Source organism: Streptomyces sp. NPDC005483, assembly GCF_040606035.1.
Taxonomy (GTDB): Bacteria; Actinomycetota; Actinomycetes; order Streptomycetales; family Streptomycetaceae; genus Streptomyces.
The window spans coordinates 114,402-172,072 of record NZ_JBEXEA010000005.1; the positions used below are offsets into that span (position 1 = coordinate 114,402).

General features: G+C 70.9%; 48 protein-coding genes, 2 tRNA genes and 1 pseudogene (2 of these 51 cut by a window edge). 12 read left to right on the top strand and 39 right to left on the bottom strand.

The window, feature by feature from the left end:
* Positions 1-540, top strand: the 3' portion of a protein-coding gene (locus tag ABZT06_RS11800) for an MFS transporter (RefSeq protein ID WP_355738556.1). Its footprint begins 894 nt before the window's first position; the window shows 540 of its 1,434 coding nt (coding positions 895-1,434); its start codon lies off the left edge, out of view; the stop codon is at positions 538-540.
* On the opposite strand, the gene ABZT06_RS11805 is transcribed toward ABZT06_RS11800, so the two are convergent.
* Genes ABZT06_RS11805 through ABZT06_RS11820 form a run of 4 tightly spaced genes read right to left on the bottom strand, consistent with a single transcriptional unit; the run spans position 502 to position 3,731 of the window.
* Positions 502-861 (bottom strand): MmcQ/YjbR family DNA-binding protein, encoded by a 360-nt coding sequence (locus ABZT06_RS11805; RefSeq protein ID WP_355738559.1) that lies wholly within the window; start codon positions 859-861, stop codon positions 502-504. The genes ABZT06_RS11800 and ABZT06_RS11805 overlap by 39 nt on opposite strands.
* Entirely contained in the window at positions 858-2,165 is a 1,308-nt protein-coding gene (locus tag ABZT06_RS11810; protein WP_355738562.1) for a hemolysin family protein, read from the bottom strand. The genes ABZT06_RS11805 and ABZT06_RS11810 overlap by 4 nt, the downstream gene beginning before the upstream one ends.
* Complete coding sequence (gene ybeY / locus ABZT06_RS11815; RefSeq protein WP_007381932.1) at positions 2,162-2,659, bottom strand: rRNA maturation RNase YbeY; 498 nt, start codon at positions 2,657-2,659, stop codon at positions 2,162-2,164. The genes ABZT06_RS11810 and ybeY overlap by 4 nt, the downstream gene beginning before the upstream one ends.
* 13 nt (positions 2,660-2,672) lie before the next feature.
* Positions 2,673-3,731, bottom strand: coding sequence for a PhoH family protein (locus tag ABZT06_RS11820; RefSeq protein ID WP_355738566.1), 1,059 nt, complete (start codon positions 3,729-3,731; stop codon positions 2,673-2,675).
* 253 nt (positions 3,732-3,984) lie between these two features.
* Between ABZT06_RS11820 and ABZT06_RS11825 the strand changes: the two genes are divergently transcribed.
* Positions 3,985-4,701 carry an FAD binding domain-containing protein gene (locus ABZT06_RS11825; RefSeq protein ID WP_355738568.1) on the top strand — a complete coding sequence of 239 codons (717 nt, stop codon included), beginning with the start codon at positions 3,985-3,987 and terminating at the stop codon, positions 4,699-4,701.
* A gap of 320 nt (positions 4,702-5,021) precedes the next feature.
* On the opposite strand, the gene ABZT06_RS11830 is transcribed toward ABZT06_RS11825, so the two are convergent.
* The 3 genes from ABZT06_RS11830 to ABZT06_RS11840 all read right to left on the bottom strand — a co-directional run bounded on the left by ABZT06_RS11830 (position 5,022) and on the right by ABZT06_RS11840 (position 8,642).
* Positions 5,022-6,179, bottom strand: coding sequence for a PfkB family carbohydrate kinase (locus ABZT06_RS11830; RefSeq protein ID WP_355738571.1), 1,158 nt, complete (start codon positions 6,177-6,179; stop codon positions 5,022-5,024).
* A gap of 274 nt (positions 6,180-6,453) precedes the next feature.
* Positions 6,454-7,743 carry a glucarate dehydratase family protein gene (locus ABZT06_RS11835; protein ID WP_355738574.1) on the bottom strand — a complete coding sequence of 430 codons (1,290 nt, stop codon included), beginning with the start codon at positions 7,741-7,743 and terminating at the stop codon, positions 6,454-6,456.
* Positions 7,740-8,642, bottom strand: a complete 903-nt coding sequence (locus tag ABZT06_RS11840) for a 5-dehydro-4-deoxyglucarate dehydratase (protein ID WP_355739317.1) — start codon at positions 8,640-8,642, stop codon at positions 7,740-7,742. The genes ABZT06_RS11835 and ABZT06_RS11840 overlap by 4 nt, the downstream gene beginning before the upstream one ends.
* 157 nt (positions 8,643-8,799) lie before the next feature.
* On the opposite strand from ABZT06_RS11840, the gene ABZT06_RS11845 reads away from it, so the two are divergent.
* Positions 8,800-9,603: an IclR family transcriptional regulator gene (locus ABZT06_RS11845; RefSeq protein WP_355738577.1), complete on the top strand. Its 804-nt coding sequence runs from the start codon at positions 8,800-8,802 to the stop codon at positions 9,601-9,603.
* A 187-nt stretch (positions 9,604-9,790) separates the two neighbouring features.
* The gene (locus ABZT06_RS11850) at positions 9,791-10,981 is read left to right on the top strand and encodes an MFS transporter (protein ID WP_355738580.1); all 1,191 of its coding nucleotides are present in this window, start codon (positions 9,791-9,793) and stop codon (positions 10,979-10,981) included.
* Between the two features lie 91 nt (positions 10,982-11,072).
* Here the strand turns inward: ABZT06_RS11850 and ABZT06_RS11855 are convergent, their stop codons facing one another.
* The 10 genes from ABZT06_RS11855 to hrcA form a co-directional block, all read right to left on the bottom strand.
* Positions 11,073-12,062 carry an adenosine deaminase gene (locus tag ABZT06_RS11855; protein WP_355738582.1) on the bottom strand — a complete coding sequence of 330 codons (990 nt, stop codon included), beginning with the start codon at positions 12,060-12,062 and terminating at the stop codon, positions 11,073-11,075.
* Positions 12,063-12,082: 20 nt separating this feature from the next.
* Positions 12,083-12,988 carry a ribonuclease Z gene (locus ABZT06_RS11860; protein ID WP_355738584.1) on the bottom strand — a complete coding sequence of 302 codons (906 nt, stop codon included), beginning with the start codon at positions 12,986-12,988 and terminating at the stop codon, positions 12,083-12,085.
* A gap of 6 nt (positions 12,989-12,994) precedes the next feature.
* Positions 12,995-13,348, bottom strand: coding sequence for a histidine triad nucleotide-binding protein (locus tag ABZT06_RS11865; RefSeq protein ID WP_355738587.1), 354 nt, complete (start codon positions 13,346-13,348; stop codon positions 12,995-12,997).
* A 34-nt stretch (positions 13,349-13,382) separates the two neighbouring features.
* On the bottom strand, positions 13,383-16,598 hold the full coding sequence (locus tag ABZT06_RS11870) for a S41 family peptidase (RefSeq protein WP_355738590.1): 3,216 nt from the start codon (positions 16,596-16,598) through the stop codon (positions 13,383-13,385).
* A gap of 45 nt (positions 16,599-16,643) precedes the next feature.
* Positions 16,644-17,177, bottom strand: a complete 534-nt coding sequence (locus tag ABZT06_RS11875) for a hypothetical protein (protein ID WP_355738593.1) — start codon at positions 17,175-17,177, stop codon at positions 16,644-16,646.
* A 138-nt stretch (positions 17,178-17,315) separates the two neighbouring features.
* On the bottom strand, positions 17,316-17,708 hold the full coding sequence (locus ABZT06_RS11880; protein WP_355738596.1) for a VOC family protein: 393 nt from the start codon (positions 17,706-17,708) through the stop codon (positions 17,316-17,318).
* 17 nt (positions 17,709-17,725) lie between these two features.
* Positions 17,726-18,475, bottom strand: a complete 750-nt coding sequence (locus tag ABZT06_RS11885; protein WP_355738598.1) for a 16S rRNA (uracil(1498)-N(3))-methyltransferase — start codon at positions 18,473-18,475, stop codon at positions 17,726-17,728.
* The gene (locus ABZT06_RS11890) at positions 18,472-19,548 is read right to left on the bottom strand and encodes a nitronate monooxygenase (RefSeq protein WP_355738601.1); all 1,077 of its coding nucleotides are present in this window, start codon (positions 19,546-19,548) and stop codon (positions 18,472-18,474) included. Before ABZT06_RS11890 ends, ABZT06_RS11885 begins: the two co-directional genes overlap by 4 nt.
* A 209-nt stretch (positions 19,549-19,757) precedes the next feature.
* Entirely contained in the window at positions 19,758-20,897 is a 1,140-nt protein-coding gene (gene dnaJ, locus ABZT06_RS11895; protein ID WP_007381949.1) for a molecular chaperone DnaJ, read from the bottom strand.
* On the bottom strand, positions 20,898-21,914 hold the full coding sequence (gene hrcA / locus ABZT06_RS11900; RefSeq protein ID WP_355738605.1) for a heat-inducible transcriptional repressor HrcA: 1,017 nt from the start codon (positions 21,912-21,914) through the stop codon (positions 20,898-20,900).
* A gap of 148 nt (positions 21,915-22,062) precedes the next feature.
* Here hrcA and ABZT06_RS11905 point away from each other — a divergent pair, with 148 nt between their 5' ends.
* Both ABZT06_RS11905 and ABZT06_RS11910 read left to right on the top strand, forming a co-directional pair.
* Positions 22,063-22,791, top strand: coding sequence for an MBL fold metallo-hydrolase (locus tag ABZT06_RS11905; RefSeq protein WP_355738608.1), 729 nt, complete (start codon positions 22,063-22,065; stop codon positions 22,789-22,791).
* A 34-nt stretch (positions 22,792-22,825) separates the two neighbouring features.
* The gene (locus ABZT06_RS11910) at positions 22,826-23,641 is read left to right on the top strand and encodes a DUF3097 domain-containing protein (protein WP_355738611.1); all 816 of its coding nucleotides are present in this window, start codon (positions 22,826-22,828) and stop codon (positions 23,639-23,641) included.
* On the opposite strand, the gene ABZT06_RS11915 is transcribed toward ABZT06_RS11910, so the two are convergent.
* From ABZT06_RS11915 to ABZT06_RS11925, 3 genes are all read right to left on the bottom strand, one after another.
* A complete protein-coding gene (locus ABZT06_RS11915; protein ID WP_355738614.1) occupies positions 23,619-24,188 on the bottom strand; it encodes a Uma2 family endonuclease in 570 nt (189 codons plus the stop codon). The genes ABZT06_RS11910 and ABZT06_RS11915 overlap by 23 nt on opposite strands.
* 67 nt (positions 24,189-24,255) lie before the next feature.
* The gene (gene hemW, locus ABZT06_RS11920) at positions 24,256-25,488 is read right to left on the bottom strand and encodes a radical SAM family heme chaperone HemW (protein WP_355738616.1); all 1,233 of its coding nucleotides are present in this window, start codon (positions 25,486-25,488) and stop codon (positions 24,256-24,258) included.
* 30 nt (positions 25,489-25,518) lie between these two features.
* Positions 25,519-27,513, bottom strand: a complete 1,995-nt coding sequence (locus ABZT06_RS11925; protein ID WP_355738619.1) for an ATP-binding SpoIIE family protein phosphatase — start codon at positions 27,511-27,513, stop codon at positions 25,519-25,521.
* A gap of 102 nt (positions 27,514-27,615) precedes the next feature.
* Between ABZT06_RS11925 and ABZT06_RS11930 the strand changes: the two genes are divergently transcribed.
* Together ABZT06_RS11930 and ABZT06_RS11935 are read left to right on the top strand one after the other, a co-directional pair.
* Positions 27,616-31,746, top strand: coding sequence for a HAMP domain-containing protein (locus ABZT06_RS11930; protein ID WP_355738621.1), 4,131 nt, complete (start codon positions 27,616-27,618; stop codon positions 31,744-31,746).
* 13 nt (positions 31,747-31,759) lie between these two features.
* Complete coding sequence (locus ABZT06_RS11935; RefSeq protein ID WP_355738624.1) at positions 31,760-32,302, top strand: response regulator; 543 nt, start codon at positions 31,760-31,762, stop codon at positions 32,300-32,302.
* 78 nt (positions 32,303-32,380) lie between these two features.
* Here ABZT06_RS11935 and ABZT06_RS11940 read toward each other — a convergent pair whose 3' ends face one another.
* On the bottom strand, positions 32,381-34,255 hold the full coding sequence (locus tag ABZT06_RS11940) for an AMP-dependent synthetase/ligase (RefSeq protein ID WP_355738626.1): 1,875 nt from the start codon (positions 34,253-34,255) through the stop codon (positions 32,381-32,383).
* A 423-nt stretch (positions 34,256-34,678) separates the two neighbouring features.
* A complete protein-coding gene (gene lepA / locus ABZT06_RS11945; RefSeq protein ID WP_355738629.1) occupies positions 34,679-36,547 on the bottom strand; it encodes a translation elongation factor 4 in 1,869 nt (622 codons plus the stop codon).
* Positions 36,548-36,800: 253 nt separating this feature from the next.
* On the opposite strand from lepA, the gene rpsT reads away from it, so the two are divergent.
* Positions 36,801-37,061 carry a 30S ribosomal protein S20 gene (gene rpsT / locus ABZT06_RS11950; RefSeq protein ID WP_037716979.1) on the top strand — a complete coding sequence of 87 codons (261 nt, stop codon included), beginning with the start codon at positions 36,801-36,803 and terminating at the stop codon, positions 37,059-37,061.
* 357 nt (positions 37,062-37,418) lie between these two features.
* Here the strand turns inward: rpsT and ABZT06_RS11955 are convergent, their stop codons facing one another.
* From ABZT06_RS11955 to leuS, 9 genes are all read right to left on the bottom strand, one after another.
* Positions 37,419-37,817 carry a nuclear transport factor 2 family protein gene (locus tag ABZT06_RS11955; RefSeq protein ID WP_355738634.1) on the bottom strand — a complete coding sequence of 133 codons (399 nt, stop codon included), beginning with the start codon at positions 37,815-37,817 and terminating at the stop codon, positions 37,419-37,421.
* 386 nt (positions 37,818-38,203) lie between these two features.
* The gene (gene holA / locus ABZT06_RS11960; RefSeq protein WP_355738637.1) at positions 38,204-39,193 is read right to left on the bottom strand and encodes a DNA polymerase III subunit delta; all 990 of its coding nucleotides are present in this window, start codon (positions 39,191-39,193) and stop codon (positions 38,204-38,206) included.
* A gap of 153 nt (positions 39,194-39,346) precedes the next feature.
* Positions 39,347-39,592 carry a hypothetical protein gene (locus ABZT06_RS11965; protein ID WP_355738640.1) on the bottom strand — a complete coding sequence of 82 codons (246 nt, stop codon included), beginning with the start codon at positions 39,590-39,592 and terminating at the stop codon, positions 39,347-39,349.
* Positions 39,593-39,608: 16 nt separating this feature from the next.
* Positions 39,609-40,463, bottom strand: a complete 855-nt coding sequence (locus ABZT06_RS11970) for an arylamine N-acetyltransferase (RefSeq protein ID WP_355738643.1) — start codon at positions 40,461-40,463, stop codon at positions 39,609-39,611.
* Positions 40,444-43,134 carry a ComEC/Rec2 family competence protein gene (locus ABZT06_RS11975; protein WP_355738646.1) on the bottom strand — a complete coding sequence of 897 codons (2,691 nt, stop codon included), beginning with the start codon at positions 43,132-43,134 and terminating at the stop codon, positions 40,444-40,446. The genes ABZT06_RS11970 and ABZT06_RS11975 overlap by 20 nt, the downstream gene beginning before the upstream one ends.
* Positions 43,131-44,243: a ComEA family DNA-binding protein gene (locus ABZT06_RS11980; RefSeq protein WP_355738649.1), complete on the bottom strand. Its 1,113-nt coding sequence runs from the start codon at positions 44,241-44,243 to the stop codon at positions 43,131-43,133. The genes ABZT06_RS11975 and ABZT06_RS11980 overlap by 4 nt, the downstream gene beginning before the upstream one ends.
* A 559-nt stretch (positions 44,244-44,802) precedes the next feature.
* On the bottom strand, positions 44,803-45,648 hold the full coding sequence (locus ABZT06_RS11985) for a DegV family protein (protein ID WP_355738652.1): 846 nt from the start codon (positions 45,646-45,648) through the stop codon (positions 44,803-44,805).
* Between the two features lie 72 nt (positions 45,649-45,720).
* Positions 45,721-46,467 (bottom strand): hypothetical protein, encoded by a 747-nt coding sequence (locus ABZT06_RS11990; RefSeq protein WP_355738655.1) that lies wholly within the window; start codon positions 46,465-46,467, stop codon positions 45,721-45,723.
* 134 nt (positions 46,468-46,601) lie between these two features.
* Positions 46,602-49,478, bottom strand: a complete 2,877-nt coding sequence (gene leuS / locus ABZT06_RS11995; protein ID WP_355738658.1) for a leucine--tRNA ligase — start codon at positions 49,476-49,478, stop codon at positions 46,602-46,604.
* Between the two features lie 448 nt (positions 49,479-49,926).
* Here leuS and ABZT06_RS12000 point away from each other — a divergent pair, with 448 nt between their 5' ends.
* Positions 49,927-51,252 carry a cytochrome b/b6 domain-containing protein gene (locus tag ABZT06_RS12000; RefSeq protein ID WP_355738661.1) on the top strand — a complete coding sequence of 442 codons (1,326 nt, stop codon included), beginning with the start codon at positions 49,927-49,929 and terminating at the stop codon, positions 51,250-51,252.
* On the top strand, positions 51,249-52,862 hold the full coding sequence (locus ABZT06_RS12005; protein WP_355738664.1) for an NADH-ubiquinone oxidoreductase-F iron-sulfur binding region domain-containing protein: 1,614 nt from the start codon (positions 51,249-51,251) through the stop codon (positions 52,860-52,862). Before ABZT06_RS12000 ends, ABZT06_RS12005 begins: the two co-directional genes overlap by 4 nt.
* Positions 52,863-52,984: 122 nt before the next feature.
* Here the strand turns inward: ABZT06_RS12005 and ABZT06_RS12010 are convergent.
* From ABZT06_RS12010 to ABZT06_RS12025, 4 genes and pseudogenes are all read right to left on the bottom strand, one after another.
* A tRNA-Ala gene (locus ABZT06_RS12010) sits at positions 52,985-53,057 on the bottom strand.
* Positions 53,058-53,156: 99 nt separating this feature from the next.
* Positions 53,157-53,390: a hypothetical protein gene (locus tag ABZT06_RS12015; protein ID WP_003976229.1), complete on the bottom strand. Its 234-nt coding sequence runs from the start codon at positions 53,388-53,390 to the stop codon at positions 53,157-53,159.
* 3 nt (positions 53,391-53,393) lie between these two features.
* The gene (locus tag ABZT06_RS12020) at positions 53,394-53,567 is read right to left on the bottom strand and encodes a hypothetical protein (protein ID WP_355738667.1); all 174 of its coding nucleotides are present in this window, start codon (positions 53,565-53,567) and stop codon (positions 53,394-53,396) included.
* Between the two features lie 69 nt (positions 53,568-53,636).
* Positions 53,637-54,940: pseudogene (locus tag ABZT06_RS12025) on the bottom strand (MFS transporter).
* A gap of 231 nt (positions 54,941-55,171) precedes the next feature.
* Here ABZT06_RS12025 and ABZT06_RS12030 point away from each other — a divergent pair.
* A complete protein-coding gene (locus tag ABZT06_RS12030; protein WP_355738670.1) occupies positions 55,172-56,032 on the top strand; it encodes a helix-turn-helix transcriptional regulator in 861 nt (286 codons plus the stop codon).
* Here the strand turns inward: ABZT06_RS12030 and ABZT06_RS12035 are convergent.
* From ABZT06_RS12035 to ABZT06_RS12050, 4 genes are all read right to left on the bottom strand, one after another.
* A tRNA-Ala gene (locus tag ABZT06_RS12035) sits at positions 56,014-56,086 on the bottom strand. The genes ABZT06_RS12030 and ABZT06_RS12035 overlap by 19 nt on opposite strands.
* Positions 56,087-56,179: 93 nt before the next feature.
* Entirely contained in the window at positions 56,180-56,839 is a 660-nt protein-coding gene (locus ABZT06_RS12040) for a histidine phosphatase family protein (RefSeq protein ID WP_355738673.1), read from the bottom strand.
* On the bottom strand, positions 56,836-57,279 hold the full coding sequence (gene rsfS, locus ABZT06_RS12045) for a ribosome silencing factor (protein ID WP_355738676.1): 444 nt from the start codon (positions 57,277-57,279) through the stop codon (positions 56,836-56,838). Before rsfS ends, ABZT06_RS12040 begins: the two co-directional genes overlap by 4 nt.
* Positions 57,280-57,391: 112 nt before the next feature.
* Positions 57,392-57,671, bottom strand: partial view of an LCP family protein gene (locus tag ABZT06_RS12050; protein ID WP_355738679.1) — the final stretch only. It continues 1,514 nt past the right edge of the window; 280 of the gene's 1,794 nt are visible here — the last part of the coding sequence; its start codon lies off the right edge, out of view; it ends in the stop codon at positions 57,392-57,394.

Below are 57,671 nucleotides of genomic sequence, written 5' to 3' on the forward strand. Positions count from 1 at the left end.
GTGCTGACCCTCTACCTCCAGGAGATCCTGCACCTGTCGGCCTTCGAGACGGGCCTCGTCTTCGGCGTGCAGGGCGTCCTCTCCGCGGTGGCCGGCACCTACGCCCCCAGGATCATCGGCCGCTTCGGCCCGCGCCGCACACTGGTCGGCTCACTCGTCGGCCAGGGCACCCTGATCGCCGCCCTGCTCGGCCTCGGCACCGGGAACTGGTCCGTCTGGCTCGCCACAGCCGCCGTCTCCCTGGCCAGCATGTGCCACCTCGGCGCGATCATCTCGTACGGCGTCACGGTCACCTCCGGCGTCCCCGACGAGGAGCAGGGCCTGGCCACCGGCCTGGTCACCTCCACCCAGCAGGTCGGCCTCACCGTCGGCATCCCGCTGCTGGGCGTCCTCGCCACCACCTCGGACGACCTGCTGTCCGGCGTCCACACGGTCCTCGCCCTGGACACGGTCATCGTGCTGGCGGCCGCGGCACTCGTCGCGATGGGACTCCGCGGGCGCTCAGGGGCGGTCGAGGCGGAGCCGCTCGGCGCGCGGTAGACCGGCCACCACCAGGTCGTACGAGTCCTCGACGAGCTCCCGGACCACACGGTCCGGGAGTTCGCCGTCGACCGTGACGGTGTTCCAGTGGCGCTTGTTCATGTGGTAGCCGGGGACGATCAGCCCGGGATGGTCGGCGCGCAGCCGGATCGCGTCCTCCGGGTCGCACTTGAGGTTGACCGTCAGGGGCCGCGCGTCCAGGTTCGTCAGCGCGAAGAGCTTGCCCAGCACCTTGAAGACCGAGGTCTCGGGGTTGAACGGGAAGTCCTCCACCGCCGCGTTGAAGGAGAGGCAGAGGGCGCGCAGCTGCTGGGGGGTCACTCCGGCTCCTTCTCCTGTTCGGCGGCCTCGAGGGCGCCCACCGGCTCCACCAGGACCGTCACGATCTTGTTCCGGCGCCCGGCGGCCGCCTCCGCTGTCAAGCGGAGTACGCGCCCGTCCGGGAGTTCGACGACCGAGGACGCCCCGGCGATGGGGACGCGGCCCAGGGCCTTCGCCAGGAGTCCGCCGACGGTCTCCACGTCCTCGTCGTCGTACTCGTCGAGCCCGTACAGCTCACCGAGGTCGGTGATGTCGAGGCGGGCGGTGACCCGGTGCCGGTCGTCGCCGAGGTCCTCCACCGGCGGGAGTTCACGGTCGTACTCGTCGGTGATCTCACCGACGATCTCCTCCAGGATGTCCTCGATCGTGACGATGCCGGCCGTGCCGCCGTACTCGTCGATGACGACGGCGACGTGGTTGCGGTCCTGCTGCATCTCGCGCAGCAGATCGCCGGCGTTCTTGGTGTCGGGCACGAAGGCGGCGGGCCGCATGGCCGTGGACACCAGCTCGCTCTCCGCGTCCCGGCTGATGTGCGTCTTGCGGACCAGGTCCTTCAGATACACGATCCCGACGATGTCGTCCTCGCTCTCCCCGGACACGGGAATGCGCGAGAAGCCCGAACGCAGCGCGAGGGTCAGCGCCTGACGGATCGTCTTGTAGCGCTCGATGACGACGAGATCGGTCCGCGGGACCATGACCTCCCGCACCAGCGTGTCGCCCAGCTCGAAGACCGAGTGCACCATGCGGCGCTCCTCGTCCTCGATCAGGGACTCCTTCTCGGCGAGGTCGACCAGCGCGCGCAGCTCCGCCTCGGAGGCGAACGGGCCGCGCCGGAAGCCCTTGCCGGGGGTCAGCGCGTTGCCGATGAGGATCAGCAACGACGGGATCGGGCCCATGATCCGGGCCAGCGGGAGCAGGATGTACGCGGCCGCGGTGGCCGTGTTGAGGGGGTGCTGCCGTCCGATGGTGCGCGGGGACACTCCCACCGCGACGTACGACACCAGCACCATGACGCCGATCGCGACCAGCAGAGCGCGGGTGGTGCCCGGGAACTGCTGGAGGCAGGCGTAGGTGACCAGGGCGGCCGCCGCCATCTCGCAGGCGACGCGCACCAGCAGCGCCACGTTGAGATAGCGGGTCGGGTCGGCGGCGACCTGCGCGAGCTTGGCGCTGCCCCGCCGGCCGTTCCGTACGGCTTCCTCGGCGCGGAAGCTGGAGACGCGCGCGAGGCCCGCCTCCGCGCAGGCGGCGAGCCAGGCGACGACGACCAGGGCGATCGCGCCGGAGACGAGGGGCAGACTCATGAGACGGTCGGTGCGGGGGACGGACCGGTGAGCCCCTTCTCCTGCCGCCATCCGTCCACGATGGCCGCCTGCAGGCCGAACATCTCGGCCTTCTCGTCCGGCTCCTCGTGGTCGTAGCCGAGCAGGTGCAGCACGCCGTGGACGGTGAGGAGCTGGAGCTCCTCGTCCATGGAGTGCTGCGTCTCGGCCTCCTCGCCCTGCCTCTTGGCGACCTCGGGACACAGCACGATGTCGCCGAGGAGGCCCTGCGGGGGCTCGTCGTCGTCCTTGCTGGGCGGCCGGAGCTCGTCCATGGGGAACGACATGACGTCGGTGGGCCCCGGCAGGTCCATCCACTGGATGTGCAGCTGCTCCATGGCGTCGGTGTCCACGACGATCACCGAGAGCTCGGAGAGCGGGTGGATGCGCATCCGCGCGAGGGCGTAGCGGGCGATGTCGAGGATCGCCTGCTCGTCGACCTCGGTTCCGGACTCGTTGTTGACGTCGATCGACATGGTGCTGGCTTGTCTACTTCCGCTTGTTCCGGCCGCCCTTGTGGGTGCCGTTCTCCGTACCGTTCTCGGTGTCGTACTTCTCGTACGCGTCGACGATACGGCCGACCAGCTTGTGCCGTACGACGTCCTGGGACGACAGACGGGAGAAGTGCACGTCCTCCACACCCTCCAGGATGTCCTGCACCTGCCGCAGCCCGGACTTGGTCCCGTTGGGCAGGTCGACCTGCGTCACGTCACCCGTGATCACGATCTTCGACTCGAAGCCGAGGCGGGTGAGGAACATCTTCATCTGCTCGGGGCTCGTGTTCTGGGCCTCGTCCAGGATGATAAAAGCATCATTAAGGGTTCTACCTCGCATATAGGCGAGGGGAGCGACCTCGATCGTCCCGGCCGCCATCAGCCGTGGGATCGAGTCCGGGTCCAGCATGTCGTGCAGGGCGTCGTACAGCGGGCGCAGGTAGGGGTCGATCTTCTCGTAGAGCGTGCCGGGCAGGAAGCCCAGCCGCTCTCCCGCCTCCACCGCGGGGCGGGTCAGGATGATGCGGTTGACCTGCTTGGACTGGAGGGCCTGCACCGCCTTGGCCATGGCGAGGTAGGTCTTGCCGGTACCGGCGGGGCCGATGCCGAAGACGATCGTGTGCTTGTCGATCGCGTCGACGTACCGCTTCTGGTTGAGGGTCTTGGGGCGGATGGTGCGGCCGCGCGAGGACAGGATGTTCTGTGTGAGCACTTCGGCCGGGGTCTCCTGGCCGTCGCTCGTCCCGTTCTCGCTCGCGCGCAGCATGGCGATCGAGCGTTCCACTGCGTCCTCCGTCATCGGCTGTCCGGTGCGGAGCACCAGCATCATCTCGTCGAACAGGCGCTGCACGAGGGCGACGTCCGCCGCCGCGCCGGTAGCGCTGATCTCATTGCCCCGGACATGGATGTCGGCCGCCGGGAAGGCCTTCTCGATCACGCGCAGGAGCGAGTCGCCGGACCCCAGGACCGAGACCATGGGGTGCTGGGCGGGGACGGTGAACTGTGCTCTCGCCTGCCCCTGCGCGGGGCTGTGACCTGTGGGTGTCTGAGTCATGGGCCGGCGCTTAAGGCCTGCGGTTCCTCCTCGTCACGGCCGCACAACGGGAGGCGGCCTCACGGTTCCAAGGGTACGACGGTCCACTGACAACGCCGTAGGGCTTTTCGACGACGAGGGCGCCCTCGATGCAGCGATGAGCCCTGCATGCTCCCCCCTCACCCCAGGGAAGAATGCGCTCGCTACCACGCGTGTTCGAAGCCCTGGGTCGCGGCGGTGGCCACGGAGCCCGTACGGAGAAAGCAGGAAGACCGTGCTGTTGCGTCTGCCCACCTCCCTGTCCGAGGCACAGGAGTGTCTGACCGACGGGGCGGTACCCGTCGGCGGTGCCACGCTCGTGTGGGCCGCCTGGCAACGCGACGGTTTCCCCGAACAGGCCGTGTCGCTGCGCGAGGTGCCGGAGGCGAACGTCCTCGGGGCCGGGGAGATCGGGGCGGCGGTCCTGCTGCACCGGATCGACGAACGGGTGCCGGAGGTGCTGCGCCGGGCCGCGGCCGGTGTCGGCACCGGGGCCGTGCGCCGGACCGCCACGGTCGGCGGGAACATCGTCGGCAGCACCCTGCGCTGTCTGCTGCCCGCGGCGCTCGTCCTGGGCGCCCGCGCGCAGGTGCTGGCGGCGGAGGGGCCGTTCGAGGCCGACCTCGCCGAGCTGCTCGCGAAGAAGCCGCTGCTGCTGAGCCTGCGCTGGAGCGATCCGCTGGTCAGCGGCTATCGCAAGGTGGCCGAGGCGCCGGGCGGCCCGCCACCCCTGGTCGTCGCCACGGCCGTGCACCCGGGCGACCGCCCCGTCCTGCGCGTCGCCGTCCGCGAGGGCTACGACTTCCTGAGCGAGACGGTGCCCTGCGACGCGGACGCGGCTGGCGTGCTCGACTCCTTGAGCGGTACGGCGATGGGGGCGCTGCCCGCCGAGGCCCGCGAGGTGGTCCGTGAACAGGTGCTGTCGACACTGGACCGGGCCGACACGCACTGACTCGCCGCCCGGTCGACGGGGCCCCGTGGCGGCATGCCCCGAGCGGCGCCCCGGCCGGACCGGCCTCCCGTGGCGCTGACAGTCCGAGCTCCTCGACGAGCCGCGCGGAAGGACCGACCAGCCGTGATCGGCCCGGCCCCGCCCTCCGCCCCAGGCCGGCCCCGCCCCGTTCAGCGGTGGACACAGGCCGGCCAGGCGGGCCACCGGACAGCGCCGGCCGCCCACGGCGCTGACGTGCCGCCCACCTCGATGAGCTGTGGAGAGGCGGCCCGGCCGCGATACCGCCCGGCGGGATCCGGCCCGGGCCCCGCGCCACTGCCTCAGGCCGACCTGCCGAACCCGATCGTCGGCACCGCTCGCCGCAGTGGCCAGCCCGGGGCCGTCTCCTCCGGGATCAGGTCGGCCAGGAACGCGTACCGCCGCAGCGCGGCCGGGTCCTGGGAGTCGACGGACTGGACCCTGCGCCACCAGGCGCCGATCTCGGACCAGCCCGGCGCGGACAGGGAACCGCCGAACTCCTGGACGGAGAGCGCGGCGGTCAGGCCGGCGAAGGCCAGCCGGTCCGCCAGCGGCCAGCCCGCGAGGGTGCCGGTGACGAAGCCGGCCACGAAGACGTCCCCGGCGCCGGTCGGGTCGAGCGCCTCGACCTCGATCGCCGGGACCTCGGCGGCCTCTCCGGTACGCCGGTCCACCGCGTAGGCGCCCTCCGCGCCGAGGGTGACCACGGCGAGCGGCACATGCTCGGTGAGCGCGTGCGCGGCCTCGCGGGGGCAGGAGGCGCCGGTGTAGCGCATCGCCTCCTCCGCGTTCGGCAGGAAGGCCTCGCAGTGTTCGAGGTCGGCGAGGCCCGCCAGGTCCCAGGCGCCGGTCTCGTCCCAGCCGACGTCGGCGAAGACGCGGGTGCCCTTGCGTGCCGCCTGGGCGATCCAGGGGGCGCGCTTGCCCGGCTCCAGCGACGCAACGGCCGCACGCGCGCGGGGGGTGCAGTCCGGCGCGCCCTCTTGGACGAGCACGGCCTCGGGGGGCGGCTCGTGGCCGTGGGAGACCATGGTGCGCTCGCCCTCGTAGGCCATCGACACGGTGACCGGGGAGTGCCAGCCGGGGACCCTGCGCGACGGGGAGAGGTCGATGCCCTCGCCCTGCTCCAGGGCGTCCCAGCAGTACTCGCCGTAGTGGTCGTCGCCGAAGGCCGCGGCCAGCGAGGTGCGCAGCCCGAGCCGGGCCAGGGCCGTCGCCATGTTCGCCACGCCGCCGGGGCTCGACCCCATCCCGCGTGCCCAGGACTCGGTCCCGCGCACCGGGGCGGAGCCGAGCCCGGTGAAGACGATGTCGAGGAAGACGGTGCCGGTGAGATAGACGTCCCAGGGCGGATCGTCGGGTACCCGCAGGGCTGCGAGAGGGTCGACCCGGGCCTGGCCCTGCCCGGTCCCTCCGAAGTGCGACGGTCCCTTTCCGGTGGACGCGTTGGACGCGATCACGGTGCGCTCCCTGGACGTGGTGCGGATCAGGCCAGTCTGCACCACATCACGGACAACGGGTCGGCACGCAGCTCCGGGACCCGCCGTCCGCATTCAGCCCCTCCGGCGTTCGAGGAGCGGGGGTCCAGGGGGCGGAGCCCCCTGGCAGCGGGGTCGACGGGGCGGCAGCCCCTGGGGATGGGACGGGTAGGGGCGGCGGGGGCGAGAGAAATCCCCAGCGGCCCCACTCCACAGAAGCCCGCCCCCCAGCGGCCCGACCCCCACCGCAGCAGCCCTACCAGCGAGGCACGCCCGGCGTGACCCACCCCGGCTCGGCGACCCGCATGGCCGCGGCGTCATCCCGCTCCCGCAGCGCCCCGTCGTCATCCAGCCACCGCCGGTGCAGGAACTCCACCTTCTCCCGGTCGAGTGCGACACCGAGTCCGGGCGCGTCGGACACCGCGACCCTGCCGTCCGAGAAGACCAGCCGCTCGGTCAGCACATCCTCCGACTGCCACGGATAGTGCGAGTCACAGGCATGGTGGAGATTCGGCACGGTGGAAGCCACGTGCGTCATCGCCGCCAACGAGATCCCCAGGTGCGTGTTGGAGTGCATGGACACCCCCACCCCGAACGTCCGGCAGATCGCGGCGAGCTGCTGGGTGTTCCGCAGCCCGCCCCAGTAGTGGTGATCGGAGAGCACCACCTGTACGGCATCCCGGGCGAACGCCTCCTTGATCTCCGCGAAGGTCGTCACACACATGTTGGTGGCCAGCGGAACACCGGTCCCGGCGGACACCTCGGCCATGGCGGCGGTCCCCAGCGCGGGATCCTCCAGGTACTCCAGGACGTCCCCGAGCTCCCGAGCCACCCTCAGTGAAGTCTCCACGCTCCAGGCCCCGTTGGGATCGAGTCGCAGGGGATGCCCGGGGAACGCCGCGGCGAGAGCCCTGACCGCCGCGATCTCCTCGTCGGGCGGAAACACCCCGCCCTTGAGCTTGAAGGACGTGAAGCCGTACCGCTGCGTGAACAGCCGGGCCTGCTCCACCACGCCCGCGGGATCGAGGGCTGCCCCCCAGTCGTCCTTCTCGGCGGCGACGCCCTCAGGATGGGCGGCCCACTTGTAGAACAGGTACGCGCTGTACTCGACCGCGTCCCGCACCTTGCCCCCGAGCAGCGCGTGGACAGGCAGCCCGAGCGCCTTGCCCAGCGCGTCGAGACAGGCCACCTCGAACCCGGAGACGACGGACAACCGCAGCTTGTCGGCGGTCTGGACTCCCCGCAGCCCACCGACGTCGACCTGCCCGGAGACCCGGGAGGAGTCGACGGCCACCTGATCCGCGACCGTGAACAGGCCGTTCAGGTCGGCCACCTGACGACCGATCAGCTTGGCGGCGAACGGCCGGGCCAGCTCCAGGTACTTCGTGTCGCCGTACGTCTCCCCGACGCCCACGACCCCGTCCGCGGTCTCGACCTCGACGATCAGCCGGGGCGTGTACGGCTGGTGCACGCCCTGCGTGTTCAGCAGGGGCGGATCGGCGACCAGGATCGGCGTCAACCGGACGTCGGTGATCGTGAGGTTCACAGTGCGGCTCCCACGAGGTCGAGTCCGGTGGTCAACAGCAGGCGAAGGTCCGCGAGATCGGCGTCCGACGGATCGGTGAGCGGTGCGCGCACGGGCCCGACGGGACGTCCTCGCAGCCGTGCCGCCGCCTTCACGAGCGAGACGGCGTACCCGGGCACCCGGTCCCGGAGCTCGACGAGCGGAACGTAGAAGTCGCGCAGCAGTTTCTCGACCGTGCCGGCGCCCGTGTCGCCGTCGCGCAGGGCGGTGAAGAAGGCGTTCGCGATCTCGGGGGCGAAGGCGTGGACGGCCGAGGAGTAGGCGGGGACGCCGACGGTGGCGTAGGCGCGGGCCTGGATCTCGGCGGTGGAGGCGCCGTTGAAGAACAGGAAGTTCTCGGGGGCGGCGAGGGTGAGCCGCTGGAGCCGGTCGAGGTCGCTGTGCCCGTCCTTGAGCCCGATGACGCCGGGGATCTGGGCGACCCGCCGGAACGCGCTCACGCCGAAGGCGACCTGACCGCGCTGGTAGGCGATGAGGGGCAGCCGCGTCCGGGCGGCGATCTGCTCCAGCTGTGCGACCAGGCCGTCCTGCGGGGCGGCGACCAGATAGTGCGGCAGGACCAGCAGCGCGTCCGCGCCCGCCTCCTCGGCGATCCGGGCGAAGCGGACGGCCTGCGCCCAGCCGTAGCCGATCCCGGCGACGACGGGCACACGCCCGGCGGCCTCCTCGACCGCGAGGGTGACGACCTGCCGGTACTCGTCCTCGTCCAGCGAGAAGAACTCACCGGTGCCGCACGCCGGGAAGACCGCGCCCGGCTCCCACGCCAGCTGCGCGGCCACGTGTGCGCGGAAGCCGTCCGGGTCGAGGGTGCCGTCGTCGTGGAAGCTCGTCAGCGGGAACGACAGCACGCCGCGTGCCATGCCGTCCCGCAGCCGTCGGGTCGTGTCCGGGTCGGGGGTCACCCTCACTCATCTCCCTATGTGGACATTATCTACGTATGAAGATGGAGATTAGATATGCGAACCCTGTCCGTCAATGGGTCGGCGCCGTGTTCGATGGGCCGATTACGATCGGCCCATGTCAGAGACAGGCGCCGAGCGCCCGGAGACCGGTGGCGTCCGCGAGGTGAAGTCGGCGGCCCGCACGGTCGAACTCCTCGAACTGCTGGCCGCGCGCGGCGACCGCCCGGCACGGCTCCAGGAGCTCGCGGACGAGCTGGGCGTACCGCGCAGCTCGATGTACGCGCTGCTCCAGACCTTGATCTCGCGCGGCTGGGTCCGCACCGACATCACCGGCTCGCTCTACGGCATCGGCATCCACGCCCTGCTCACCGGCACCAGCTATCTGGACTCCGACCCGCGCGTGCGGGTCGTACGGCCGTATCTCGACGAGGCGTCCCAGGCGCTGGGCGAGACGATCCACCTGGGCCGGCTCGACGGCCGGGACGTGGCCTACCTGGCGACCCGCGAGTCGCACGAGTACCTGCGGACCATCAGCAGGGTCGGCCGCCGGCTACCCGCGCACGTCGGCGCACTGGGCAAGGCGCTGCTGGCCGAGTGGCCCGACGAACGGCTCCCCGAGGGGCCGTACGAGGCCCGCACCCCCAACTCCCACACCACCCGCGACTCCCTGCTGACCGACCTCGCCGAGGTCCGCGCCCGGGGCTACTCGATCGACCGCGAGGAGGGCGTCCTCGGCATCGTCGGCTTCGGCTTCGCCCTGCGCTACGACTCCCCCGCCCAGGACGCCATCAGCTGCTCGGTGCCGGTCGCCCGCCTGACGCCGGACCACGAACAGCAGATCGTCGCGGTGATGCGCGAGATCAGGAGCAAGATCGAGGCGACGGCACCGGGCGCGGGGGGCGCCCCGCACTGGCGCTAGGCGCACCGAAAAGGCATTCGTTTACCCGGCCTCTGCCGCACCAAACGGAACGTGATCCAGATCACGCCACCCGGGCTGTCTCCACAACCGTGTGCTTGATACAAATTCTTCGCGCGTTCCTGTCCGTCGACGGCCTGCGCCCAACCCCCTTTTGAGCCGCTTCTTTTCGCATGCCCTGGGAACGCCCGTGTTCGCCCGTCGCTCCACCCTGCCCTGGCCCCTGATCGCCCTTTTCACGGCCGGGTACCTCGCCCCCTACCTCCTCCCCACCACCGTCGGCAGGCTCGACTCGGGGCTTCCGCTCACCGCCACCGAGGCGGGTGCCGTCGGCAGCGCGCTGCTGCTGAGTTCGGCGGCGGCAGGCTTCCTGCTCGCCTCCCGCGTCGACCGCGTCGGCCCCCGCACCCTCGCCCGCCTCGGCCTCACCCTCGCCGTCCTCGGCTACGGCGGCGCCGCCCTCGCCCACGCCGTCCCGGCGGTCGTCGTGGGGGCGCTGGTCGGCGGCTTCGGATCCGGTACGTCGACGGCGGTGGCCGCCACCGGCATCGCCGCCCAGCCGGACCCGCACCGCGCCACCACGGTCGGCCTGCTCGGCGTCTCCGCACTCGCTGGCGCCGTCTACCTGACCGTCCCCCACCTGGGCCCCGGCCACGGCCAGCCCCTCGCCGCGATCGCCCTCACCGCCCTGGCGGTCTGGCCGCTGACGGCTCGTCTCCCCCTGCGCACGGCGCCCCCGCGGGGCCGGGACACGGCGGCGACCCCACTGCCCCACCTCCGGGCCGGCCTCCTCCTCGCGGCCACCCTCCCCTGCTGGTCCCTCGCCCAGAACGCCCTGTGGGGCGTCAGCGGCCGCATCGGACTCACCCAGGCCCACCTCTCCGAGGCGACGGTCGGCGCGGTCTTCGCGATCGCCCTCGGCGCGGGCCTGCTGGGCGTGGTCGGAGCGGGCGCGCTCGGCCCCCGCCTCGGCCGCGCGCTCCCCATCGGCGGCGGCACGGTCCTCATCGCCGCCTGCATCACCCTCAGCGCCTCCGCGACCGACCTCACGTCCTTCGCGACCGGAGAGATCGCCTGGAACACGCTCTACCCGATCGTCCTGTCGTACGTCATCGGCCTGGCCGCCTCCCTGGACCCCCGCGGCCGCTGGGCGGTCCTGGTCGGCTCGGCATCCTCCCTGGGCACGGCAGCGGGCCCCCTGACCGGCAGCCTCCTCGCGTCCCAGGTCGGCTTCCCGGCGATGGGCACGGTCCTGGCGGTGGGCCTGCTGCTGATCGCCGTACCGATGGCTGCGGTGGCGATGGGCGCAGGCAGGCGCACGCTCCCAGTGGTGGAGATCCAGGTGGAGACCCAGGCGTACGACAAAGCAACGGCCGCGTGAAGCGCCCCGTCAGGGGCGCGGGGCTGTGTCGATCAGCGGCTCCGCCGCGGGGTGCGACCAGCCCCCACCGTCCCGCACCCGACAACGCGCCTCAGAACTCGTACGCATCGACCTCCGCGAGATACCGAGCCCGCAGCTCCTCATCGTGCTCCAGGAAGGACGCGAGGAAGGAGTTGCGGGCAAGCTCCCGCAACCGCTCCTCCCCCAGGCCCAGCGCCAAGCGCACCGCCTCGAAGTTGTCCCCCGCGTATCCGCCGAAGTAAGCCGGGTCGTCGGAGTTCACCGTGCACATCAACCCGGCATCCAACATCGCGGGCAACGGATGATCGGCCAGCACATCGACCGTACGGAGCCGCACGTTGGACAGCGGGCACAGAGTCAACGGCACCCGATCCCGCACCAGACGAGCCACCAGCTCAGGCGACTCCACACACCGCAGCCCGTGGTCCACCCGCTCCACACCGAGCACGTCCAGCGCCTCGACGATGTACTCCGGCGGCCCCTCCTCCCCGGCGTGCGCGACCCGCCGCAGCCCCAGCGCCGCCGCGGCCTCGTACACCTCGCGGAACTTCACCGGCGGGTGCCCCACCTCGGCGGAGTCGAGCCCGACCCCGACGATCCGGTCGAGATACGGCTTGGCGGCCTCAAGGGTCTCCAGGGCCGACTCGGCGGACTCGTCCCGCAGGAAGCACATGATCAGCTGCGTGGAGACACCGTGGTTCCCCGAGCTGCTGCCCAGCGCCCGCCACAGCCCCTCGACGACGGTCTTTATCTCCACGCCCCGCGCGAGGTGCGCCTGCGGGTCGAAGAAGATCTCCGCGTGCCGCACTCCCTGCGCGGCGGCCCGGGCGAGATAGGCGTTCGCCAGGTCCTCGAAGTCCCGCTCGGTGCGCAGGACTGCCATGAGCTCGTAGTAGAGGTTCAGAAAGGACTGGAGGTCCTCGAAGTCGTACGCCTTGCGGAGCTCGTCCGTGGAGGCGTACGGCAGCTCGACGCCGTTGCGCGCGGCCAGCTCGAAAGCCAGCTCCGGTTCCAGGGTGCCTTCGATGTGCAGGTGCAGTTCAGCTTTGGGGAGGGACATCAAAGCATCGTACGGCCGCTTTATCGCCGTTTCGGAACCGGGACCCGTAGGAGGTCGTGGGCCACGGTCAGCTCGCCCTCGTACCCCGCGGCCCGCGCCTGCCGTTCGAACTCCTCCGGTTCGGAGTAGCGCTGGCTGAAGTGCGTGAGCACGAGATGCCGTACGCCGGCGTCGCGGGCGACGGTCGCGGCCTGACCGGCGGTCAGATGGCCGTGCTCCACGGCGAGTTGCTCGTCCTCGCCGAGGAAGGTCGACTCGATGACGAGCAGGTCGACGCCGTCCGCCAGGGCGTGGACGCCGTCGCAGAGGCGGGTGTCCATGACGAACGCGAACCGCTGGCCCCGGCGGACCTCGCTGACGTCGTCGAGGGAGACGCCGTTCAGTGAACCCTCCCGCTGGATCCGTCCGACGTCGGGCCCCTTGATGCCGTGCGCGGCGAGGCGGTCGGGGAGCATGCGGCGGCCGTCGGCTTCGGTGAGGCGGTAGCCGTAGGACTCGACGGGGTGGGAGAGCCGACGGGCTTCCAGCGTGTAGCCGCCCGTCCGCGCGAGCACCCCGTCGGCCGCGACCGGTGCCTCGGTGAGCCGGACCGTCTCCCGGTACGCGGTCGCGTACCGCAGGCGGTCGAAGAAGCGCTGCCCCGACTCCGGGTAGTGGGCGGTGACCTCGTGCGGGACCCGGTCGAGGTTGATGCGCTGGATCACGCCCGCGAGGCCGAGGGAGTGGTCGCCGTGGAAGTGGGTGACGCAGATCCGGTTGAGGTCGTGGGCGGCGACCCCGGCGCGCAGCATCTGGCGCTGGGTGCCCTCGCCGGGGTCGAAGAGGAGGCCCTCGCCGTCCCAGCGCAGCAGGTAGCCGTTGTGGTTGCGGTGCCGTGTGGGGACCTGGCTGGCTGTGCCGAGGACGACCAACTCACGTACGGACAAGGCAAGTTACCCGGGAGGCCAGTGGAGGCCGCGGCCGCCGATGAGGTGGGCGTGGGCGTGCCAGACCGTCTGTCCGGCGCCGGCGCCGGTGTTGAAGACGGTGCGGTAGCTCTCCAGCTTCTCCTGCTCCGCGACGGCCTGGGTCTCCCGCAGGACGTCCGCGGCGAGTTCCGGGGCGGCGGCGGCGAGGACGGCGGCGTTCTCGTAGTGCGCCTTGGGGATCACGAGGACGTGGGTGGGGGCCTGGGGGTTGATGTCCCGGAACGCCACGGTCGTCTCGGTCTCCCGCACGATCGTCGCCGGGATCTGGCCCGCCACGATCTTGCAGAACAGGCAGTCGTCCTGGGGTTCCCCTGGCATGGTGGTCCTTTCGCCTCGGATCTCGGGGGGCATCTTAGTCAGGCAGACCCGGCGGAATCTTCGCAGGACTGGACTCCAGCGCCTCCAATGCGATCCTCACCGCCTCGTCGAGCTGCGCGTCCCTGCCCGCCGCGTAGTCCTGCGGCCGCTGTACGACCTCCACGTCCGGGTCGACGCCATGGTTCTCGACGCCCCACTCGTAACCCTCCAGCCAGAAGGCGTACTTCGGCTGGGTGATCAGCGTGCCGTCGACCAGGCGGTACCGGCTGTCGATCCCGACGACCCCGCCCCACGTGCGGGTGCCGACGACCGGGCCGATGCCCAGCGCCTTGATCGCCGCGTTGACGATGTCGCCGTCCGAGCCCGAGAACTCGTTGGCCACGGCGACGACGGGGCCGCGCGGCGCGTCCCTCGGGTAGCTGTACGCGCGCATCCCGCGCGGCAGCGCCCAGCCGACGATCCTGCGGGCCAGCTTCTCGACGACCAGCTGGGAGGTGTGCCCGCCGCGGTTCTCGCGGACGTCCACCACGAGTCCCTCGCGGGCCACCTCGACGCGCAGGTCGCGGTGGATCTGGGCCCAGCCGGGAGCCTGCATGTCCGGGACATGGAGATAGCCGAGTCGGCCGCCCGACTTCTCGTGGACGTAGGCGCGGCGGTCGGCGACCCAGGCGTGGTAGCGCAGGGGCTCCTCGTCGGAGACGGGTACGACCACGGCGTGGCGGAGGTCGCCGCCGCCGGACGGGGAGATGGTGAGCTCGATCGGCTTGCCCGCCGTGCCGACGAGGAGCGGGCCGGGGCCGGTGACCGGGTCGACCGGACGGCCGCCCACCGCGACGATCGCGTCCCCGGCGCGGACCGCCACTCCGGGCGCGGCGAGCGGGGAGCGGGCTTCGGGGTCGGAGGTCTCGGTCGGCAGGATGCGGTCGATGCGCCACCGTGCCGATCCCTGTGGGCCGTCCGTGTGACGGGAGATGTCGGCGCCGAGGAGCCCCTGGCGGGGTCCGTGCCCGTGGCCGGCGCGGGGGGTGACGTAGGCGTGGGAGGTGCCGAGTTCGCCGTGCACCTCCCACAGGAGGTCGACGAGGTCGTCGTGGGTGGCGAGGCGGTCCAGGACCGGGCGGTAGCGGTCGAGGACGCCGTTCCAGTCGACACCGCTCATGTCCGGCCGCCAGAAGTGGTCCCGCATGATGCGGCCCGTCTCCTCGTACATCTGCCGCCACTCGGCCGAGGGGTCGACGGTCTGCCGGATGCGGCCGAGGTCGACGGAGATGTTCGTGTCGCTGTCGTCGTCGTTCGAGGCGCGGCGGTCGCTCGGTACGACCTTCAGGCGGCCGTCGGTCCACAGCAGGACCCGCTTGCCGTCGCCGCTGACGGCGAAGTGGTCGGCGTCGGCGGCGAGGTGTTCGAGGCGCTGCTGGGCGAGGTCGTAGCGCTGCAGGTCGGTCTTCGGGTCGGGGTCGTCCGGGGTGGCCCGGGAGGAGCCCAGGACGCCCTGGACGGGGTGGCGCAGCCACAGCACGCCGTCCTTGGCCGCGCGCAGGTTGGAGTAGCGGCCGGCCTCCACCGGGAAGGGCACGATCCGGTCGGCGAGCCCTTCGAGGTCGATCCGGGTGGCCGGGGTGCCCTCGCTGTCGGGGGTCTCGTCCTTGTCGGGGGCCTCGAAGGGCCGGCCGTGGCGCTGCGGGCCGAACGGGGACGGGGTGGTCGCGGCCAGGGTGATCAGGTGCGGGCGGTCGCCGACCACGAAGGCCAGGTCGAAGACGTGCTCGTCGTAGACCGGGTCGAAGGAGCGGTTCGACAGGAAGGCCAGGTGCTTGCCGTCGAGGGTGAAGGCGGGCGCGTAGTCCTGGAAGCGCAGCGGGGTCGCCTCGGTGACCGACAGGTCGGTGGTGTTGGCGAGGCGGAGCTGGCAGAGCGGGGCGGGGCCGGGGTGCGACCAGGCGAGCCAGGACGAGTCGGGCGAGAAGGTCAGCCCGCGTACGTCGCCGTCCTCGCTGCGGTCGACCTCGCGGACCTCGCCGGTCTCCCGCTCGACGAGCAGCACGCGGCCGTCGTGCGCGGCGACCGCGGCCCTGCTGCCGTCGGGGGCCATGGCGAGGCCCAGGACGCGGCCGAGCTGACCGGCGGCGAGGCGGCGCGGGGTGGCGCCGGGGGCGAGTCCGGTGGCGGGCGCGAACTCCAGGGCGTCGTCGCCCTCCGCGTCCGTCACCCACACCACCCACTCCTCGCCCTCCGTGCGGAAGGTGCGCGGCAGCCGGGCCCGGACGCCGGGTTCGGCGGCGAGGACGCGGGCCGGGCCCGAGCGGTGGGTGACCCAGTGGACGGCTCCGCGCACGGCGACGGCGCTGCCGCGCGCGGTGTGGTCGGGGGCGGCCGAGCCGAACCAGCGGGAGGCGTCCACCGGGAACGGCTGCCGGTCGGCGCGCTGTCCGCCGAGCCGGACCTCCAGGCGGCGCGGTTCGGCGCCGTCGAGGTCGTCGAGGATCCACAGCTCACCGGCGCTGGCGTAGACGATCCGGGTGCCGTCGCCCGCCGCGTGCCGGGCGTAGTAGCCGTCGAGGGGCGTGTGCCGTCGCAGGTCGGAGCCGTCGGCGAGGGAGGAGTAGACGGCTCCGGTGCCCTCGTGGTCGGACAGGAAGGCGATCCGGTCGCCCGCCCACACGGGGTACTCCAGGTTTCCGTCCAGGTCGTCGTGCAGCCGTACGAACTCGCCGTCGCCGTCGCGGTCGATCCACAGCTTGCCCGCCGTGCCGCCCCGGTACCGCTTCCACCAGGCGGCCTCGCGGCCCATGGGCGCGGAGAGGAGCACGGTCGCCGGGCCGTGGGCGACATGGCCGACGGGGCCGTACGGCAGGGTGGTGCCGGGTCCGCCGTCGAGCGGGACGGTCTGCGCCCAGCTGCGGCGCAGGCTCGCCTGGCCGTGGGTGGTGATCGCGAGGACCTCGCCGTCCGGGGTCCAGCCGCGCACCTGGGTGCGTGCGCTGCCCCAGTGGGTCAGCCTTCTGCCCGGTCCGCCGTCGACCGGCGCGATGTGCACCTCGGGGGCGCCGTCGCGGGCGGAGGTCCAGGCGACGGTGGTGCCGTCGGGCGAGATACGGGGGTGGGTGACCGGCACGTTGTCCGCGCTGACCCGCCAGGCCCGGCCGCCGTCGAGCGGCGCGAGCCACACGTCGTCCTCGGCGGTGAAGGCCACCAACTCGCCCCGCAGGTGCGGAAACCGGAGATATGCAGACGTCACAGGCTGTGTCACCCGATCACCCTATGCACGCTCGGTCCTCGTGCACAGAGCTTTCGATCACTTGCCGTCGGGCCAGCACTGCGGGTCCTTCTGGCACCAGATGGTCTTGGTGACGGTCACGGTGACGGTGGGACCCGGCTGCCCGGGGTTGCCGACCCGATGGGTGGGCGTGGCGTTGCAGTCGCCGAGCCCCTCCACGTGGAACCACTGCTTGCCGCCCACGGTCGCGGTGAGGTCCCCGCGCACACACGCCCCGCTGACGGTCCGGGTCACCTTGCCCTTGGCGGTGATGTCCTTGCCGTCCCGCGTCTTCCCGTCGCAGTTGACGGTGGCGACAGTGTTCACACTGGCGCTCGGTGTCCGGTCGCCGTTGTCGTACGTGGCCGTGCAGGTCAGCCAACTCACGTCGGCCTTCTGCCGGTTCAGCTCCTTGGTGACCAACTGGTCGGTGGTGTAAGCGACGGTCGCGGAGCTGACCGCGCCGGTCGGATCGCAGGCGGCGACCCCGCCCACGGCCAGCACGGCACCCCCGATCACACCCGCTGCTCGCACCCCGCGCGGCCGACGCCAGTTCCGTCTCAACGCCACCATGGAGGGCAGCCTGCCACCACGTGCCGTCCGGCGGTAGGGCGCATACGGTCATTGAGCGCGCCGGTCACAAGTGACCCGGCGCGCTCAATGACCGTATGCGCCCTAGGCGGGTCGCCATCCCCAGACCCCACTCCGGCCTCAGCTCCGCAGCAGCAGCCACTCCTGAAGCTCCACCAGGTTTCCCTCCGGGTCCTTGAGGTGGGCGACGCGCATGCGGTCCGTCATGGGGGCGGGGCCGTGCAGCAGGGTGGCTCCGCGGGCGGCGATCCGCTCGCAGTAGGTGTCCAGGTCGTCGACGCGCAGCACGACCAGGGAGCGGTGGCCGGTGGCCGTGTCGCCCAGTTCGCCGAGGACCTCCGCCATCATCGAGCGGTCCTGGAGGGCGATGCCCGCCGAGCCGGCGGCGGGGCTGAACTTCTCGTACGGCCCGCCCGTCGCCCCCGACTGGGGCTTGAGGTCCAGGACCTCGGCGTAGAAGCGGTAGCAGGCGGCGAAGTCGGTGACGAGCAGGCGTACTTGGGCGAGCTCCACAGCCGTCCTTCCAGGGTTCAGGACCAACGTCCGGTGCGGCCGAGGAGCAGGGCGGCGGCCACGGTTCCGGCGGTCGACGTACGCAGCACGGTAGGCCCGAGGACGTAGGCGCGCGCACCGGCCTCCTCGAATAGCGCCAACTCGTCCTTGGCTACGCCTCCTTCGGGGCCGACGACCAGCACGATCTCGCCCTCGTGGGGGAGTTCGGCGGTGGCCAGCGGATCGCTGCCGCGTTCGAAGTCGGAGTGGAGCACGGCGGCGAAGTCGGCTTTGGCGAGAAGTGCGGCAACCTGCTTGGTGCTTGCCGCGTCCGCGACCTCCGGGAAGCGGACCCGGCGGGACTGCTTGCCGGCCTCGCGGGCGGTGGCCCGCCACTTGCCGAGCGCCTTCAGCCCCCGCTCGCCCTTCCACTGGGTGATGCAGCGGGCCGCCTGCCAGGGCACGACGGCGTCGACGCCGACCTCGGTCATGGTCTCGACGGCGAGTTCACCGCGGTCGCCCTTGGGGAGGGCCTGGACGACGGTGATGCGGGGCTGTGCCTGGGGTTCCTCGGTCACCGAGTCCAGCTGGACGATCAGCCGGTCCTTGCCCTCGGCGGCGAGCACCACGCAGTCGGCCCGGTGTCCGGCGCCGTCGGTGAGGATGACGTCCTCGCCGGGCTGGAGCCGCTTCACGGAGACGGCGTGGCGGCCCTCGGGGCCGTCGAGGACGTACCGTCCGCCGTCGCCCGCGTCGAAGTGCTCGACCACGAACACCGGTGCGGTCATCTCAGATCCCCCTTGCCTGACAACGCTGTCCTGGCGGCGTCGAGTTCGGCCGCGAGTATCTCCACGAGCTGCCCGGCGGGCAGTTCGCGTGCCATCCGGTGTCCCTGGCCCGCCCACAGCGCCATGCCCTGGGCGTCCTTCGCCTTGGCGGCGGCCTTGCGGAGCGGGGCGGTGAGGTGGTGGACCTCGGGGTAGGCGGCGGGGGCGTACGGCCCGTGCTCGCGCAGGAAGCGGTTGACCAGGCCGCGGGCGGGGCGGCCGGAGAAGGCGCGGGTCAACTCCGTGCGGACGTAGAGGGGGTTGGTCAGCGCCTGCTTGTGCAGGTCGTGGGCGCCGGACTCGTGGGTGGCGAGGAACGCCGTGCCGAGCTGGGCCGCGCTCGCGCCGGCGGCGAGGACGGCGGCGATCTGGCTGCCGCGCATGATGCCGCCGGCGGCGACGATCGGGATGGTCACCGTCTCGCGGATCTGGGCGATCAGGGACAGCAGCCCGAGCCCGGAGCCGTCCTGCTCCGGGAGATCTCGGTGGGTGCCCTGGTGGCCGCCGGCCTCGACGCCCTGCGCGATGACCGCGTCGGCGCCCGCGTACTGCACGGCGAGGGCCTCTTCGGGGGTGGTCGCGGTGACGAGGGTGAAGGTCCCGGCGCGGCGCAAGGACTCCAGGGCGTCGCTGCTCGGGATGCCGAAGTGGAAGGAGGCCACCGGCACGGGGTTGTCGAGGAGTACGGCGAGCTTGGCGTCGTACCCGTCGTCCCGGCCGCTGTCGCGGTCGCCGAGCTCGGTGTCGTACCAGGTGGCCTCGCCGGCAAGCTGGTGGGCGTAGACCTCGACGGCGGCGGGGTCGGCGTACTCGGGTTGCGGGATGAACACGTTGACCCCGAAGGGCCGCCCGGTCAGTCCGCGCAGCTGCTTGATCTCCTGGTACATCCCGTCGGCCGTCTTGTACCCGGCGGCGAGGAATCCGAGCCCGCCCGCATCGGACACGGCGGCGGCGAGCCGCGGCAGGGAGACGCCGCCCGCCATGGGGGCCTGCACGATCGGATGAGGGAAGAGATCGGTCAGTGCGGAGGACATGACGGCATGTTGTCACGTCCTCCGGACAAGTCCGAATCCGACCTTGGCGCGCTCGCGCACGACCGTGGCACGGCTCCCCTTACGACCGTCGCACGGCTCAGGTACGCCCGTTGAATGCGTCCTTCAGCCGCGAGAACAGCCCCTGCTGACCAGGCTGACTGTGTCTGCCCAAGGGACGACCCCCGGACCCCCAGCAGTCGTCCCGCAACTCAGGTACGCCCGTTGAACGCGTCCTTCAAACGCGAGAACAGCCCCTGCTGACCGGGCTGGAACTGCCCCGTGGGGCGTTCCTCGCCGCGCAGCTTGGCCAGCTCGCGCAGGAGGCGTTCCTGCTCCGGGTCCAGCTTCGTCGGGGTCTGGACCTCGACGTGGACGATGAGGTCGCCCCGGCCGCCGCCGCGCAGGTGGGTGACGCCCCGGCTGTGCAGCGGGATCGACTGGCCGGACTGGGTGCCGGGCCGGATGTCGACCTCCTCCATGCCGTCGAGGGTCTCCAACGGCACCTTCGTGCCGAGTGACGCCGCCGTCATCGGGAGCGTGACCGTGCAGTGCAGGTCGTCGCCGCGCCGCTGGAACTGCGAGTGCGGGAGTTCGTGGATCTCGACGTAGAGGTCACCGGCGGGACCGCCACCGGGACCGACCTCGCCCTCACCCGCGAGCTGGATCCGCGTGCCGTTGTCCACACCGGCCGGGATCTTCACGGTGAGCGTGCGGCGCGAGCGGACCCGGCCGTCGCCCGCGCACTCCGGGCACGGGGTCGGGACCACTGTGCCGAAGCCCTGGCACTGCGGGCACGGGCGGGACGTCATGACCTGGCCCAGGAAGGACCGGGTCACCTGCGACACCTCACCGCGGCCGCGGCACATGTCACAGGTCTGCGCGGAGGTGCCCGGCGCCGCGCCCTCACCACTGCAGGTGGTGCAGACGATCGCCGTGTCGACCTGGATGTCCTTCGTGGTGCCGAAGGCCGCCTCGTCGAGCTCGATCTCCAGGCGGATCATCGCGTCCTGGCCGCGCCGGGTGCGCGAACGCGGACCCCGCTGCGAGGCCGTACCGAAGAACGCGTCCATGATGTCCGAGAAGTTCCCGAACCCACCGGCCCCGAAGCCGCCCGCGCCACCGCCGCCGGCCTGCGAGAGCGGGTCGCCGCCGAGGTCGTAGACCTGCTTCTTCTGCGGGTCCGACAACACCTCGTACGCGGCGTTGATCTCCTTGAACCGCTCCTGGGTCTTCGGATCCGGGTTGACGTCCGGGTGCAGCTCGCGCGCGAGCCGGCGGAACGCCTTCTTGATCTCATCCTGCGACGCGTCGCGGCGCACGCCGAGAACGGCGTAGTAGTCCGTGGCCACTTACGACTCCGCCAGGATCTGTCCGACGTACCGTGCCACTGCGCGTACCGCTCCCATCGTTCCCGGGTAATCCATGCGGGTCGGTCCGACCACGCCGAGCTTGGCGACTGCCTCGCCGCCCGAACCGTAACCGACCGACACCACCGAAGTGGAGTTGAGTCCCTCGTAGGCGTTCTCATGACCAATACGTACGGTCATGCCCGAATCCTCGGCCTCACCAAGGAGTTTGAGGAGGACGACCTGCTCCTCCAGTGCCTCCAGGACGGGCCGGATCGTGAGGGGAAAGTCATGTCCGAAGCGGGTGAGATTGGCGGTGCCGCCGATCATCAGCCGCTCCTCGTTCTCCTCGACGAGCGTCTCCAGGAGAGTGGAGAGCACTGTCGAAACCGTACCCCGGTCCTCGACGTCGAAGCCTTCGGGCAGGTCCTCGACCAGCCGCGGCACGTCGGCGAACCGCCGCCCCGCGACCCGGCTGTTGAGCCGCGCCCGCAGATCGGCGAGCGAGGCCTCCCCGAAGGGCGCCGGGCAGTCGACCATGCGCTGCTCGACCCGGCCGGTGTCCGTGATCAGCACGAGCATCACGCGCGCGGGGGCGAGCGAAAGCAGCTCCACGTGCCGCACGGTCGAGCGGGTCAGGGACGGGTACTGCACGACGGCGACCTGCCGTGTGAGCTGCGCGAGCAGCCGCACGGTCCTGGCCACGACGTCGTCGAGGTCGACCGCGCCGTCGAGGAAGTTCTGGATCGCGCGCCGCTCGGGCGCGGTCATCGGCTTGACGCCCGCCAGCTTGTCGACGAAGAGCCGGTAGCCCTTGTCGGTCGGTATCCGCCCGGCGCTGGTGTGCGGCTGGGCGATGAACCCCTCGTCCTCCAGGACCGCCATGTCGTTGCGGACGGTCGCCGGGGAGACTCCGAGGTTGTGCCGCTCGGTCAGGGCCTTCGACCCGACCGGCTCCTCGGTGCCGACGTAGTCCTGGACGATGGCGCGCAACACCTGAAGCCTGCGTTCACTCAGCATCGCGCACACCTCCAGAAGTCGTCCTCGGCGCCTTGCCTGGCACTCTGTCCGTCCGAGTGCCAGCGCTCCCCGGCCAGTGTACGGCGGTGGGGTACTCCCTGGGCAAGGCTGGTCCCGGCGTGACGGGTCGTACGGCTAGCGTCGCGGTATGACGGTGACTTGGGAAGAGCTCGGGTGGGAGCGGGTCGCGACCGGGGTGGGCCGGTGCCGATTGCCCGGCTGGGACTGTACGGCGGGCCTGGTGATCGGCGAGGACACGGCCCTGTTGGTCGACGCGGGCTCCTCCCTCGCGGAGGGCGCGCACCTGCGCGTGCAGGCCGGGGAACTGGCCGGCCACCGTGTGACCCATCTCGCGCTCACCCACCCCCACTTCGACCATGTCTTCGGTGCGGCCGCGTTCGCGGGGACGGAGGTGTTCGGCGCGGTGGGGGTGGAGACGGTGCTGACGGGCCGGCTCGGCCACGCGCAACTGCGGGCGGACGCGGTGCGCAACGGGCTGGACCCGGCGGTGGCCGACGAGGCCGTGGACGCCCTGGTGTCCCCCGGCCATCACGTCTCCGGCGAGTGGACGCTCGACCTCGGCGGCGGCCGCCAGGTCCTGCTGGCGAACGTCGGCCCCGGCCACACGGCCCACGACCTCGCCGTCCTCGTGCCCGGCGCCCCGGAGGTCGTCTTCTGCGGCGACCTGGTCGAGGAGTCCGGCGAACCGCAGGCGGGCCCGGACGCCGTACCGGCACACTGGCCCGCCGCGCTGGACCGGCTCCTCGAGCTGGGCGGCGAGGACGCGCTGTACGTACCCGGTCACGGAGCGGTGGTGGACGCGGGGTTCGTGCGGGCGCAGCGGGACGCGCTGGCGACGCGCTTCGGCGTGTCGTAGTGATCCCTCGCGTGGTTCTCCTATCGTCATCCGAATGCGCCAGTACTCCGCCGACCTGACCCCTCCGTGGAAGAAGCCCAAGCCGGTACCGGAGGTGCCCGCCGAGCCCGGTCTGGTGGTCGAGGAGCCGGGCACGGGCTTCTGCGGCGCGGTGATCCGCTGCGAGGCAGGCACGGTGACTCTGGAGGACCGCTTCGGCAAGCACCGGGTGTTCCCGCTGGAGCCCCGCGGTTTCCTCCTGGAGGGCCGTGTGGTGACCTTGGTCAGACCTTCGGCAGCGGCTCCGGTACGACCCTCCCGTACCGCGTCCGGTTCGGTCGCCGTCCCCGGCGCACGCGCACGCGTGGCCCGCGCCGGCCGGATCTACGTGGAGGGCCGCCACGACGCGGAACTGGTGGAGAAGGTCTGGGGCGACGACCTGCGCATCGAGGGCGTGGTCGTGGAGTACCTGGAGGGCGTGGACGACCTGCCGGCGATCGTGGCCGAGTTCGCGCCTGGTCCGGACGCCCGCCTCGGAGTCCTCGTGGACCACTTGGTGCCGGGCAGCAAGGAGTCACGGATCGCCGCGTCGGTGACCAGCGAACACGCGCTGGTCGTGGGTCATCCGTACATCGACATCTGGGAGGCGGTGAAGCCGTCGTCCCTGGGGATCGAGGCGTGGCCCCGGGTGCCTCACGGCCAGGACTGGAAGACGGGCGTCTGCAAGGCCCTGGGCTGGCCGTCGGAGAACACGGGCGCGGTGTGGCAGGCGATCCTGAAGCGAGTGGGGTCCTACCGGGACCTGGAGCCGGAGCTGCTGGGGCGGGTGGAGGAGCTGATCGACTTCGTCACGGGTAGCGGTGGGGCCTGACGTCGGGAAAGGTGCCGAAGTCACTCGTGGCCAGTTCGAGGCCGAGAACACCCAGCGGCACCGGGTCACCGAACTTGGTGATCTGCTGCGTCAGGTAGTCGGCGTCCTCGCCGTCACCAGCGGGCCTCGTCAGCAGGACGCATTGCGCCATGATCGGATCGAGAATGAGATAGGCCGGGATCCTGCCCGCCGCGTAGATCGACCTCTTGACCACGTAGTCCTGATGAACGCTGGACTTGGAGACGACCTCGACCACCATGGTGACGACCAGGGACGGCATCAACCTGCCCTGCCCGGGACCTACACCGCGTTCCAGCACCACGAGATCCGGCTGAGGCTCGCTGGTCTCTTCAAGCATGGCGATGTTCTGCGTCTGGAGCCGCCGCCAGCGCTGTCGCGGGATCTCGTCCATCACCTCCGCGACAATTCGGTTGTGCGTGAGTCCGGAACGGGCCGACAACACGATGACGCCTCGAAGAATCTCGGCCCGGATGTTCTCAGGAGTTTCGAGTTCCTCGAAGTACTTCCTCATTCCGAGCTCGTCCATGTCGGCACCCTAAGATCCGGAACCTGCGCCGAACCGGCCTCCTACCCCGGTTCACTCGCCCGAGTAATCAGTCCACCAAGTCCCTGACCACCGCGTCCGCCAGCAACCGCCCCCGCAGCGTCAGCACAGCCCGTCCCTCGTCGTACGGCCCCTCCTGAAGCAGCTCGTCCGCGAGCGCCCGGCGCGCGGCCTTCAGGCCCTCCGGCCGCAGGAGTGAGAGCGGCACCCCCTCCCGCAGCCGCAGCTCCAGCAGGATCCGCTCCACCCGCCGGTCCTCCCCCGACAGCAGCTCGCGCCCGGCGCCCGGAGACCTGCCGGAGGCCAGCGCCGCCGCATACGCCCCCGGATGCTTCACGTTCCACCACCGCACCCCGCCCACGTGGGAGTGCGCTCCGGGACCCGCCCCCCACCAGTCGGCGCCCCGCCAGTACAGCTCGTTGTGCAGGCACCGGCCCGCGTCCGAGGTGGCCCAGTTCGACACCTCGTACCAGTCGAATCCGGCCTCCGCCAGCACCGAGTCCGCGATCAGGTACCGGTCCGCGTGCACGTCGTCGTCGGTCATCGGAACCTCACCGCGACGGATGCGCCGGGCGAGCTGGGTGCCCTCCTCGACGATCAGCGCGTACGCCGACACATGGTCGGGTCCGGCCCCGATCGCTGCCTCCAGGGAGGCCCGCCAGTCGTCGTCGGACTCCCCCGGGGTGCCGTAGATCAGGTCCAGGTTCACGTGGTCGAACCCCGCCGCCCGGGCCTCGGCCACGCACGCCTCGGGCCGCCCCGGCGTGTGCGTGCGGTCCAGCACCTTCAGTACGTGCTGCCTCGCGCTCTGCATCCCGAAGGACACCCGGTTGAAGCCGCCCTCCCGCAGCGCCGCCAGATACGCCGGGTCCACCGACTCCGGGTTCGCCTCGGTCGTCACCTCCGCGTCCGCGGCCAGCCCGAACTCGTCACGGATCGCCGCGAGCATCCGTACGAGATCCCCGGCGGCCAGAAGGGTCGGCGTACCGCCACCGACGAAGACCGTGCGCACGGGACGCGGGTCGTCGCCGAGGACCTTCCGGGCGAGCCTGATCTCGTCGACCAGCGTGTCCGCGTAGTTGTCGCGGGAGGCCAGCACCCCGCCCGAACCGCGCAGCTCGGTCGCGGTGTAGGTGTTGAAGTCGCAGTAGCCGCAGCGGGTCGCGCAGTACGGGACGTGCAGGTAGAAGCCGAGGGGGCGGTCGGCGGACCCGGCGAGCGCGGACGCGGGGAGCGCGCCGTCGTCGGGGACGGGTTCGCCGTCGGGGAGTGCGGAAGGCATGTCCCCCATTGTCCAGCACCCCGCGGACACCTACTCCGCCTGCAGCACCAGCAGCGCCAGATCGTCCTCCGGCGGTCGCGCCCCGAACTCGTGCACCAGCCGCTTGATCCGCTCCGCGATCAGCTCGGCGTCCAGTCCCGCGCACCCGGCGAGCGCCTCCGCGAGCCCGTCCTCGTCGTCGAACTGCCGGGGGCCGCTGCGCCGCTCGGTCACCCCGTCGGTGACGCACAGCAGGCTGTCGCCGGTCCGCAGCTCGAAGGTGTCACTGGTGTACGTCTCGTCCTCCACGACCCCGAGCAGGGTCTGCGGACGCGCGACCGTACGGACCTCGCCGGCCGCCCCGAGCAGCAGCGGCAGCGGGTGCCCGGCGGAGGCGAGGGTGCAGCGCACACCGCCGTCGAAGGGGGCGAGCTCGCCGTACAGGAGGGACAGGAAGCGGGTCTGCGGGCCGTCACCGGGGTTCATGGGGCGCCCGCCCGCGGCCGCCAGGGCTCGTGCGGCCGCGTCGGCGGCCTCCGTCGCGTCGTCGAGGAGCAGCTGGTTGAGGCGGTCCAGGACGTCGCCCACGCGGTAGCCCTCGCGGGCCAGCAGCCGGAGCCAGGGCCGCGCCAGTCCGATCACCACGGCGGCCTCGGGGCCCTTGCCCTGGACGTCGCCGACGGCGAAGCACCAGCGGCCGTCGCCGGCCGGGAAGAGGTCGTAGAAGTCGCCGCTGGGTCCGCCCTTGTCGCACGGCTCGTACACGAGGGCGCTGCGCACGCCGGGGATCTCGGCGACCGCGCCGGGCAGCAGACCGCGCTGGAGCACCGCGCTGATGGTGGCCTGGCGCGCGTACTGGCGGGCCGCGCCGATGGCGAGGGCGACCCGGCGGCTGAGGTCCTCGACGAGCCCGGTGATCTCGTCGGGGAAGGAGACCAGCCCGGCCCGGCCGATGACCAGGGTGCCCAGCGGGCGGCCGCCGGCGGTGAGGCGGTAGGCGAGCGCGGAGCCGCGGGTGCCGTGCGGGCCCAGTGCCTCGCCGGGCCAGGGGAACACCGCGGGGCCGGGGTGGTCCGGCCCGGACGGGTCCGGCGGCTCCTTCTCCAGAGCCCGCTTCAGGTCCTCGATCCGGTTTTCGGAGCAGTGCCACACCCGGGCCAGGCGGGGCCCCGACAACCCGCCCTCGCCCCGGCCCGTCCCGCTCCCGGCCTCACCCGGACGAGGCGATCCCCAGCGTCCCGCGACCTCGTCCTCCAGCCACACCGCGCACCAGTCGGCCAGCCGCGGCACGATCAGCTGGCCGGCCAGCGCGGCCACCAGGTTCTCGTCGAGCTGCCCGGCGAGCAGGTCGGAGGCCTCGGCGAGGAAGGACAGGGCACCGCGGTCGAGCCAGTCCCGGTCCGGCTCCCCGTGGGACGCGGGCTCGGACGCGGGTTCGAGCGGGTCCGGGGCCGGGGACGGGGGTGGTGCGGGGGCGAGTATCCCGGCGACCCGCAGGCCCCGCTCGTGCGCCTGCTCGCCGGCGTACGCCTGGATCCCGTCCAGGGCATCCTTCCCTCCGGGCGGCAGCTGCGCCCACACGGTCTTGGCGCCGGTGCGGTAGGTGATGCCCCAGGTTTCGGCCAGGGCGGCGACCAGGCGCAGTCCGCGTCCGTACTCCGGTGTGCCGTAGGCGGGTTCGGCGTCGCCGTCGCGAGGGGCGCGCGAGGGATGGTGGTCGAGGACCTCGATGAGGAGGGCACCGGTGTGCGCCTCCAGGCGGCAGTCCAGTTCGATGTCGGTGCCCGCGTGCACCACGGCGTTGGTGACGAGCTCGCTGACCACGACCACGGCGTCGTAGGACTGCCGGTCACTGAGGAACTCGGCGCCGGGAAGGGCGAGTTCGGCCCATTCGCTGATCGCCGACCGCAACAGGGCCCGGGCCGATCCCGGGGCGAGCGGACCGCCGGGGAGGGTGGCGTGGGCGTGCGGAAGAGCGCCGCCGCCGTACACGGGCGGATCGGACGCACGGGCAACGGACTCCCGTTGCGCCGGAATGGCCCCCATGTCCGCCTCCCCGAGCAGTTCGGACGAATACGCCTCAGTCGATGCGGACAGAGTGACAGACTGGCCACGCCCATAAGCGCCGAGTTACCGAAGTGGGCCGCCATGAGTGAGAACAGTGGTACGCCTGTGCTCGAAGAAGGACAGAACGCCGACCGGATTCGAGCATCGGATCTGCGTCCCCTGCTCGCCGCGATGACCGCTGCCCGGGACGGTGACTTCCGCCGGATGCCGGAGTCCGGCGACGGGATAGTGGCCGAACTGACGGCTGTCTTCAACCAGTTGGTGGACCGCAACGTCCACTTCACCGGTGAGGTCAACCGGGTCAAGCGGGAGCTGGTGCGGCACGGCCGGCTCGACGAACGGCTCTCCCCCAGCCCGGGGCAGGGCTCGTGGACCTCCCGGGTCGACGACGTGAACCAGCTGCTCGACGCCCTGGTGGCCCCGGCCGCCAACGCGACCCGGGTCCTGGACGCGGTGGCCGGCGGCGACCTGACCCAGCGGGTCGACCTGCACGACGGCAACCGGCAGCTGCGCGGTGATCTACGGCGTCTTGGCCGGGCCGTGAACAAGATGGTCGACCAGCTCTCCCTGTTCACCGGCGAGGTGACCCGGGTGGCCCGTGAGGTCGGTACCGAGGGCCGGCTCGGCGGGCGGGCCAAGGTGACGGGTCTCTCGGGCAGTTGGCGCGATGTGACCGAGGCGGTCAACACCATGGCCTCCCGGCTGACCGCACAGGTCCGGGACATCGCCCTGGTGACCACGGCGGTGGCCCGCGGCGACCTGACCCGCACGGTCACGGTCGAGGCGACGGGCGAGCTGCTCGAACTGAAACTGACCGTGAACACAATGGTCGACCAGCTCTCCGCCTTCGCCGACGAGGTCACCCGGGTGGCCCGCGAGGTCGGCACCGAGGGCCAGTTGGGCGGCCGGGCCCAGGTCCGCGGGGTGTCCGGGGTCTGGAAGGACCTCACCGACAACGTCAACTTCATGGCGTCGAACCTGACATCGCAGGTGCGGAACATCGCACAGGTGACCACGGCCGTGGCCAACGGCGATCTGAGTCAGAAGATCACCGTGGACGCGCAGGGCGAGATCCTGGAACTGAAGTCGACCATCAACACCATGGTCGACCAGCTCTCCGCCTTCGCGGACGAGGTGACCCGCGTGGCCCGGGAAGTCGGCACCGAGGGAAACCTCGGCGGCCGGGCCCAGGTGCGGGGCGTCAGCGGGGTCTGGAAAGACCTCACCGACAACGTCAACTTCATGGCCGACAACCTGACGTCGCAGGTCCGCAACATCGCGCTGGTGTCGACGGCGGTGGCCCAGGGCGACCTCGGCAAGAAGATCACGGTGGAGGCGAAGGGCGAGATCCTGGAACTGAAGTCGACCATCAACACCATGGTCGACCAGCTCTCCGCCTTCGCGGACGAGGTGACCCGCGTGGCCCGCGAGGTCGGCACCGAGGGAAACCTCGGCGGCCAGGCGCAGGTGCGGGGCGTCAGCGGGGTCTGGAAAGACCTCACCGACAACGTCAACTTCATGGCGCTGAATTTGACTTCGCAGGTCCGCAACATCGCCCAGGTCACCACCGCCGTCGCCAACGGTGACCTGTCGAAGAAGATCACCGTCGACGCGCGCGGTGAGATCCTCGAACTGAAGGACACCGTCAACACGATGGTGGAGCAGCTGCGCGCCTTCGCCGACGAGGTGACCCGCGTGGCCCGCGAGGTCGGCACCGACGGCAGGCTGGGCGGCCGGGCCCAGGTGCTGGGGGTCTCCGGGGTCTGGCGGGACCTGACCGACAACGTCAACTACATGGCGGACAACCTCACTTCGCAGGTCCGCAACATCGCCCAGGTGACCACGGCGGTGGCCAACGGCGACCTCTCCAAGAAGATCGACGTGGACGCCCGCGGCGAGATCCTGGAGCTGAAGACCGCCATCAACACCATGGTCGACACGCTCTCCTCCTTCTCCTCCGAGGTCACCCGCGTGGCCCGTGAGGTGGGCTCCGAGGGCCAACTCGGCGGCCAGGCACGGGTCGAGGGCGTGTACGGCACCTGGAAGCGGCTGACGACGAACGTCAACGAACTGGCCTCCAACCTGACCACCCAGGTCCGGGCGATCGCCGAGGTCGCCTCCGCGGTGGCCCAGGGCGACATGTCCCGCGCCATCACCGTGGAGACCCAGGGCGAGGTCACCGAGCTCAAGGACAACATCAACCTGATGGTGGCCAACCTCCGCGAGACGACCCGCGCGAAGGACTGGCTGGAGTCGAACCTCGCCCGTCTCGCAGCCCTGATGCAGGGCCACCGAGACCTGATGGAGGTCGCCGACCTGATCCTGCGCGAGCTGACCCCGCTGGTGAACGCCCAGTACGGGGCGTTCTTCCTGGCCGACCCGGACGAGGACGGCGCCTCTCTGCGCACAACCGTTCCTGCAAAGGGACTGGCTTTCATCGCGGGCTACGGCTCGGCGCAGGGCGCGACCGTCGACACCGGGGGCATGCCGGTCCACGGCCTGGTCCGCCAGGCGGCCCGCGAGAAGAAGCGGATCCTGGTGGAGGAGGCTCCGCCGGACTACATCAAGATCAACAGCGGGCTCGGCGAGGCCGCTCCCGCCAGTGTCGTGATCATCCCGATCCTCTTCGAGGACAAGCTCCTGGGCGTCATCGAGCTCGCCTCCTTCTCCCGCTTCTCCGATGTCCACCTGGCCTTCTTCGACCAGTTCGTGAACACCATCGGCGTCGCCATCAACACCATCATCGCCAACTCCCGCACCGAGTCCCTGCTGGGCGAGTCCCAGCGCCTGGCCATGCAGCTCCAGGAACGCTCGGACGAACTCCAGATGCAGCAGGCGGAGTTGCAGCGCTCGAACGCGGAACTGGAGGAGAAGGCAGCCCTGTTGGCAACTTCCTCCCAGTACAAGTCGGAGTTCCTGGCGAACATGTCGCACGAACTGCGCACGCCGCTGAACTCCCTGCTGATCCTGGCCCGCCTCCTGTCGGACAACCCGGACGGCCATCTCTCCGACCAGGAGGTCCAGTTCGCCACGACGATCCACCGGTCGGGCAGCGACCTGCTGCAGTTGATCAACGACATCCTGGACCTCTCGAAGATCGAGGCCGGCCGGATGGACGTACGCCCGAAGAAGCTGCCGCTGATCAAGCTGCTCGACTACGTCCACGCCACCTTCCGCCCCCTCACCCTGGACCGGGGGCTCGCCTTCGAGGTGGCGGTCGGCGAGGCCGTGCCGCGCGAGATGTACTCGGACGAGCAGCGGCTGCAGCAGATCCTGCGCAACCTGCTCTCCAACGCGATCAAGTTCACCGCCTCGGGCCGGGTCGAGCTGCGCGTGACCCGCATAAAGGACCCCGAGCGCCGGTACGTCCGCGACAGCGACGACGTGGTCGCGTTCGCGGTCTCCGACACCGGCATCGGCATCGCGCGGGAGAAACTCCCGGTGATCTTCGAGGCGTTCCAGCAGGCCGACGGCACCACCAACCGCAAGTACGGCGGCACCGGGCTCGGTCTGTCCATCAGCCGGGAGATCGCGGGCCTGCTGGGCGGCCGTATCGTCGCCGAGAGCGAGCCGGGCAAGGGCTCCACCTTCACGCTCTACGTCCCCGTCGTCAGCCCCGGCCACACCGCGACCGGCCCGACCACCGAGGACCAGGCCCTGCCGGGCCCGGAGGACCTGTCCACCGAGCCCTATCCGACCGCGCACGACGCCGAGGACTCGTGGCCGGCGCCCACCAGGCTGGAGGCGTGGAAGGCGGGCCGGGCGGGCCAGGTGCTGTCCGGCAGAAGGGTGCTGATCGTCGACGACGACATCCGCAACGTCTTCGCCCTCACCCATGTGCTGGGCCGCGTCGGCATGCCGGTCCTGTACGCGGAGAACGGCCGCGAGGGCATCGAGACCCTGGAACGCAACCCGGACGTCGAACTCGTCCTGATGGACATCATGATGCCGGAGATGGACGGCTACGAGACCATCGCCGCCATCCGCCGCACCCCGCGCTGGACCGGCCTGCCCATCGTCGCGCTCACCGCGAAGGCGATGCCCGGAGACCGTGAGAAGTCGATCGCGCGCGGCGCCAACGACTACGTACCCAAGCCGGTGGACGTCGACCAGCTGCTGACCGTCGTATGCGCGCTCCTGGACCCCGAGGGCGCTGAGACGCAGGAGCGGACCGACTCCGAGGAGGCGGTGGTTCAGCCCACCGACGACTGAATGAGGCAGTCACATGAACGCTGAGGCAAGGACCGACGACAGTGCCGGCATCCTCCTGGTCGACGACATGGAGGACAACCTGATCGCACTGGAGGCGGTCCTCGGGTCCCTCAACGAACCGCTGATCCGCGCCCGTTCGGGCGAGGAGGCGATGAAGGCCCTGCTCCGCCGCCGGTTCGCGCTCGTCCTGCTGGACGTGCGCATGCCGGGCATGGACGGCTTCGAGACGGCGGCGAACATCAAACGCCTGGACCAGACGAAGGACGTCCCGATCATCTTCCTCACCGGCACGGACGACTCCGGCTACGCCTTCCGCGGCTACGCGACCGGCGCCGCGGACTATCTGACCAAGCCCTTCGATCCCTGGGTGCTGCGGGCGAAGGTGAGCGTGTTCCTGGACCTGCACCGGAAGAACCGGCAGCTGGAGCGGTTGCTGGCACAGCAGAGGATCGATTACGAGGAGGTGTCCAGGCAACTGGCCGAACTGGAGCCGGAACTGACGGAATCTCAGCAGGTGAGGATCAAAGAACTCCGGCACCTCCTGGAGAAACGTTGAGGTGTTTCACCCAGGGGCGCGGGGAACCGCGCGACCAGCCACAACGCACCGCAAGCCGCGCACGCTCCCCAGCCGTCCCTACGCCTCCCGGGACCCCGCGTACATCTCGTCGATGAGGTGCTTGTACTCCCGCTCCACGACCGGCCGCTTCAGCTTCAGACTCGGCGTGATCTCACCGTGCTCCACATCGAGATCCCGCGGCAGCAACCGGAACTTCTTGATCGTCTGCCACCGCTGAAGCCCCTCGTTGAGCTGCTTCACATAGCCCTCGACCATGGACACCGTGACGGGCGCGGCGACGACCTCCGCATACGACTTCCCCTCGAGCCCGTTCTCCTTGGCCCACTCGAGGATCGACACCTCGTCCAGCGCGATGAGCGCCGTGCAGAAGTTCCGGTCCGCTCCGTGCACCAGGATGTTGGAGACGTACGGGCACACCGCCTTGAACTGCCCCTCGACCTCGGCGGGCGCGATGTACTTGCCGCCGGACGTCTTGATGAGGTCCTTCTTGCGGTCGGTGATCCGCAGGTACCCGTCGGGCGACAGTTCACCGATGTCCCCGGTGTGGAACCACCCGTCGGCCTCGAGGACCTCGGCCGTCTTCTCGGGCAGCCCGTGGTAGCCCTCCATGATCCCCGGCCCCCGCAGCAGGATCTCCCCGTCGTCCGCGATACGGACCTCCGTGCCGGGCAGCGGCTTGCCGACCGTGCCGGTGCGGTAGGCCTCGCCGGGGTTCACGAAGGAGGCTGCGGAGGACTCCGTGAGGCCGTAGCCCTCGAGGATGTGGATGCCGGCGCCGGCGAAGAAGTAGCCGATCTCCGGCGCGAGAGCGGCGGACCCGGACACACACGCCCGCAGGTTCCCGCCGAAGGCCTCGCGGATCTTCGCGAAGACCAGCGCGTCGGCCACCTTGTGCTTGGCGCTCAGCCCGAAGGGCGCGGAGGCGACCCCGGTGCGCCGGAAGTTGTCCTGGGTGGCCTTGGCGTACTCGCGGCCCACCTCGGCGGCCCACTGGAAGATCTTGTACTTGGCGCCACCGCCGGCACGGGCCTTCGCCGCGACCCCGTTGTAGACCTTCTCGAAGATGCGCGGGACGGCCGCCATGTACGTCGGCTGCACGACCGGCAGATTCTCGATGATCTTGTCCACGCGGCCGTCGACGGCGGTGACGTGCCCGACCTCGATCTGCCCGGAGGTGAGCACCTTGCCGAAGACGTGGGCGAGCGGCAGCCACAGGTACTGCACGTCCTCGCCGCTGATCAGCCCGGTCGCGGCGGTCGCCTTCGCCATGTAGGCCCAGTTGTCGTGCGGCAGCCGTACACCCTTGGGACGGCCGGTGGTGCCGGAGGTGTAGATCAGCGTCGCGAGCTGGTCCTTGGTGATCGCACCGACCCGCTCCTTGATCAGGTCGGGGTCCTTCTCCAGGCGGGCGGCGCCACGGGCCTCCAGCTCGGAGAGGGTCAGGATCCAGTCGGCGGTCTCGACACCGGCAGGGTCGATCACCACGACATGGGTGAGCGCGGGCAGCTCGCCGCGCTTCTCGACCGCCTTGGCGAGCTGGGCCGCGTCCTCCGCGATCAGCACCCGGCTCTCGGAGTCGGAGAGGATGAACGCCGACTCGTCGGCGTTGGTCTGCGGGTAGACCGTGGTCGTCGCGGCGCCGGCGCACATGATGCCGAGGTCCGCGAGGATCCAGTCGAGCCGGGTCGAGGAGGCGAGGGCGACCCGCTGCTCCGGCTGCACTCCCAGTTCGATCAGCCCGGCCGCGATGGCGTACACGCGCTCCGCGGCCTGCGCCCAACTGAGCGACTTCCAGTCGTCCGGCCCCTGGCCGGAGGCCGCCGGCACCGGGTACCGGTACGCCTCCGCGTCCGGCGTGGCCGCAACCCGCTCCAGGAAGACGGTCGCCACACTCGGCGGGCGGTTCTCGATCAGTGTCTGTGTGTCGCTCACGACATCCTCCGGGCCCGCGACAGTGCGGCTGGCTCTCAGGTTGCGGCTGTTGTTTAACTCGCGAGTAACTATCGAGCAGGCCTCAGAGTAAAGGCCGACCGGCTGCTGCGTAAGGGGTCCTGGTCTGCGATCTTCCAAATCCCCGGATTCTTCACCCGTGAGCTCTCCATGCTGTGTGCAGTGCGTTGCGAGAACCAAGCACGTGCCACTCCTTGACACTTGCTGTCAACCGGGCTGGTTCCAACCCGGCTGATGTTGATCGTGTAAGTCTCGACCGCCCGCTGGGCGACCGAGCAACGTGAGTCAGGATCCCGCTGCCTCGGCCGGGGGAGGGTTCAATTCCTACAGAGCGCGACTGCTCACACACTGAGGGGCCCGCCGCACCTGCTGCTACGGGCCCCTGGTGTCGACGGCAGGCGCCGACTACTTCTTGCCCTTGCCCGACCCCGTGCTGTCATCGCTGGAAAGTACGGCGATGAAGGCCTCCTGCGGAACCTCCACGGAACCCACCATCTTCATCCGCTTCTTGCCTTCCTTCTGCTTTTCCAGCAGCTTCCGCTTACGGGAGATGTCACCGCCGTAGCACTTGGCGAGGACGTCCTTGCGGATGGCGCGGATGGTCTCGCGGGCGATCACCCGGGAGCCGATGGCGGCCTGGATGGGCACCTCGAAGGCCTGCCGCGGGATGAGCTCGCGCAGCTTGGCGACGAGCCGCACACCGTAGGCGTAGGCCGCGTCCTTGTGCGTGATCGCGGAGAAGGCGTCCACCTTGTCGCCGTGCAGCAGGATGTCGACCTTGACCAGGCTGGAGGTCTGCTCACCGGTGGGCTCGTAGTCCAGCGACGCGTAACCGCGCGTCTTCGACTTCAGCTGGTCGAAGAAGTCGAAGACGATCTCCGCGAGCGGCAGGGTGTAACGGATCTCGACCCGGTCCTCGGAGAGGTAGTCCATGCCGAGCAGGGTGCCGCGCCGGGTCTGGCACAGCTCCATGATCGAGCCGATGAACTCGGTGGGCGCGAGGACCGTGGCGCGTACGACGGGCTCGTACACCTCGCTGATCTTGCCCTCGGGGAACTCGCTCGGGTTGGTGACGGTGTGCTCGGTGCCGTCCTCCATCAGGACCCGGTAGACCACGTTGGGCGCGGTCGCGATCAGGTCGAGCCCGAACTCGCGCTCCAGCCGCTCGCGGATCACGTCGAGGTGCAGCAGCCCGAGGAAGCCGACACGGAAACCGAAGCCGAGGGCGGCGGAGGTCTCCGGCTCGTAGACCAGTGCGGCGTCGTTGAGCTGGAGCTTGTCGAGGGCGTCGCGCAGCTCGGGGTAGTCGGAGCCGTCCAGCGGATACAGGCCAGAGAAGACCATCGGCTTGGGGTCCTTGTAACCGCCGAGCGCCTCGGTCGCCCCCTTGTTCAGGGTGGTGATCGTGTCACCGACCTTGGACTGGCGGACGTCCTTCACGCCGGTGATGATGTAGCCCACCTCGCCGACACCGAGACCGTCGGCGGAGAGCATCTCCGGCGAGTTGGTCCCGATCTCCAGCAGTTCGTGCGTGGCGTTCGTGGACATCATCCGGATGCGCTCGCGCTTGTTGAGCTGTCCGTCGATGACTCGTACGTACGTCACCACGCCCCGGTAGGAGTCGTAGACGGAGTCGAAGATCATCGCGCGGGCCGGAGCGTCCTGGACGCCGACCGGGGCGGGAACCTCCGCGACCACCTTGTCGAGCAGCGCCTCGACGCCGAGTCCGGTCTTGGCGGAGACCTTGAGCACGTCCGCGGGATCGCAGCCGATGAGGTTGGCGAGTTCCTCGGAGAACTTCTCCGGCTGGGCGGCCGGCAGGTCGATCTTGTTCAGCACGGGGATGATCTTGAGGTCGTTCTCCATCGCCAGGTAGAGGTTGGCGAGGGTCTGGGCCTCGATGCCCTGGGCGGCGTCGACGAGGAGGACGGTGCCCTCACAGGCGGCGAGCGACCGCGAGACCTCGTAGGTGAAGTCGACGTGCCCCGGGGTGTCGATCATGTTGAGGATGTGCGTGTTGCTCTTGTCGTGGGTCGGGGCCCACGGCAGACGCACCGCCTGCGACTTGATCGTGATTCCGCGCTCACGCTCGATGTCCATGCGGTCGAGGTACTGAGCACGCATCTGGCGCTGTTCGACCACACCGGTCAGCTGGAGCATCCGGTCGGCGAGCGTGGACTTGCCGTGGTCGATGTGCGCGATGATGCAGAAGTTGCGGATCAGAGCCGGGTCGGTACGGCTCGGCTCGGGCACGTGGCTGGGGATCGCGGGCACGCAGGGTCCTGATTCTTGAGGCGTCCGCAGTGTCTGCGGTCTCGGGTCGGATCGATACGTAGCCTCCATGGTCCCACGGGCGGGGACCGGCGACCGGTTTGGGCCACTCGCGAGGCCGCTGGTAGTCTGGGTGGCTGTGTCTCATGCCCTCTCAGCGCGAGGCACACCTTCAAGAAATCACCCGGTACGGAACCCGGGGATCTCCGTACCCGGAATCCCTCTGGCCCGTGCCTGAACCTGTAGAGGCTCATTCGTGGCGAACATCAAGTCCCAGATCAAGCGGATCAAGACCAACGAGAAGGCTCGGCTGCGCAACAAGGCCGTCAAGTCCTCCCTGAAGACCGCGATCCGCAAGGCCCGTGAGGCCGCTGCCGCGGGTGACGCCGAGAAGGCCACCGAGTACCAGCGCGCTGCTGCGCGTGCGCTCGACAAGGCCGTCTCCAAGGGCGTCATCCACAAGAACCAGGCCGCCAACAAGAAGTCGGCGCTTGCTTCGAAGGTCGCGGGCCTCTAAGCCTTACCTTTCCTGATCTGAGCGGTCCCGTCCCTACGGGACCGAGCTGCCGGAAGGACCAGAGCGGGCCCTCTCTCATCCGCTCCCGACCGGCCCCCAGGAGCCACGCGCGGCCTGCGTTCGCCACGCGGGCGTGACTCCGCCATCTTGAACCGAGGACCCCGGTACCGTCGCCCTTTCTGAGGGCGGGGGCCGGGGTCTTCGTTTCATGGGTGGGTCCGCTGAGCTGGGGGCAGGGGTGGGTGGCCCTTGAGCCGGGGGTTCAGGGGTCGGTGAGTACCGGAGCCGAGCGGTCCACGAGCCGGTGGGTTCGCAGCCGGTGGGTTCAGGAACGGTGGGTCCAGGAGTCGGTGGGTGTCAGTCCGCCCAGAACTCATTGCTCTTGTCGATGTCCTCGACGCACTCGTCGAGATCGGTGACCTTGTCCCCGACGATCCGGAAGACGATGCATCCGGTGTCGTCCAGGCGCCGCCCCTTCCGCTCGGCCGTGACCCGGGACATCCCGACGGCGTGCCCACGCCCGTCGACGGCGATCCCGAGCAACTCCAGCCGCATCGACCCGCCGGTGGCCTCCCCCAGCCTCTGATACATGTCGATGATCGCGTCCTGCCCCTTGAAGTCCCCCGAGAGCGGATGACTACCGGGCACGTGATGCGTGGCATCCTTCGCGATCAGCTCCCGCAGGGTGTCCATATCCCCGTGCGTGAACGCCTCGTACCCCTTACGAATCAGCACTGCGTGCGGATGCTCAGCCATGACGACCGCCACCTCTCCGTTGTCCGGCGATGTTCGGCTGACCCCTTCGATTCTCCTCCTGGGGGTGAGGGTGGGCACGTTGGGGACGGGGTTGAGTCGGGGTCCGAAGAGGCAGTCGCAACGCGGCGTGTCCGACGAAGCGCGGGACGACATCCGTAGCGACGCGAGGCTGCGTCGATGTGCGGCCCGGGCGCGTAGGTGCACTACGTGCGTTGGCGCACTGTCAAAAGGAATACCGCGCACCAGTTACGGCAGTGATGCCCGCCCTCGACGGCGAGACCGCCCCGGGCGAAGCGCGCCCCACCAGGGGCAGCCCAGCGGCCCGCCCAGACCAGCGAGAGCCCTCGCCAAACTCTCACCCGGACCAGCGCCCGAACGCCGCCCTGCTAGCCGCGCCCCCGAGACCGGGCCGCCCGAGCGATCGCCACAACGGCCTTCTCCAGGGCGTACTCGGGATCGTCCCCTCCGCCCTTCACCCCGGCGTCCGCCTCGGCGACGGCCCGCAGCGCGACAGAGACACCGTCCGGCGTCCACCCCCGCATCTGCTGCCGCACCCGATCGATCTTCCAGGGCGGCATACCCAGCTCACGCGCGAGATCAGCGGGCCGCCCGCCCCGGGCCGACGACAGCTTCCCGATCGCCCGCACACCTTGCGCCAGCGCACTGGTGATCATGACCGGCGCGACCCCCGTCGACAACGACCACCGCAACGCCTCCAACGCCTCCGCGGCCCGCCCCTCCACAGCCCTGTCGGCGACGGTGAAACTGGAAGCCTCGGCCCGCCCGGTGTAGTACCGCCCCACGACAGCCTCGTCGATCGTCCCCTCGACATCGGCGACCAGCTGGGACACCGCGGACGCCAGCTCCCGCAGATCGCTCCCGATCGCATCGACCAGCGCCTGACACGCCTCGGGCGTGGCGGAGCGCCCGGTTCCCCGGAACTCCTGCCGCACGAAGGCCAACCGGTCCGCCGGCTTGGTCATCTTGGGGCAGGCGACCTCGCGTGCCCCCGCCTTGCGCGCGGCGTCCAGCAGCGCCTTGCCCTTCGCTCCCCCCGCGTGCAGCAGCACAAGGATGATCTCCTCGGCGGGCGCCCCGAGATACGCCTTCACGTCCTTGACGGTGTCGGCGGAGAGATCCTGCGCATTGCGCACGACCACGACCTTGCGCTCCGCGAACAACGACGGGCTGGTCAACTCGGCGAGCGTCCCCGGCTGCAACTGCTCCGGAGCCAGATCCCGCACATCCGTGTCCGCGTCAGTGGCCCGAGCAGCGGCGACCACCTCCTGCACAGCCCGGTCGAGCAGCAGCTCCTCCTGCCCCACAGCAAGGGTCACAGGGGCGAGGAGGTCGTCATGAGCAGTCTTCTTGGCCATCGCGTACAGCATCGCACGGGGCACTGACAGCCTCGTGTCCGCAGGCGCCGGTGAGGCTGCTCGTGCAGTCCCTGCGCCCTGGAGCGGGGGTGATCACGACCCCGTCGGCGCAGCCCCCTCACTTCACCCCGAGCCGTCCCCCGGGCCACAGCGTCACGGCTCCTCCCGCCACCCGTCCCACTCCCCCACGAACTCCTCCAGCTCCCGGGGATCCAACCGTCCCGCCGCATCCCGCAGCACCACCAGCCACTGCGCGTCCTCCGCATCGTCCTCCCCCGCCAACGCGTCCCGGACGACCCGCGGCTCCTCATCCACCCCGAACCGCTCCGAGAGCGCCTCGACGACCTCCTCCGGGGCATCCCGATCAGGCAGCACCAGCACATGTCTCACATCGCTCACGGCACCATTTTCCCGATCAACGGTGGCGGTCGCGATCGCGCACTGTCGGCACCCTGCCGAGCTCGATGCCGAACCTCTCCCGGTACACGCCCAGAACCTCCTCGTCCGTCTCCAACTCCCGTTCCTCCCGCCCCCCGTCGGCGGCCGTCATCTTGAAGACCCGGCCGCTGAGCGTGATCCGCCCGCCGTCCTCCGTCACCCTCGAACACACCAGGGACTGGGTGAAGTGCGAGGCCGGAGAGGTGCTGTGCCACCAGGCCCCGGCCGCGAAGTCACCGAGCACCCGGGGCCGCACCTCCAGCCGGTACTGGCTCCTTCCGCCCAGGACGACATCCAGATCCGCGGCGTCACCCCCTCCCTGCTTCACCGCACCGTCCCCGCCCCGCACCCCCGCCGCGTCGGGCCCCGCCTCGACGATCCGGAAGGTGCCCCCGGGATCCTCCTGCTCACCCCGCACCCCGAACGCCAGCGGATAGTGACTGTGCGCCCCGAACCCGACATCGGCCAGCCACTCGCCCCCGTCCACCGTCCGCACCCGCAGCGCGAGATGGTCGTACGGGATCCCGAGCCGTCCCTCGTCCCCGTACACCCGGCCCGCCAGCAGCGTGACGTCGAAGCCGAGCGCGGTCAGCAAGGCCCCGAACGCCCCGTTCAATTCGTAACAGAACCCTCCCCTGCGGGCACCCACCAGCTTCTCCACCAGCCGCTCCTCCTCCAGCACGATCTCCTCGCCGAGGTGGACCGACAGGTTCTCGAAGGGCACGGTCTGCAGATGGCGCAGATGCAGCTCGCGCAGGACCTCCACGGTGGGCCACGCCGGGTGCTGGACTCCCAGGCGGCGGAGATATGCGTCAACCTGTGTGGGATTCATGCCTCCAGTCTCGCGCCACCCACAGCTCCCCACCGCCCGCGCCACCATCACGGCTTCCGTCACTCGCGCCACGACCATCGCTGCCGCCGCCCGTCCCGGCGACCGCCAGCGCCCCGTCCCGGTCCGTCCGCAGCACCACCGCACCCCCGGCCCGCAGCGCGGCGACCGTACCGGGGGCCGGATGGCCGTAGGAGTTGTCGGCGCCCACGGAGATGAGCGCGAGCCGCGGGGCGACCCGGCGTATCAGCTCCGGGTCCTGGTAGGCCGAACCATGGTGCGCGACCTTGAGGACGTCCACCCCAGCCAGCCGCGCACCCGCAGGCGATCTCAACAGCTCCTGCTGGGCCGGGGGTTCGAGGTCCCCGAGCAGGAGGAAGCGCAGTCCGGCCGTCCGTACGAGCATCGTGACGCTGGCGTCGTTGGGCCCGTCCGCCGCCACCGCCGCCGGGTCCGCCGGCGGCCACAGCACCTCCCAGGCCAAGGCCCCCGTACGCCGTTCCTCCCCGGCCACGGCGCGCGTCACCGGAATGCGCCGGGACGCCGCCTCCCGCCGTACGGACTCGGCCTGATCCACCGGCTCCTCCAGCCCCGTCGTCTCGATCGCCCCCACCGACCGCCCCCGCAGCACCCCGGCGAGCCCCGCCACATGGTCGGCGTGGAAGTGGGTCAGCACCACGAGCGGCACCTTGGTGATGCCGAGTGTGTGCAGACAGCCGTCGACGAGTTCCGGATCGGGTCCGGCGTCCACGACCACACCCGTCGCCTCACCCGCGGCCAGCACCGTCGCGTCGCCCTGGCCCACGTCGCACATCGCCAGCCGCCAGCCCGGCGGCGGCCAGCCTGTGATCACCCGGGCCAGCGGTGGCGGCTGCACCACCGCCAGCACGAACACCATCGCGCAGACGGCACACCACCAGGGATGTCTGAGCAGCCGCCGCCCGACGAGCAGCAGGACCCCGGTGACGAGAGCGAGCGCCCCCGCTCCCGTCCAGCTACCCGGCCAGTCCACTCCCCCGCCTGGCAACGACGCCCCGGTCCGGGCGACGTCGGCGATCCATCCGGCGGGCCAACTCGCGCACCAGGCCAGAGGCTTGGCCACCGGCATCGCCACGGGTGCCGTCGCCAGTGCCGCAAAGCCCAGCACCGTGGCCGGGGCGACCGCGAACTCCACGAGCAGATTGCACGGCACCGCCACCAGGCTCACCTGCGCCGACAGCACGGCCACCACCGGCGCGCACAGGGCCTGCGCGGCGGCCGCGGCGGCCAACGCCTCCGCCAGCCGCGGCGGTACCCGGCGTCGGCGCAACGCCAGGCTCCACCGCGGCGCGAGCGTGAGCAGGGCCCCGGTGGCCAGCACGGAGAGCAGAAAGCCGTAACTGCGGGCCAGCCACGGGTCGTACAGCACCAGCAGCAGTACGGCCGTCGCCAGCGCCGGGATCAGTGATCTGCGGCGTCCGGTCGCTAGCGCGAGCAGTGCGACAGCCCCGCAGGCCGCGGCCCGCAGCACGCTCGGGTCCGGTCGGCACACCACGACGAACCCCAGCGTGAGCCCACCGCCGAGCAGCGCGGTCGCCCGCAGCGACACCCCGAGGCGGGGCGCCAGTCCCCGTCGCTCGACGAGTTGGGCGAGACCGGGCGGGCCGATGAGCAGGGCGAGCAGGATCGTCAGGTTGCTGCCGGAGACGGCGAGCGTGTGCGCGAGGTCGGTCTCCTTGAACGCCTCGTCCAGCTCGGGTGTGATCCGCGCGGTGTCCCCGACGACCAGCCCCGGCAACAGCGCCCGGGCATCCGCCGGCAACCCGTCGGTGGCTTCCCGCAGCCCTGCCCGCAACCGCCCCGCAAACCGCTGGGTCCCCGACGCCTCCCCCACGATCGCGGGTCCTCCCCGATCCCGGACCCGCAGTACGGCCGCGACTCGGTCACCCCCGACCGACGGCGGCGCGGCACGCGCGGTGACCCGCACCCGCGTGGACGGCAACAACCCGAGCCAGGGCGATCGAGCGGGACCTTCCACGGCAGGCGTCGAGCCGGACGTCACCACACGGCTCCCAGAACGACCGTCGCCCTCCGCCTGTGCCCCCGGGCCGACCCCCGCACGCGCATCGACGATCAGCAGCACCGGCGCCCGTGTCGCCACCACCCTCCCGTCCTCCGTCTCCACCCGCCGGACGTCGGCGCCGATGACGACGGCGGGCGGGGCGGCGTGGTCCCCCGTGATCCGGGGCCGGGTCAGCCGAGGGTCGGAGGTCACCTGGACCTCGGCGGTCACGGTGGTGTACTGCCGGGCCAGCGCGGGCACCGGTCCCCGCCGCAGATCGGCCCCGTGCAGCCCGGCGGACACAGCGGCCGCCGCGACACAGAGCAGCACGGCGGCGACCGGCACCCGGCCACCTCCGCCGAGGCCCCGCACCCCGCGCCGGAGTCCCGACAACAACACGCAGGCGAGGGCCAGACAGCCGGCCACCAACCCCGTGACCCACGCCGACGACGCGTCCAGGGTCACAGCGGCAGTGCCCCAGGCGGCGAGCGCCGCCGGTACCAGCCGCAGATCCGCGGGCCCCTCCTGGCGCGGGTGGGCTTCCCCGAGCCGCTTCCCTGAGGCGGCGTGCACGGTGACCCGAGCACGCGCCTCGTCCTCATGCGTTCGCCGCGCCTCCGACCCGTTCCTCATGGCCGTACCAGATTCCGCAGATCGGCGAAGCGGCGGTCGCCGATGCCGTTGACCTCGCGCAGTTCGTTCACCGAGCGGAACCCGCCGTGCTGGGTGCGGTAGTCGACGATGTGCTGGGCGAGCACGGGGCCGACGCCGGGCAGGGTGTCGAGCTGGTCCACGGTGGCCGTGTTCAAGGGGACGGGAGCCGCCGCGGTACCTGCCGGGCCGCCGGTGACGGGACCGCCCGTGCCCGGCACGGGTGCGGGTCCGGCCGGGCCGCCGACGACCACCTGCTCCCCGTCCACGAGGAACCGCGCGCGGTTGAGCGTGTTGGTGTTCGTGCCCGGTCGCACGCCACCGGCCGCCTTCAACGCGTCGGCGACCCTCGCACCGGCCGGCAGCCGCTGGATCCCGGGCTCACGGACCTTCCCGCTGACGTCCACGACGATCTCGGCCCCGGCCGGCCCCGCCGTGTTCGTGACCCCGCCCGAGACGGCCGACTCGGCTGCCCCTCGCGGTCCACCCTCTCCGGTCTGGCCGCCCTCCGCGCCGGTCTGCCCGAACGGAGCCGCCGCGCGCACCACTTCGGGTGCCTGGACGGACTGTGTCCGGCCCGTCCAGAAGTGCTGCAGGGCGAACACCGCCGCCACGACGAGCAGTACGGAGAGCGCGACCACGTTCCGCCGCTCCAGCCCGCACCGCGTCTGCAACCACACCGGCATCCGTTCCCGCAGAGCCAACCCGGCCCGCTCCCGCCAGTCCCCGCCCCCGGAATCGGGACCTTGCCGGACGCCGGGCCTGCTTGCGGTGTCTCGCCAACTCCCTTCCCCAGGACTGCCATCCGGCCGCACCCCCGCTACAGAACCGCGGTCAGGCCGGGCTTCCGTAACACCACCGTCCGGCCAGCCTTCCTCCGCAGCACGACCGCCTCGGAAAACTTCCTCCGCAACACCACCGTCCGGCCAGCCCTCCTCCGCAGCACGACCGCCTTGGAAAACTTCCTCCGCAAGACCGCTGTTTGGCCAAGCCCCCTCCAGAGAACCGCGCCCAAGCCGTGCCCCTTCCGCAACACCACCGTCCTGCCCGGTCCCCTCGCCGGAGCCGCGATCAGGCCTGCCCCCCTCCACAAACCCACGACCAGGCCGGCCCCTCTCCGCCAACCCCCCATCCCGTCGGCCCTCGCCGGCAGCACCCGCTCCCCAACGAGCCCTCTCCACGAACTCAACCGCATCGGCGGCCGAACCGACCTCGGCGACATCGACGTGCCCTTCCGCCGACAGGCGCTCCGGACCGACCCCCGTCACCTCGTCGTCCACGCCCGACGGCGGCCCCTTCCCCGAGTCCCTCCGTTCCCCCGCCCGTTCCGCGAAGAGCACCTCCGCCCGCCGCTGGAGTTCGTCGGCCGAGGCGGCATGCCGATGTCCGGCCCGGCCACGGGCGGCGGGCCGTCGGCGGTGCCGTGAACGTCCGTCGGAATGGGGGCCGCGTCCCGGCCCGCTGGTCGCCGTCGCTGTACGTGAGCGTGATCGAAATGCCATGCACCGAGGATCGGGCACTTCCGCCCACTCGTGATGATCTTGGTCAATTCCCGGGGATTACCCACCGGTTGTGGAAAACTCCGCCACCCGGACGAGTGACGAACCCCACCTCTACGACCTCACGCCCCCGTCGACGACCTCACGCCCGTCACCGAGGCGAGACCACGACCCCCAGCAGCCCGGGCCCCGTGTGCGCCCCGATCACCGCCCCGACCTCGCTCACATGCAGGTCGGCAAGTCCCGTCACCCGCGCCCGCAGCCGGTCCGCGAGGGCCGACGCCCGGTCGGAGGCGGAGAGATGATGGACCGCGATGTCGACCAGCGCGCTGCCGGCCCGGTCCGCGGCGATCTCCTCCAGGCGGGCGATGGCCTTGGACGCCGTCCGCACCTTCTCCAGGGGCTCGATCCGCCCGTCCACGAGTTTCAGCAGGGGCTTGACGGCGAGCGCGGAGCCCAGGAGGGCCTGCGCGGCCCCGATCCGTCCGCCGCGGCGCAGATAGTCGAGGGTGTCGACGTAGAAGTACGCGGATGTGCCCGCGGCCCGCTTCTCCGCGGCCGTGACGGCCTCGTCCACCGTGCCGTCCGCCTCCGCGGCCTCGGCGGCGGCGAGCGCGCAGAACCCGAGGGCCATGGCGATCATCCCGGTGTCGACCACGCGCACCGGCACCGGCGCCTCACGCGCCGCCATGACCGCCGCGTCGTAGGTTCCGGAGAGCTCGGCGGACAGATGCAGCGACACGATGCCGGTGGCACCGGACTCGGCGACCTTGCGGTAGTGCTCCGCGAATGCCTGGGGGCTGGGCCGCGAGGTGGTGACGGGCCGTCGCTTCTGGAGGGCCTGGGCCAGGGACCGGGCCGTGATCTCGGTGCCCTCTTCCAGCGCGCGGTCGCCCAGGACCACGGTCAGGGGTACCGCGGTGATGCCGTGCCGCTCCATCGTCCCCTGCGGCAGGTAGGCCGTTGAATCCGTGACGATCGCGACATGGCGGGACATGAGCTGGAGGTTACCTGCCGTAGCGTCCGGCTGGCAGCCCGGCCCCTGTGACCCGGGGCTGCCGTGTCCGGATCAAGTAGTGCTCTCGGGACGGGGTTTCTTCTGCCAGGGATAGGTGGGGCGAGGGCCCGGCCGGGTGATGGCGGGCCGCGTCGGTTCCTCGGCGGTGCGGGAGCGGGGCGTCTCGGGCCAGGTCTGCTGCTCTGGGCCGGCGTCGGCGTCGGCGTCGGCGGGTGAAGCCTGGGGCCACGGGGCCGGTGTCGCGATGGGCTCGGTTTTCGTCCAGTGGCGCAGAGCGCCTGACTCGACGTCGATCTGGGCGCTCAGTGTGTCCAGGTCGTCGTCGGCGAAGCGGCGCGCGCGGTCACGTGCCGCCCAGCGCAGGGAGTCCGCCGACTCTGTGATGCGCTCGGTGCGCTCCCGCAGTCCAGGCAGGCGCTCGGCCAGCGTCGCCCGGTCGGGCTCGGACTCCAGGCGCCTCAGTTCACCGTCCAGCTCGTGGCCGTGCGCGCTGAGCCGCTGGAAGAGACCGAGGGACTCCTTGAGGGATTCGTCGTCGGCCGCGCCCGCGTGCAGCGCGTCCTGGGTGGCCCGCATCGAGGTGCGCAGCTTCAGCCGCAGCTTGGCCAGCTCGCCCGCCGGGCCGAGCTGGGCGAAGGACTTGGCGCGCAGGGTGTGGTCCTCGACCGTGCGCCGGGCCTGGGTGATGGTGCGGTCCACTCCGCGCTTGGCGGCGCCGACCACCTTCACCGTCGCGTAGGCGCCCAGGGCCACGAAGAGCACGAAAAGCAGGGCCACTATCGCGATCACTGCTTCCACGTCTCCTCCTCCGCCCGGCGCGGCACTTCCCGCGCCGCTCTTCAAAGGTAAACGCAGCGGGCAGGCCCGGAGTTCCGGAAGAACCCCGAACCTGCCCGCACGCGACCCCTAGGGGGCCCGGGTTCCGCCCGGCACTACGCCGGAACGATGTTCACCAGCTTCGGCGCCCGCACGATCACCTTGCGGATGTCCGCCCCGTCCAGCGCCGCCACGACCTTCTCGTCGGCCAGCGCGACCTTCTCCAGCTCGTCGTCGGAGATGGCCGGCGAGACCTCCAGGCGGGCCTTGACCTTGCCCTTGACCTGGACCACGCAGGTCACGGTCTCGTCCACGACGTACTGCGGGTCGGCGACCGGGAAGTCCTGGTGGACGACCGAGTCGGTGTGGCCCAGCTTGCGCCACAGTTCCTCGGCGATGTGCGGGGCCAGCGGCGTGATCAGCAGCACCAGCGCCTCGGCGACCGGGCGCGCCACCGCGCCGCCCGCCTTGGTCAGGTGGTTGTTCAGCTCCGTGACCTTGGCGATGGCCGTGTTGAAGCGCAGGCCCTCCAGGTCCTGGCGGACCCCGTCGATCGCCTTGTGCAGGGCACGCAGCGTGGCCTCGTCGGGCTCGGTGTCGGTGACGGTCACCTCTCCGGTGGCCTCGTCGACGATGTTGCGCCACAGCCGCTGCAGCAGCCGGTACTGGCCGACCACCGCGCGCGTGTCCCACGGTCGGGAGACGTCCAGCGGGCCCATCGCCATCTCGTACAGGCGCAGGGTGTCGGCGCCGTACTCCTCGCAGATCGCCTCGGGGGTGACGGCGTTCTTCAGGGACTTGCCCATCTTGCCCAGCTCGCGCTTGACGGGCTCACCGGCGTAGAAGAACTGACCGTCGCGCTCCTCGATCTCGGCGGCCGGCACCGCGAAACCACGGCTGTCGCGGTAGACGAAGGCCTGGATCATGCCCTGGTTGAACAGCTTGTGGAAGGGCTCGGGAGACGAGATGTGCCCCAGGTCGAACAGGACCTTGGACCAGAAGCGCGCGTACAGCAGGTGCAGCACGGCGTGCTCGGCGCCGCCGACGTACAGGTCGACACCACCGTGCGGCTGCCCCGCGCGCGGGCCCATCCAGTACTGCTCGATCTCTGGGTCGACCAGCTGCTCACTGTTGTGCGGGTCCAGGTAGCGCAGTTCGTACCAGCAGGAACCGGCCCAGTTGGGCATGGTGTTGGTCTCACGGCGGTACGGACGGGGGCCGCGGCCGTCGCCCAGGTCCAGGGTGACGTTGACCCAGTCCTCGTTGCGGGACAGCGGGGTCTCCGGGGAGGTGTCCGCGTCGTCCGGGTCGAAGGTGCGCGGCGAGTAGTCCTCGACCTCGGGCAGCTCCAGCGGCAGCATCGACTCGGGCAGCGAGTGGGCGATGCCGTCCTCGTCGTAGACGATCGGGAAGGGCTCGCCCCAGTAGCGCTGACGGCTGAACAGCCAGTCACGCAGCCGGAAGTTGACGGTGCCCTCGCCGATGCCCTCGCGCTGCAGCCACTCGGTGATGCGGGCCTTGGCCTCGGTCACGCCCAGGCCGTCCAGGGAGACGCCCTCGCCGTGCGAGTTCACGATCCTGGCGTCGTACGAGGCGAAGGCGTCGTCCCACGTCGACGCGTCCGTGCCCCGGCCGTCGCTCGGCTCGACCACGCAGCGGATCGGCAGCTCGAAGGCGCGCGCGAAGGCGAAGTCACGCGTGTCGTGCGCCGGTACGGCCATGATCGCGCCGGTGCCGTAGCCCATCAGCACGTAGTCGGCGATGAAGACGGGGATCTGCTCGCCGTTGACCGGGTTGGTCGCGAACACCCCGGTGAAGACACCCGTCTTGTCCTTGGCCTCGGCCTGGCGCTCGACGTCCGACTTGGAGGCGGCCTGCGCGCGGTAGGCGGCGACGGCCTCGGCCGGGGTGGCGTGCCCGCCGGTCCACACGTCGTGCGTGCCCTCGGGCCAGGCGGCCGGGGTGAACTTCTCGACCAGCGGGTGTTCGGGGGCCAGCACCATGTAGGTCGCGCCGAACAGCGTGTCCTGGCGCGTGGTGAAGACTGTGATCGCCTCGCCGTCGACGGGGAAGTCGACGCGGGCGCCCTCGGAGCGGCCGATCCAGTTGCGCTGCTGCAGCTTGATGGCCTCGGGCCAGTCCAGCTCGTTCAGGTCGTCCAGCAGACGGTCGGCGTACGCGGTGATCCGCATGTTCCACTGGCGCAGCTTGGCCTTGAAGACCGGGAAGTTGCCGCGCTCGGAGCGGCCGTCGGAGGTGACCTCCTCGTTGGCCAGCACGGTGCCCAGGCCCGGGCACCAGTTGACCGGCGCGTCGGAGGCGTACGCCAGGCGGTACTCGCCCAGGACGTCGGCCCGTTCGGCGGCGGACAGGGCGGCCCAGGCACGACCCCCGGGAACCGGACGCTCACCGGACTCGAACTGCGCGACCAGCTCGGAGATCGGGCGGGCCTTCTTCGCCTCGTCGTCGTACCAGGAGTTGAAGATCTGCAGGAAGATCCACTGGGTCCACTTGTAGTAGTCCGGGTCGATCGTGGCGAACGACCGGCGCCTGTCGTGGCCCAGGCCCAGCCTGCGCAGCTGGGACTTCATGTTGTTGATCGCGGCCTCGGTGGTGATCCGCGGGTGCTCGCCGGTCTGCACGGCGTGCTGCTCGGCGGGCAGGCCGAAGGCGTCGAAGCCCAGGGTGTGCAGGACGTTGTGGCCGGTCATCCGCTGGAAGCGGGCGAAGACGTCGGTGGCGATGTAGCCCAGCGGGTGGCCGACGTGGAGTCCCGCACCGGAGGGGTAGGGGAACATGTCCATGATGAACTTCTTGGGCCTGGCGACCAGCTCCGGGTCGCCCGCCAGGTCGCCCTTGGGGTTCGGGGCCGCGTAGGTGCCGTCGGCGTCCCAGAAGTCCTGCCAGCGTGCCTCGATCTCGGCCGCGACGGCGGCCGTGTAGCGGTGCGGCGCGGCCACCTCGGCGGGGGCAGCGGGGTTCGTCTCGCTCATGGTCCTCAAAGCTCCATCGATCGTCTCTGCCAGCGGCTGTGTCGTCCGGAAACGAAAAATCCCCTCGCACAGGAGGGGACGCCGCGCCGATTCCGACCACGTCTTCACCGGTGGTCGGGACTGATCAGCGCGGCTCGCTAAGCAGAAGGCGTACGGCACGCATGGCGTCAGAGTACCGCAGCCGTTGAGCAAGCCGCGACGAACTTACGTATGCCTCTTTGGCACCGGGTGCCGCACTCGCCGCCGCAGTCGAGCGCAACCGTCCGATCCGACACAGGAACTGAATCAAGACCAATGGTTACTTCGCGTAACAGCTACTAAGGGGCATCGCAACAGCCCCGCGACCGTTTGATAACAACGCAATAACTCAAACGTCGTACCCATCGGTATGGCGCCACTTAGAGTGCGGCAGCGGGACCGCCTTCCCGAACCGCTCGGAGTTGCCCCCATGAACCCTCGTAGTAGCAACAGCACGCTCCCCAGGACGGGCCGGTCGGCCTATGGGGTGGCGACGGCCGTCTTTCTGCTGGCCATCCCTCTGGTCGTGGTGTACGGAGGTGTCTGGCTCCAGGACTTCCTCAACTTCGGGGCGGGCGTGGTGACGCTTGTCCTCCTCACCTGCTCCGTGATCTGGGGGCTGGTCGCGCAGGACCGGCTGATCCTCAACACCCGGCAGCGGATCGTCGCCCAGGGCGTGCACCGGATCACCGCGGTGGGCTCCATCGCGTTCCTTCTCCTGCACATCGGGATCAAAATCACCCTCGGCCACACGACGTGGATCGCCGCGTTCATCCCTTTCGGCCTCGGGTTCAGCAGCAGCGGGGGCCTCATAGGTCTCGGCACCCTGGCCGGACAGCTCATGATCTTCGTCGGCATCACCGGCGCCCTGCGTAACCGGTTCGCGTCCCCCGCGCCGGTCGCGGCCCGCTGGCGGGCGATGCACATGCTGGCCTACCCAGCCTGGTGTGCCGGTCTGGTCCACGGCCTGTACGCGGGGCGTGCGGTGAAGGCCCCGATCTTCACGTACATGTACGCGCTCTGCGTGCTCGGCGTCATAGCCGCCCTCGCCCTCCGCGCGGCACCGCGCCCGTTCAAGCGCAAGGTCACCGACCGGGTCGCCATGCTGCTCGGCGCCGAGGAGCGGCCTGGTCGTGAGGAGCTGGAGGCCAGCCGGGCCAGGAGGGCGGCGGAGAGCGCCGCACCGGGCCGCGAGAGCCGCAGGGCACCCGAGTCCGCCGGCCGGCGCTCGGAGTCGGCCCTGCCCGGCTACGAGGGCCTGACCCAGACCGGCTCCATCCCCGCCTACCAGGCACCCCCGGCCCCGGAACCCGCGGGCAGCGGGTTCGCCGCCGCCTATCGCGCCATGTCGCCGGGCGCCCAGCAGCCCTTCGACACCGGCCAGACCGCGCGCATGGACATGCCGATGGACATGCAGGCCGCGACCGACCCCATCGCGCGCATGGACAGCAGCACCTCCGGCAGCTGGCCGATCCCGTCCCCGCCGCCGGTCGGCGAGGCACCCCCCTCGGCCTACGACCCACTCCAGGACACGGGCTACAACATCCCGACCTATGGCGGTAATTCGGGCACCGCCAGCTATCTCACGGGTGATGTACGCGACACTGGTGAGTCGAACACCATGTACGGCACGTACAACCCCAACGACACGTACAACAGCGGTCCCGCCACTGATCCAACGCCCGGTCAGTCGTACGACTACGACTCACCGGGATCGGGCGAACCTTGGAACACGCCTTCCGGAGGCTATAGGTGAACGAGGCCCTGCCCGACGTACCAGAAGTCCGCGTGGTCGGTCTTCCCCAGCTCACGTCGGGCTTCGACCTTGTCGAACGACTTGACCTGCCCATGCACCTCAAGGTGCATGGGCCGCTCGAACCCATGGGCGGCGAGCAGCTCGCGAAGCTGTCCGAAGCCATCAACCTGAAGGGGCGCGGCGGTGCCGGCTTCCCCTTCCACAAGAAGCTGCGCTCGGTCGCCGAGGCGGCGATCAAGCGCGGCGTCCGACCGGTCGTCGTCGTCAACGGCAGCGAGGACGAACCCGCCTGCCGCAAGGACACGGTGCTCATCAACCGTGCCCCGCACCTCATCCTGGACGGCGCCCTCCTGGCCGCCGAAGCCCTGGGTGCCCGCACGCTCGTCATAGGCGTCACCCGGGAGTCCACCCAGCGCTCCATGGAGGCCGCCCTCGCCGAGCGCGGCCTCAGCAACGGCCGCAGATCGGCTCTACGCGCACGCGTGCAGCGCAATCCCGTCCGTATGGTCACCGGAGCGGCGGCCTCGCTGATCCGTTCCATCGACGGCGGCCCGGCCATCCCGCCCGGCCGCAAGGTCAGCGCCTCGCAGAACGGCGTCGGCGGCGCGCCCACGCTCCTGTCCAACGCCGAGACCTTCGCGCAGCTGGCGATCGCCGCGCGCATCGGTCCGGAGCGCTACGGCAACACCGGGCTGTACGACGAGCCGGGCACCGTCATGCTCACGGTCTCCGGCGCCGTCGCCCGCCCGATGGTGATCGAGGTCCCCACCGGCGTACCGCTGCGCTACGTCCTGCAGTTGGCCGGCGCCCCGCCGGTCCCGCAGGGCGTGCTGACCGGCGGCTACCACGGCAAGTGGATCGACGCGGCGACGGTCAACGAGGCGATCGTCTCCCGCAACTCCCTGGACGCCGTGGGCGGTGCGCTCGGTGCCGGCGCGATCCTGCCGATCACTCAGGAGACCTGCCCGCTGGGCGAGTCGCTGCGGGTGGCGCAGTGGCTGGCCGAGGAGAGCGCGGGCCAGTGCGGCCCCTGCTACCTCGGTCTGCCGGCCGCCGCGCGCGGCATGGAGGACATCCTCAACGGCGGCGGTCCGGCCGCCCTGGAGGCGCTCAAGCAGGTCGCCAAGAACGTGAAGCGGCGCGGCGCGTGCTCGCACCCGGACGGCTCCGCGATGTTCCTGGAGTCGACCATCAAGGCGTTCACGGACGACCTGGCCGCCCATGTCCTCGGCAACGGCTGCGGACGACCCGTGGAGGGCGTTCTGCCGCTCTTCGAGGGCGGCCGGACGCCGACGGGCATCGCGGGCGGCGGCGAGGCCGAGGAGACCGGTCCCAGCCGTCAGAAGATCTACGTCGACTGGACGCTCTGCCGGGGTCACGGGCTGTGCGCCGACATCCTCCCCGAGGTCTTCGAACTCGGCGCCGACGGCTTCCCGACCGTCGCCCAGGCCCAGGTACCGCGCTACGCCGAGGCGAAGGCTCTACGCGCGGTGCGTCGCTGCCCGGCGCTCGCCCTGCGCCTGGAGGAGGAGACCGCGCGCGACAAGGGTCCGGCCCGTAACCTGCCGGTGCTCTCCCAGGGCCGCGGGCGCCGCGCACTGGGTCGCTGAGCCGACGACAACACGAAGGGGGCCGCCCGGGATCGGGTGGCCCCCTTCGTCGTAGGCGGAACAACTGCCCCTGGAAAAACAGGAATCCCGCCGGATCGAGATGATCCGGCGGGATCTTTCTGTGGAGCTAAGGAGATTTGAACTCCTGACCCCCTGCATGCCATGCAGGTGCTCTACCAACTGAGCTATAGCCCCGTGCTGCGTGCCACCCGGTTTCCCTGGCGGCGACGCCAACATTACACGGTCAACCGGGTGGAACACCAAATCGTTTTCCTGCGGGCAGGGACAACGACGTCAAGCGGTCACGAACGAGTAGAACCGCTTCAGCGTGCAGTGTTCTTCGAGGAGACGGCCGTAGATCGGCTCGCCCTCCAGTTCGCGGTACGTCTCGATGGGGTCGCCTTTTATGATCAGCGCCCGCGCGCACTCCTCACACCAGTACTGGTAGTCGGGGTTGACCGGCTCCATGTCCCGCACGATCGGCGTCCCGCTGCCGCACCAGTCGCATTTTCGCCTGTGTGCACCCATCGATCAGCTCCAGCTGTGGCCGCAGGCCGTGCACACGTAGGAAATTCCGCCGTTGTCCCCGAGTACTTGGGCCACATGGACGGAACCGCAGGAAGGGCAGATGAGGCGCACCGTCGTGTCCCTTGACGACGCCTCTTCGCGGAGGTGGCCGCCCTCCACGAGGATGCTCGCAGGCATCACTACTCCCTCCCGTCGGGCCGCGCCCCCTTCCGGCCGTTTGATTCTGCCACGGCCGGACCAATACGGTCAGCGACGCCTGAGTACCAGTCCGGACACGGCGCCCACCGCGGCGGTCCCGGCCAGCGCGAACGTGCAGGCCCAGAGCGCCTCCGCAGAGGTATACGCCTCGGAGGGGCCCAGTGACTCAAGTCGGTTCAAGAACAGTGTGCCGAAACCCGCGACGCCGATCAGCTGGCCGAGCTGGGTGACCGTGGCGAGCAGACCGCTGGCGTCCGCCGCGTGCCGGGGCGGCACCGTGGCCAGGGCCCCGGTGAGCGTGGGACTGAAGGCGAGCGCGAGCCCGACACCGATGCCGGCGTAGGCGGCGTACAGCGTGCCGCCGCCCTCGCCGCCGTCCTTCAGTGCCAGCCCCACGCCCAGCGCGGCCAGCGCGGTGATCAGGAACCCGGCGGGCGTCAGCAGGCGCTGCCAGGATGCGGGCCAGCGGCGCCAGGTCAGTCCGACGACGCCGAAGATCACCGCGGTCGGCGCGAAGGAGAACCCGGCCCGCAGCGGGCTGTAGCCGAGGCCGCCCTGGACGTGCAGGGTCAGCGTGAAGAGGAAGCCGCCGTTGACGGCCATGATCGCCATGATCCGGAAGACGGCGAGTCCCATGCCGGGATGGCGCAGAGGGCGAACAGGATCGCGGCGGTGGCCATGGACAGCCAGGACCACAGCGGCCAGTCCTGCTCCTGCCCGAGCACCAGCGGCACCGTGCACAGCGACACGGCCGCGCCGAGCAGCACCAGGCCGGGCAGGTCGAGGCCGCGCGTCCGGTCCCGGCGTGTCGGACGGTCCCCGGGGAGCAGGACCCGAGCGCCCACGGCCAGCAGGACGAGACCCACCGGCACGTTCACCAGGAACACCGGACGCCAGCTCGTGCCGAACAGGTCGGCGCTGACCAGGACTCCGCCGACGACCTGGCCGGCGGCGGCGCCGACCGCGAGGACCGCCGAGTACGCGCCGAGCGCCTTCATCCGGGCCTCGCCGGTGAAGTTGCGCTGGATCAGGCTGAGCACCTGCGGGATCATCACCGCCGAACCGGTGCCCTGCACCAGCCGGAAGACGATCAGCTCGGTGGCGCCCTGGGCCAGACCGCAGGCCAGCGAGGCCGCCGTGAACAGGGCGAGGCCGGCGAGGTGGACCCGGCCGTGCCCGAACCGCTCGCCGAGCCGGGCGCCGGTGATCAGCAGCACCGAGTACGTGATGGCGTATCCGGCGACGACCAGCTGGAGTTGGGCGCCCGAGGCGTGCAGTTCGGTGCCGATCGTGGGGGCCGCGACGTTCACGATGAACACGTCGAGCAGCGCCATGAACTGGGCGGTGAGCACGAGCGCGAGTAACGGCCGGGGCCGGGGCCGGTCGTCAGTGGCGGGTGCTTCACTTCTGGCAGGTGGGGAGACGGACGCGGGGTCCGGTCCCGTCCGGGGCGTTGTCGTCATGGTGTCGAGCCTGAGGACATCCCGGTACGGGTGCCGAGAGCCCGGCGATGCTGGTACTGCCAGCACCTGGCAAGCGCCGGGCGCGGCACCGAGGATGGTCGTGACGAGGGGGACGTGACGATGAGGACGACACAGCGACGACGGCCCGAACTGGCCTCGTTCCTGCGCAGCAGGCGGGCCCGGGTGACCCCGGCGGACGTGGGCATGCCGCCGGGCCTCAGGCGCCGCACCCCGGGACTGCGGCGCGAGGAGGTCGCCCAGCTCTCCGGCGTCGGTGTGACCTGGTACACGTGGCTGGAACAGGGCCGGCCGATCAACGCGTCCGCACAGGTCCTGGACGCCGTGGCCCGCACCCTGCGGCTCGACCAGCCCGAGCGGGAGCACCTGTACCGCCTGGCCGAGGTGCCCTTCGACCCGGTCCCGCAGGAGCCGACCGAGTCGGTGGGGCCGGAGGTGCAGGGCATCATCGACGCCCTCGACCCGCTCCCGGCGGTCGTCTACAACTCGCGGTACGACATCCTGGCCATCAACCCCGGCTACCGCGCCCTGATCACGACCCCGGAGATCGTCGACATAGGGGTGCCGAACGCGCTCTGGACGCTTTTCACGGTGTCCGAGGACGCCTGCCCGCTGCTGTACAGGGAGCGCGAGCTGCCGGTGATGGTGGCGACGCTGCGCTCCTCCTACGGCAGGCATGTCGGCGAACCGGCCTGGGAGCGCTTCATCCGCGCGCTGACGGTGGCCAGCCCGTACTTCGCCGAGCTGTGGGCGAGCGGCGAGGTGGTCCGACCGGGACCGCGAGTGAAGACGTTCCGGCACCGGGCCGTCGGCGAGCTGCGGATGACCTCGCAGTCGCTGTCGATCGACGGGATGCCCGAATGCCGGATCGTGGTCTACACACCGGCGGACGCGGAGACACATGAAAAATCCCGCCTCCTGACGGAGACGGGATCCTCATTGAGTGGAGCTAAGGAGAATTGAACTCCTGACCTCCTGCATGCCATGCAGGCGCTCTACCAACTGAGCTATAGCCCCTTGTGTTCTTCCCGCTCGGCGGGCGAACAAGAAGAACTTTAGCCTGCGACCTGCCGGAAAGTGAAATCCGGTCCGGAGCCCGATCCGGAGCCCTCAGTCGTCGTCGCCGAGCACCGGTTCCGGGAGGGTTCCGGCGTTGTGCTCCAGCAGACGCCAGCCGCGCGCGCCCTGCCCGAGGACGGACCAGCAGCAGTTGGAGAGGCCGCCGAGGCTCTCCCAGTGCCGGGCGTCCAGGCCGAGCAGCCGGCCGATGGTGGTGCGGATGGTGCCGCCGTGGCTGACCACGACGAGCGTGCCGTCCTCGGGGAGCTTCTCGGTGTGCCGGAGCACGACGGGGGCGGCGCGGTCGGCCACCTCGCTCTCCAGTTCACCGCCACCGCGGCGGACCGGTTCACCGCGCTTCCACGCGGCGTACTCCTCGCCGTGCCGGGCGATGATCTCCTCGTGCGTCAGCCCCTGCCAGACGCCCGCGTAGGTCTCCCGCAGGCCCTCGTCGTGGGCCACGTCCAGGCCGGTGAGCGCGGCGAGCTCGGCGGCGGTGTTCGCGGCCCGCCGGAGGTCGGAGGCGACGATCGCGTCGGGCTGGAGGGAGGCCAGCAGCCGGGCGGCGCGGCGGGCCTGGCCGACACCGGTCTCGGTGAGCTCGACGTCGGTGGTGCCCTGGAAGCGGCGCTCCACGTTCCAGGAGGTCTGGCCGTGCCGCCACAGGATGACGCGGCGGCCCCGGCCCTTGCGGTCGGCGGGAGCGGTCACCGCGGCTCCCCGAACTCCGCGTCGTCCTCCTCGGCCCGGAGCTTGGCGTGCTCCTCCCCCTTGCCGCGGGTCGCCTTGGCGTCGGCCGGGAGCTCCAGCTCGGGGCAGTCCTTCCACAGCCGCTCCAGGGCGTAGAAGACCCGCTCCTCGCTGTGCTGGACATGGACGACGATGTCCACGTAGTCGAGCAGGACCCAGCGGGCCTCGCGGTCGCCCTCGCGGCGCACCGGCTTGGCGCCGAGCTCCTTCGAGAGCCGCTCCTCGATCTCGTCGACGATGGACTTGACCTGGCGGTCGTTGGGCGCGGACGCCAGCAGGAAGGCGTCGGTGATCGAGAGGACGTCGCTGACGTCGTAGGCGATCACGTCATGGGCGAGCTTGTCGGCGGCCGCCTGCGCGGCGGTCTGGACGAGCTCGAGGGAACGGTCAGTGGCGGTCACTACAAGGCTTTCGGTCGGCGGGCACTTGACACCAAGGGTCTCACGGACCGCCGACGCCACCCCACGTGATCGTGGAGATCACGCGGGGTGCCGCTCGGGGGCCGAGCGGGGCCTAGGACGAGGAGTCCGGCTTGTAGTCCTGGCCGAGGAGCACGGAGACGTTCGCGCTGGAGGAGATCGCGCCCTTGGCGACGGCGCCGGCGGGCAGGCCCAGGGTCTTGGCGACCTCGGTGGCGTTCGCCTTGTCGGCGGCGTCGGCGTAGACGACCTTGGAGGTGGCCCGGGACGAGGAGGGTGTGCCGCCGTCGATGAAGGTGAAGCCGCCGTTGAGGAGGACGACGCGGGCCTTCTCGGTGTTGTCCTTGGTGCCGGTGGCGTTCTGGACCGAGACG

Excerpts from the sequence above, each read along its gene's own strand:
- ABZT06_RS11985 (WP_355738652.1), bottom strand. The coding sequence starts at position 45,648 with ATGTCCCGCCATGTCGCGATCGTCACGGATTCAACGGCCTACCTGCCG.
- ABZT06_RS12015 (WP_003976229.1), bottom strand. The coding sequence starts at position 53,390 with ATGGGTGCACACAGGCGAAAATGCGACTGGTGCGGCAGCGGGACGCCG.
- ABZT06_RS11820 (WP_355738566.1), bottom strand. The coding sequence starts at position 3,731 with ATGACTCAGACACCCACAGGTCACAGCCCCGCGCAGGGGCAGGCGAGA.
- ABZT06_RS11885 (WP_355738598.1), bottom strand. The coding sequence starts at position 18,475 with ATGACCGCACCGGTGTTCGTGGTCGAGCACTTCGACGCGGGCGACGGC.
- ybeY (WP_007381932.1), bottom strand. The coding sequence starts at position 2,659 with ATGTCGATCGACGTCAACAACGAGTCCGGAACCGAGGTCGACGAGCAG.
- ABZT06_RS11905 (WP_355738608.1), top strand. The coding sequence starts at position 22,063 with ATGACGGTGACTTGGGAAGAGCTCGGGTGGGAGCGGGTCGCGACCGGG.
- ABZT06_RS11930 (WP_355738621.1), top strand. The coding sequence starts at position 27,616 with ATGAGTGAGAACAGTGGTACGCCTGTGCTCGAAGAAGGACAGAACGCC.
- ABZT06_RS11865 (WP_355738587.1), bottom strand. The coding sequence starts at position 13,348 with ATGCCAGGGGAACCCCAGGACGACTGCCTGTTCTGCAAGATCGTGGCG.
- ABZT06_RS11910 (WP_355738611.1), top strand. The coding sequence starts at position 22,826 with ATGCGCCAGTACTCCGCCGACCTGACCCCTCCGTGGAAGAAGCCCAAG.
- ABZT06_RS11875 (WP_355738593.1), bottom strand. The coding sequence starts at position 17,177 with ATGGTGGCGTTGAGACGGAACTGGCGTCGGCCGCGCGGGGTGCGAGCA.
- ABZT06_RS12000 (WP_355738661.1), top strand. The coding sequence starts at position 49,927 with ATGAACCCTCGTAGTAGCAACAGCACGCTCCCCAGGACGGGCCGGTCG.
- ABZT06_RS12020 (WP_355738667.1), bottom strand. The coding sequence starts at position 53,567 with ATGCCTGCGAGCATCCTCGTGGAGGGCGGCCACCTCCGCGAAGAGGCG.
- ABZT06_RS11915 (WP_355738614.1), bottom strand. The coding sequence starts at position 24,188 with ATGGACGAGCTCGGAATGAGGAAGTACTTCGAGGAACTCGAAACTCCT.
- ABZT06_RS11955 (WP_355738634.1), bottom strand. The coding sequence starts at position 37,817 with ATGGCTGAGCATCCGCACGCAGTGCTGATTCGTAAGGGGTACGAGGCG.
- ABZT06_RS11840 (WP_355739317.1), bottom strand. The coding sequence starts at position 8,642 with ATGGCACGCGGCGTGCTGTCGTTCCCGCTGACGAGCTTCCACGACGAC.
- ABZT06_RS11970 (WP_355738643.1), bottom strand. The coding sequence starts at position 40,463 with ATGAATCCCACACAGGTTGACGCATATCTCCGCCGCCTGGGAGTCCAG.
- hemW (WP_355738616.1), bottom strand. The coding sequence starts at position 25,488 with ATGCCTTCCGCACTCCCCGACGGCGAACCCGTCCCCGACGACGGCGCG.
- hrcA (WP_355738605.1), bottom strand. The coding sequence starts at position 21,914 with ATGCTGAGTGAACGCAGGCTTCAGGTGTTGCGCGCCATCGTCCAGGAC.
- ABZT06_RS11935 (WP_355738624.1), top strand. The coding sequence starts at position 31,760 with ATGAACGCTGAGGCAAGGACCGACGACAGTGCCGGCATCCTCCTGGTC.
- ABZT06_RS11890 (WP_355738601.1), bottom strand. The coding sequence starts at position 19,548 with ATGTCCTCCGCACTGACCGATCTCTTCCCTCATCCGATCGTGCAGGCC.
- ABZT06_RS11975 (WP_355738646.1), bottom strand. The coding sequence starts at position 43,134 with ATGAGGAACGGGTCGGAGGCGCGGCGAACGCATGAGGACGAGGCGCGT.
- ABZT06_RS11845 (WP_355738577.1), top strand. The coding sequence starts at position 8,800 with ATGTCAGAGACAGGCGCCGAGCGCCCGGAGACCGGTGGCGTCCGCGAG.
- ABZT06_RS12030 (WP_355738670.1), top strand. The coding sequence starts at position 55,172 with ATGAGGACGACACAGCGACGACGGCCCGAACTGGCCTCGTTCCTGCGC.
- holA (WP_355738637.1), bottom strand. The coding sequence starts at position 39,193 with ATGGCCAAGAAGACTGCTCATGACGACCTCCTCGCCCCTGTGACCCTT.
- ABZT06_RS11925 (WP_355738619.1), bottom strand. The coding sequence starts at position 27,513 with ATGGGGGCCATTCCGGCGCAACGGGAGTCCGTTGCCCGTGCGTCCGAT.
- ABZT06_RS11855 (WP_355738582.1), bottom strand. The coding sequence starts at position 12,062 with ATGTCCCTCCCCAAAGCTGAACTGCACCTGCACATCGAAGGCACCCTG.
- ABZT06_RS11810 (WP_355738562.1), bottom strand. The coding sequence starts at position 2,165 with ATGAGTCTGCCCCTCGTCTCCGGCGCGATCGCCCTGGTCGTCGTCGCC.
- leuS (WP_355738658.1), bottom strand. The coding sequence starts at position 49,478 with ATGAGCGAGACGAACCCCGCTGCCCCCGCCGAGGTGGCCGCGCCGCAC.